48 protein-coding genes (1 of these 48 cut by a window edge) are annotated in these 57106 nt (G+C 73.8%); 23 read left to right on the forward strand and 25 right to left on the reverse strand.

Features of this window, described 5'->3' with window-relative positions; translation table 11 throughout:
- Positions 1-118: 118 nt before the first annotated feature.
- The 14 genes from WDV06_RS04810 to rpmG form a co-directional block, all read right to left on the reverse strand.
- A complete protein-coding gene (locus tag WDV06_RS04810; protein WP_395508351.1) occupies positions 119-1588 on the reverse strand; it encodes a cytochrome P450 family protein in 1470 nt (489 codons plus the stop codon).
- Positions 1589-1707: 119 nt separating this feature from the next.
- Positions 1708-3204: a lipase family protein gene (locus WDV06_RS04815; RefSeq protein WP_395508352.1), complete on the reverse strand. Its 1497-nt coding sequence runs from the start codon at positions 3202-3204 to the stop codon at positions 1708-1710.
- A gap of 226 nt (positions 3205-3430) precedes the next feature.
- The gene (locus WDV06_RS04820) at positions 3431-4366 is read right to left on the reverse strand and encodes an endo alpha-1,4 polygalactosaminidase (RefSeq protein WP_395508353.1); all 936 of its coding nucleotides are present in this window, start codon (positions 4364-4366) and stop codon (positions 3431-3433) included.
- Positions 4363-5025 carry a spherulation-specific family 4 protein gene (locus WDV06_RS04825; RefSeq protein ID WP_395508354.1) on the reverse strand — a complete coding sequence of 221 codons (663 nt, stop codon included), beginning with the start codon at positions 5023-5025 and terminating at the stop codon, positions 4363-4365. The genes WDV06_RS04820 and WDV06_RS04825 overlap by 4 nt, the downstream gene beginning before the upstream one ends.
- Entirely contained in the window at positions 5022-5930 is a 909-nt protein-coding gene (locus WDV06_RS04830) for an NAD-dependent epimerase/dehydratase family protein (protein WP_395508355.1), read from the reverse strand. The genes WDV06_RS04825 and WDV06_RS04830 overlap by 4 nt, the downstream gene beginning before the upstream one ends.
- Before the next feature lie 7 nt (positions 5931-5937).
- Positions 5938-6651, reverse strand: a complete 714-nt coding sequence (locus WDV06_RS04835) for a nucleotidyltransferase family protein (RefSeq protein ID WP_395508356.1) — start codon at positions 6649-6651, stop codon at positions 5938-5940.
- A 77-nt stretch (positions 6652-6728) separates the two neighbouring features.
- A complete protein-coding gene (locus WDV06_RS04840; RefSeq protein WP_395508357.1) occupies positions 6729-7730 on the reverse strand; it encodes a GDP-mannose 4,6-dehydratase in 1002 nt (333 codons plus the stop codon).
- 95 nt (positions 7731-7825) lie between these two features.
- Positions 7826-9229 carry a hypothetical protein gene (locus WDV06_RS04845; RefSeq protein WP_395508358.1) on the reverse strand — a complete coding sequence of 468 codons (1404 nt, stop codon included), beginning with the start codon at positions 9227-9229 and terminating at the stop codon, positions 7826-7828.
- Complete coding sequence (pelF, locus tag WDV06_RS04850; protein ID WP_395508359.1) at positions 9226-10893, reverse strand: GT4 family glycosyltransferase PelF; 1668 nt, start codon at positions 10891-10893, stop codon at positions 9226-9228. Before pelF ends, WDV06_RS04845 begins: the two co-directional genes overlap by 4 nt.
- Before the next feature lie 82 nt (positions 10894-10975).
- Positions 10976-13123: a hypothetical protein gene (locus WDV06_RS04855; protein ID WP_395508360.1), complete on the reverse strand. Its 2148-nt coding sequence runs from the start codon at positions 13121-13123 to the stop codon at positions 10976-10978.
- A gap of 398 nt (positions 13124-13521) precedes the next feature.
- On the reverse strand, positions 13522-14046 hold the full coding sequence (locus tag WDV06_RS04860) for a COG1361 family protein (protein WP_395508361.1): 525 nt from the start codon (positions 14044-14046) through the stop codon (positions 13522-13524).
- A gap of 383 nt (positions 14047-14429) precedes the next feature.
- Complete coding sequence (locus tag WDV06_RS04865) at positions 14430-15584, reverse strand: CobW family GTP-binding protein (protein ID WP_395508362.1); 1155 nt, start codon at positions 15582-15584, stop codon at positions 14430-14432.
- A complete protein-coding gene (locus tag WDV06_RS04870; RefSeq protein WP_395508363.1) occupies positions 15581-15733 on the reverse strand; it encodes a 50S ribosomal protein L31 in 153 nt (50 codons plus the stop codon). The genes WDV06_RS04865 and WDV06_RS04870 overlap by 4 nt, the downstream gene beginning before the upstream one ends.
- Positions 15734-15773: 40 nt before the next feature.
- Positions 15774-15938, reverse strand: coding sequence for a 50S ribosomal protein L33 (rpmG, locus tag WDV06_RS04875; protein ID WP_395508364.1), 165 nt, complete (start codon positions 15936-15938; stop codon positions 15774-15776).
- A gap of 64 nt (positions 15939-16002) precedes the next feature.
- Between rpmG and rpmB the strand changes: the two genes are divergently transcribed.
- The 3 genes from rpmB to WDV06_RS04890 all read left to right on the forward strand — a co-directional run bounded on the left by rpmB (position 16003) and on the right by WDV06_RS04890 (position 17037).
- Positions 16003-16239 carry a 50S ribosomal protein L28 gene (gene rpmB, locus WDV06_RS04880; protein WP_395508365.1) on the forward strand — a complete coding sequence of 79 codons (237 nt, stop codon included), beginning with the start codon at positions 16003-16005 and terminating at the stop codon, positions 16237-16239.
- Positions 16239-16544, forward strand: a complete 306-nt coding sequence (rpsN, locus tag WDV06_RS04885) for a 30S ribosomal protein S14 (RefSeq protein WP_395508366.1) — start codon at positions 16239-16241, stop codon at positions 16542-16544. Before rpmB ends, rpsN begins: the two co-directional genes overlap by 1 nt.
- 193 nt (positions 16545-16737) lie before the next feature.
- Complete coding sequence (locus tag WDV06_RS04890; RefSeq protein WP_395508367.1) at positions 16738-17037, forward strand: hypothetical protein; 300 nt, start codon at positions 16738-16740, stop codon at positions 17035-17037.
- Positions 17038-17121: 84 nt separating this feature from the next.
- On the opposite strand, the gene WDV06_RS04895 is transcribed toward WDV06_RS04890, so the two are convergent.
- The 5 genes from WDV06_RS04895 to WDV06_RS04915 form a co-directional block, all read right to left on the reverse strand.
- Positions 17122-18279, reverse strand: a complete 1158-nt coding sequence (locus WDV06_RS04895; RefSeq protein WP_395508368.1) for a site-2 protease family protein — start codon at positions 18277-18279, stop codon at positions 17122-17124.
- A 224-nt stretch (positions 18280-18503) separates the two neighbouring features.
- On the reverse strand, positions 18504-18962 hold the full coding sequence (locus WDV06_RS04900) for an Hsp20/alpha crystallin family protein (protein ID WP_395508369.1): 459 nt from the start codon (positions 18960-18962) through the stop codon (positions 18504-18506).
- A 150-nt stretch (positions 18963-19112) separates the two neighbouring features.
- Positions 19113-19757 carry a helix-turn-helix domain-containing protein gene (locus WDV06_RS04905; protein ID WP_395508370.1) on the reverse strand — a complete coding sequence of 215 codons (645 nt, stop codon included), beginning with the start codon at positions 19755-19757 and terminating at the stop codon, positions 19113-19115.
- A gap of 404 nt (positions 19758-20161) precedes the next feature.
- Positions 20162-20668 (reverse strand): TspO/MBR family protein, encoded by a 507-nt coding sequence (locus tag WDV06_RS04910; RefSeq protein ID WP_395508371.1) that lies wholly within the window; start codon positions 20666-20668, stop codon positions 20162-20164.
- A 166-nt stretch (positions 20669-20834) separates the two neighbouring features.
- Positions 20835-21845, reverse strand: coding sequence for an L-threonylcarbamoyladenylate synthase (locus WDV06_RS04915; protein ID WP_395508372.1), 1011 nt, complete (start codon positions 21843-21845; stop codon positions 20835-20837).
- A 111-nt stretch (positions 21846-21956) separates the two neighbouring features.
- Here WDV06_RS04915 and WDV06_RS04920 point away from each other — a divergent pair, with 111 nt between their 5' ends.
- The 7 genes from WDV06_RS04920 (at position 21957) to WDV06_RS04950 (ending at position 28216) form a co-directional block, all read left to right on the forward strand.
- Positions 21957-22907 (forward strand): universal stress protein, encoded by a 951-nt coding sequence (locus tag WDV06_RS04920; RefSeq protein WP_395508373.1) that lies wholly within the window; start codon positions 21957-21959, stop codon positions 22905-22907.
- Positions 22904-23515: a hydrogenase maturation protease gene (locus tag WDV06_RS04925; RefSeq protein ID WP_395508374.1), complete on the forward strand. Its 612-nt coding sequence runs from the start codon at positions 22904-22906 to the stop codon at positions 23513-23515. The genes WDV06_RS04920 and WDV06_RS04925 overlap by 4 nt, the downstream gene beginning before the upstream one ends.
- A gap of 104 nt (positions 23516-23619) precedes the next feature.
- Entirely contained in the window at positions 23620-24762 is a 1143-nt protein-coding gene (locus WDV06_RS04930) for a 4Fe-4S dicluster domain-containing protein (RefSeq protein ID WP_395508375.1), read from the forward strand.
- Positions 24759-25235, forward strand: a complete 477-nt coding sequence (locus WDV06_RS04935) for a cyclic nucleotide-binding domain-containing protein (protein WP_395508376.1) — start codon at positions 24759-24761, stop codon at positions 25233-25235. The genes WDV06_RS04930 and WDV06_RS04935 overlap by 4 nt, the downstream gene beginning before the upstream one ends.
- A complete protein-coding gene (locus WDV06_RS04940) occupies positions 25232-26038 on the forward strand; it encodes an FAD/NAD(P)-binding protein (RefSeq protein ID WP_395508377.1) in 807 nt (268 codons plus the stop codon). The genes WDV06_RS04935 and WDV06_RS04940 overlap by 4 nt, the downstream gene beginning before the upstream one ends.
- Before the next feature lies 1 nt (position 26039).
- Positions 26040-26855, forward strand: a complete 816-nt coding sequence (locus WDV06_RS04945; RefSeq protein ID WP_395508378.1) for an NADH-quinone oxidoreductase subunit B family protein — start codon at positions 26040-26042, stop codon at positions 26853-26855.
- Complete coding sequence (locus WDV06_RS04950) at positions 26852-28216, forward strand: Ni/Fe hydrogenase subunit alpha (protein WP_395508379.1); 1365 nt, start codon at positions 26852-26854, stop codon at positions 28214-28216. The genes WDV06_RS04945 and WDV06_RS04950 overlap by 4 nt, the downstream gene beginning before the upstream one ends.
- A 3-nt stretch (positions 28217-28219) precedes the next feature.
- On the opposite strand, the gene WDV06_RS04955 is transcribed toward WDV06_RS04950, so the two are convergent.
- On the reverse strand, positions 28220-28522 hold the full coding sequence (locus tag WDV06_RS04955) for a dsRBD fold-containing protein (protein WP_395508380.1): 303 nt from the start codon (positions 28520-28522) through the stop codon (positions 28220-28222).
- 264 nt (positions 28523-28786) lie between these two features.
- Between WDV06_RS04955 and WDV06_RS04960 the strand changes: the two genes are divergently transcribed.
- Positions 28787-29668 (forward strand): universal stress protein, encoded by an 882-nt coding sequence (locus WDV06_RS04960; RefSeq protein ID WP_395508381.1) that lies wholly within the window; start codon positions 28787-28789, stop codon positions 29666-29668.
- 37 nt (positions 29669-29705) lie between these two features.
- On the opposite strand, the gene WDV06_RS04965 is transcribed toward WDV06_RS04960, so the two are convergent.
- Both WDV06_RS04965 and WDV06_RS04970 read right to left on the reverse strand, forming a co-directional pair.
- Positions 29706-30752, reverse strand: a complete 1047-nt coding sequence (locus WDV06_RS04965; RefSeq protein ID WP_395508382.1) for a lysylphosphatidylglycerol synthase transmembrane domain-containing protein — start codon at positions 30750-30752, stop codon at positions 29706-29708.
- Between the two features lie 200 nt (positions 30753-30952).
- Entirely contained in the window at positions 30953-32119 is a 1167-nt protein-coding gene (locus WDV06_RS04970; protein WP_395508383.1) for a CapA family protein, read from the reverse strand.
- Positions 32120-32509: 390 nt separating this feature from the next.
- Here WDV06_RS04970 and WDV06_RS04975 point away from each other — a divergent pair, with 390 nt between their 5' ends.
- From WDV06_RS04975 to WDV06_RS04990, 4 genes are read left to right on the forward strand one after another with little or no spacing between them, the layout of a single operon-like run.
- Positions 32510-35794, forward strand: coding sequence for a DUF6603 domain-containing protein (locus tag WDV06_RS04975; protein ID WP_395508384.1), 3285 nt, complete (start codon positions 32510-32512; stop codon positions 35792-35794).
- A gap of 17 nt (positions 35795-35811) precedes the next feature.
- Positions 35812-38049, forward strand: a complete 2238-nt coding sequence (locus WDV06_RS04980) for a hypothetical protein (protein WP_395508385.1) — start codon at positions 35812-35814, stop codon at positions 38047-38049.
- Positions 38046-41660: a hypothetical protein gene (locus WDV06_RS04985; protein WP_395508386.1), complete on the forward strand. Its 3615-nt coding sequence runs from the start codon at positions 38046-38048 to the stop codon at positions 41658-41660. Before WDV06_RS04980 ends, WDV06_RS04985 begins: the two co-directional genes overlap by 4 nt.
- 25 nt (positions 41661-41685) lie before the next feature.
- Positions 41686-43344: a hypothetical protein gene (locus WDV06_RS04990; RefSeq protein WP_395508387.1), complete on the forward strand. Its 1659-nt coding sequence runs from the start codon at positions 41686-41688 to the stop codon at positions 43342-43344.
- 39 nt (positions 43345-43383) lie between these two features.
- Here the strand turns inward: WDV06_RS04990 and kdpB (WDV06_RS04995) are convergent, their stop codons facing one another.
- Positions 43384-45534 carry a potassium-transporting ATPase subunit KdpB gene (gene kdpB / locus WDV06_RS04995; protein WP_395508388.1) on the reverse strand — a complete coding sequence of 717 codons (2151 nt, stop codon included), beginning with the start codon at positions 45532-45534 and terminating at the stop codon, positions 43384-43386.
- A gap of 242 nt (positions 45535-45776) precedes the next feature.
- Complete coding sequence (locus WDV06_RS05000) at positions 45777-47669, reverse strand: APC family permease (RefSeq protein ID WP_395508437.1); 1893 nt, start codon at positions 47667-47669, stop codon at positions 45777-45779.
- Positions 47670-47883: 214 nt separating this feature from the next.
- Between WDV06_RS05000 and WDV06_RS05005 the strand changes: the two genes are divergently transcribed.
- The 8 genes from WDV06_RS05005 to kdpF (WDV06_RS05040) all read left to right on the forward strand — a co-directional run bounded on the left by WDV06_RS05005 (position 47884) and on the right by kdpF (WDV06_RS05040) (position 56269).
- Positions 47884-48039, forward strand: coding sequence for a hypothetical protein (locus tag WDV06_RS05005; RefSeq protein WP_395508389.1), 156 nt, complete (start codon positions 47884-47886; stop codon positions 48037-48039).
- Positions 48036-48125, forward strand: coding sequence for a K(+)-transporting ATPase subunit F (gene kdpF, locus WDV06_RS05010; RefSeq protein WP_363061053.1), 90 nt, complete (start codon positions 48036-48038; stop codon positions 48123-48125). Before WDV06_RS05005 ends, kdpF (WDV06_RS05010) begins: the two co-directional genes overlap by 4 nt.
- Before the next feature lie 6 nt (positions 48126-48131).
- A complete protein-coding gene (gene kdpA / locus WDV06_RS05015; protein ID WP_395508390.1) occupies positions 48132-49796 on the forward strand; it encodes a potassium-transporting ATPase subunit KdpA in 1665 nt (554 codons plus the stop codon).
- Positions 49793-51895, forward strand: a complete 2103-nt coding sequence (gene kdpB, locus WDV06_RS05020) for a potassium-transporting ATPase subunit KdpB (protein ID WP_395508391.1) — start codon at positions 49793-49795, stop codon at positions 51893-51895. The genes kdpA and kdpB (WDV06_RS05020) overlap by 4 nt, the downstream gene beginning before the upstream one ends.
- Before the next feature lie 6 nt (positions 51896-51901).
- Entirely contained in the window at positions 51902-52618 is a 717-nt protein-coding gene (locus WDV06_RS05025) for a potassium-transporting ATPase subunit C (RefSeq protein ID WP_395508392.1), read from the forward strand.
- A 100-nt stretch (positions 52619-52718) separates the two neighbouring features.
- Complete coding sequence (locus tag WDV06_RS05030) at positions 52719-53408, forward strand: response regulator (protein ID WP_395508393.1); 690 nt, start codon at positions 52719-52721, stop codon at positions 53406-53408.
- A 39-nt stretch (positions 53409-53447) separates the two neighbouring features.
- Complete coding sequence (locus WDV06_RS05035) at positions 53448-55991, forward strand: ATP-binding protein (protein ID WP_395508394.1); 2544 nt, start codon at positions 53448-53450, stop codon at positions 55989-55991.
- A 188-nt stretch (positions 55992-56179) separates the two neighbouring features.
- Positions 56180-56269, forward strand: a complete 90-nt coding sequence (gene kdpF, locus WDV06_RS05040; RefSeq protein ID WP_395508395.1) for a K(+)-transporting ATPase subunit F — start codon at positions 56180-56182, stop codon at positions 56267-56269.
- 149 nt (positions 56270-56418) lie between these two features.
- On the opposite strand, the gene WDV06_RS05045 is transcribed toward kdpF (WDV06_RS05040), so the two are convergent.
- Positions 56419-57106, reverse strand: the 3' portion of a protein-coding gene (locus WDV06_RS05045; protein WP_395508396.1) for an ABC transporter ATP-binding protein. Its footprint extends 1217 nt past the window's final position; 688 of the gene's 1905 nt are visible here — the last part of the coding sequence; the start codon falls outside the window, past its right edge — the gene reads right to left on this strand; it ends in the stop codon at positions 56419-56421.

Raw genomic sequence — 57106 nt, forward strand, 5'->3', positions numbered from 1 at the left:
GGGGGGGGGGGGGGGGGGGGGGGGGGGGGGGGGGGGGGGGGGGGGGGGGGGGGGGGGGGGGGGGGGGGGGGGGGGCCGCCCCCCCCCCCCCCCCCCCCCCCCCCGGGAGGGGCGTGCCTCAGTCGCCGAGGTGACGGGCCGCCGCCCGGACGTCGGACGCGGCGCGGGTGCACCGCTCCGCGTGCTCCAGCAGCCGCGCCCGGAAGCGCTCGCCGGTCTCGTCACCGTTCCAGCCCGGCTCGGCGGCGCAGGCGGCGAGGGCGCGGGCGTGCCCGTCGAGCCGGTCGGCGTCGGCGCGGGCCAGGGCCGCGGACGAGGCGGGGCCGGCGGCGGGAGCGTCCTGCGGGGCGGCGCCCGCGGGGGGCACGGCCACCCGCAGGGTGTGCGGCGCGAGCGCGAGCGGCATGCGGTCCGGGGCGAGCGCCGGGGAGAGCAGGACCGGCGGGGCGGTCGCGGTGAAGAACCGGACGATCTCCTCGGCCACGCGGACGGCGAAGGCGGTGGCGGTGCAACCGGTCGCGGATCCGCAGAACGGTGAGGTCCCCTCCTGGTGGAGGTCGCCGGCGGCGTCCGGCTCCGCCTCCTGGCCCGGGGAGGCGTCGGCGCCGTCGCGCAGCCACGCCGGGGCGGCCAGGATCTCGGTTCCCGGCGCGACCGCGAGCCCGTCCCAGACGAAGGGGGTCCGGACCGGATGGACGGCCGCCTCGACGGGCGGGAAGTGGGCGAGGGCGAGCGCCACGGCCCCGGCCGGGTGCGCGGCAGCGTCCGGCAGGCCCGCGGCGCTGAGGGCGAGGGCCTGGAAGGCGGTGGTGACGGCCGCGTCGGAGACCACGGCCAGGGTGTGCGCCAGCATGTGCGCCGACGCCGCCTCCTGACGGCCCTCCCCCGTCGCCGCGCCCTCCCGCGCCCGGGCGGCGGGTACGGCGGCCGTCCCGCGGGCCAGCCGGGCGGCCACGGAGGCGGGGTCCGGGTCGGACAGGTAGGGGGCGAGCCTGCGGTGCAGTGCGGCGGCCCGGGCGTCGTACGCACGGCTCCCGGCGGCCGCTGCCGCCCTCGGCAGCACCTCGCTGAGCAGGGTGTCGTCCGCCGCCGCCGCGCCCGCCACCACCCGGCGGGCGGCGCGCAGCAGCCCGGGCCGCCAGGCTTCCCAGGACAGGGCGTGGTCCTCGCCCGGTGCGGCGGCCACCCGCTCCAGCTCCTCGGCGAGCGGTCCCGCGAAGACGGCCGCGGGCACAGCGGCGTCCGGCGGGAGCGGGGCGTGGGGGTGCAGGCCGTGCCGGCGGCCCGCGGCGTCGAGGCGTACGGCGGGGGCGAGGGCGTCCGAGGCGGCGCCCTCGGCGAGGAGTCCGGCGGTGTCGGCCGGCGCGAGCGGGACGAGGAACGTGCCGAACGGGGTGCGCAGCCGGACGGGACGCCCGGAGCGGCTGCGGCGCAGATGGCCCAGGACCCCGCGGGCCGCGCCCTCGCGGGTGAGGGCGTCCAGGCCGAGGGCGCGGGCGGGGGCGTCCGCCCAGGGCAGGCGGTGGGCGAGCATGGCGGCGCTGAACACCGCGTTCTCCAGCGGCCGGGCGGTGGCGGGGGTGGTCATCGGGGGGCGTTCTCCCTCGGGTCGCGCGGAGGCGGGGGTACGGACGCGGGCACGGACGGGCTCACGGGCGGGGGCGGGGCCCGGGCGGGCTCACGGGCGGGGGCCGGGTGCGGGCCGGGTCAGCGGTCGCGCAGCATGTACGGCTGGTTGGCGGTGATGTCCCCGTCGTAGCACCGGATGAGCCCGTTGACCCGGTCCCGGTAGTGGCCCAGTTCGCCGCGCAGGCTGTCCGAGTAGGCCTGCGGGGCGTGCGAGAGCGGGTAGTCGTACGACTCGTCGAGCCAGGCCAGTTCCACCCAGTCGGCCGGGAGGTCGTGGGGGGACGCCGGACCGCGGCCGTCCAGCATCGGGATCACGTCGTGCTTGTTGACCAGGCTGACGACCCGGGTGGTGTGGTCGGCGGGCCTCTTGTTGTCGATCGGGGAGCCGAGCGTGACCACGTGGGTGACCCGGTACTCGGAGGCGACGTCCACGTCGGCGGCCAGGTTCATCGCGGTCAGGCCGCCGAGGCTGTGGCCGATGAGCATCAGCTCCGACCCGGCCGGCACGCCGGCCCGCGTCAGCAGCTTCTTCACCGCCCGGGTGTAGGTGGTGTCGGTGCGCAGGCAGCCGTCGAAGGCGCCGACCAGGTCCTGCGGGGTGCTGTTGCTGAGCAGGGCGAAGCTGGTTCCGGGGAGCAGCAGCACGTGCCGTACGGCGCCGTCCGCGCAGGCGACGCGGCGCAGCAGGACCAGGCCGTGGTTGCCGAGGGCGCCGATGTCGTTGACGTAGCTGACGATGTCGTTGCGGGAGGTGCCGAGGACCTTGGCGAGGATCGGGTCCGGGTCGGCGCGTTCGGCGCGGCCGGGGCCGGGGTTGAGGTACTTGAGGAGGGAGCTGGGCAGGCCGAGGAAGGGGTCGGTGGTGGGGACGCCGCCCGCGAGGGTCACCCAGGAGAAGTCGTCGTTGACGGGGTTCTCGTCCAGCAGTCCGGTCAGCGCGAGGAGTTCCATGATCACGGGGCTGACGGTGGTGAGGGCGCGGGTGACGCCGAGCCGTTCCACGAGGGCGTGCAGGGCGCGTACGGCCTCCAGCCGGTCGCCGGCGACGAGGGCGCCGGTGAGGCGGCGGGCGTGCGGGGAGTCGAGGTTGGGGTGGGTGACCGTGGCGGCTTCGATGCGCAGGGCGAAGGCGTCCACGGCCATGGCGACCGCGGCGGGCCGGCGGTGGGTCACGTTGCCCGCGATGCGGGCGAGTTCGCCGACGACACCGCCGTTGGCCCCGAAGCCGAGGCCCGCCGGGCCGGTCAGGGCGCGGACGCAGGACAGGGCGGTGCCCAGGGCCCAGGCGGGGCGGCGCAGGGCCCGGAGGGCGAAGCGGCCGCCGGTCAGCGCCGCCGTGAGGTCGGCTCCGGCCCGCTTCGCGGCGAGAGCGGCGTCGGCGAGCAGCACGGAGGCGGCGATGAGGAGTTCGGTGTCGGTACGGTCGGCGGCGACGGCGGCGACGGCGGCCGGGGGCGTGCCCGGCCGCTCGGGTCCGGCGCCCGGGCCGCCGGGGGTTCCGGGGTCGTCCGGGGTGTTCTTCCGCTGCCCGTCGGAGAGCTGCCGGGTGGGGTTCCCGGTCGCCTGAGGCGTCACGTTCCAACCTCTCGTCGCTTGACCCGCTGTTCGCGACGCATGGTGGCACCGAACGGGGGCGGGCTCCGCGCACCGGGGCGTCCGCTCCGGCGCACGCTCCGGCCACCGCCCGGCCGCGCGCCCCGCCGGCACTGGAATCCGGGTCTCCCCCGGCCCCGTGCCGGCCCGCACGGGATCGGGGGATGACGGCACGGCCCGCGGTTGACGCGGCCGGCCGCGTCGGGGTTCAGCAGGGTTTGCGCCAGGTGTCCAGCTCCGGGTTCTTCATCATCGAGGACAGCTTGAGCCGGCGGGCCTCGGGGCAGAAGCCGGAGGGCGTCCCCTTGTACTCGACGTGGAAGACCGCCTTGCCGGCCTTGATGAAGGGGCTCAGCGCCTCGCACTCGCCGAACTGGGCGCACTCCTCGTTGACCGCGAAGTCGAAGGCGCCTTCGAGCTGGGGGATCTGCGGCAGGTCGTTCTTGAGGCCGACCGACAGCCCGCGCGCGTGCGCGATCTCGGCGATCATGCGGTTGTACGCGAGCTGGTGTTCTCCGGTCAGCGGGAAGCCGGTGTCGTTGCCGTAGGCCTCCACCAGGTCGGGTTCCACCGCGTCGAAGCCCTTGTCCCGGCACATGTCGAAGCGCCGTTCCATGAGCGGGCGGAGCTGGTCGATGCGGCGGATGTCGAGCCAGCGTTCGCCCTTCCAGCCGTTGGGCTTGCCGAACAGGGTGGTGGGGAAGGCGTCCTTGTCCGGGCGGAAGTCCTCCCAGGCGCCGACGTTGACGTAGCAGATCACCTTGCGGCCGTCGCGGTGCAGCCGGGCCACGTCGGCGGCGGAGTTCTCGAACCCGTCGATGTCGTAGACGGGTACGTCGACCGAGGGGTCGGAGCGTCCGTCGAGCTGCCACTGCCAGGCCAGGCCCGGCTGGGGCTTCCAGCGGGCCTTGCCCGGGTCGCCGGGGGCGGTGGGGGACGGGGCCGGCGGCGATCCGGATGCGGAGGGGGAGCCCGAGGGGCCCGGGCCGGGCGAGGCGGGTCCCGGCCCCTGGGTGGCGGTGGGGCCGGACGGGTCGGGTGCGGCGTCGTCGCCGTCGTCGTCGTCCGCGGCGGAGCAGCCCGTCAGGACCAGGGCCGTGACGACGGTCAGCAGGCCGAGGCGGGCCGGCAGGGTGCGGCTCATCGTTCCTTCCCGGTGAGTGCGGGGGTCGGCTGTTTCCATGGGTTGGGGAGTTCGCCCGTCACCGGGCCGGACACCGCCGCGCCGCGTTCGCGCGCGGTGCGCACGGCGAGCGGGACCAGGGCCTCGGGCACCCCGTAGACGAGGTGGCAGAACCGCTCGGGGGCGTGCCGCGCCGTCCAGTCGGGGCGGGTGAAGGAGGAGACGTACGTGGACCAGTGGCCTTCGAAGGTGACGGTGAGGTCGGCGAGGCGGACGTAGCCGGCGACGGGGTGGACGCCCGGGTTCAGCACCACGGGCCCGGCCCCCAGCCGGCGCAGCGAGCGGATCAGCCGACGGGCGCCGGGCAGTTCCCCGCGGGTGGGGGCCATGCGGTCGAGGAAGCAGCCGTCGACCGCGTACCACTCCTGGTAGCGGCACATCTCGTGGACCATCTCGACCTGGCAGCGCGCACCGTACCGGGTGTCCACGTAGCCGAGGAGCCGGGCCCCGGCCGTCCGCAGGGCGGCGGCGGCCGCGGCGAACGCCGCGTCGGGGCGCTCGCCCGGCCCGTCGGCCGGGTTCAGCACCACCCCGTAGGTCGCGGCGGCGCCGGTGATGAGCCGGTGCCAGGCCCCGGGGTCCTCGGCGGGGTGGACGTACAGCGGAACGAGCAGGGTCATGGCGTCAGGGATCCCGCCGGGGCGGTCGCAGCCCAGAGCGCGGCGAGGGAGTCACCGAGGGTGTGCTGCGGGCGCCAGCCGAGGGCGTCGGCGGCGGCGGTGACGTCCGAGCACTGCCAGGACACCTGGGCGGAACGGGCCGAGCCGCCGTCGTCCTCCTCGATCCGGCCCTGGAAGCCCGCCCGTTCGGCCAGGCCCCGCACCAGGTCCCGGACGGGGACGGCGCGGCCGGCGCCGATGTTGAGGACGGACGGCAGCGGGCCGGGGGCGGTGACGGCGAGCACCACCGCGTGCGCCACGTCCCGTACGTCGACGAAGTCGCGGTGGGCGGACAGGTCGCCCAGCCGCAGCACCGCCTCCGGGTCGGGGCCGGCCTGGCGCAGCAGGGCGGCGATCCGCCCGGGCAGCCCGCTCGGCGGGGCACCGGGCCCCACCGGGTTGCCCACCCGCAGGACGACGCCGTCCAGACCGGAGGCGGTGACGGCGACGGTGCCGGCCAGCTTCGTGGCCCCGTACGGGCCGACCGGGCGGGTGGCGGCCGACTCGGCGACGCGGCTGCCGGGTTCGCCGGGCCCGTACTCGGCGGCCGAGCCGAGGTGCACCAGGCGCGCCGCGGGCGCCGCAGCGCGCAGCGCGGCGCACAGGGCAGCAGGGCCGCGGGCGTTGACCTCGGCGAGCGTCACGGCGTCCCCGCCGGTCGCGCCCGCGCAGTTGACCACCGCGTCGGGCGCAGCGGCGGCCAGGACCTCCGCCAGCCGGTGCGGCGGGTCGGCCGCGAGGTCGATGCCGAAGTCGGCGCCGGGCGAGCGTCCGCCGTCCGACACCCGCGCGCCCGGGAGGGCGCGCAGGCGGTCGGCGACATGGGCGCCCAGGTAGCCGGTACGGCCCAGGACGAGAATGCGCATGAGGTGCTCAGGCTCCCTTGAGCAGCAAGGACTTGCGGCTGGTGAACTCGGCGTTGGCCCGGTCGTAGTCGTCGGGGCGCCCGATGTCGAGCCAGTAGCCGTCGAAGGCGTAGGAGTGCGGCGGGTTCTGAGCGCCCAGCAGGTCCAGGACGAGCTCGTCGAACCCGAGGGGCAGACCGGGTGTGTAGTGGTCGAGGGTGGAGCGGCTCAGACCGTACACCCCCATGGAGACGTGGTAGTCCATGCTGGGCTTCTCGGTGAAGCCGACGACCCGGCTGGCGTCGGTGGTGAGCACCCCGAAGTCGATGCTCACCTTGCGCGGGTAGGTGGCGATGGTCAGCGGCGCCCCGGAGGCTTCGTGGCGGCGCAGCACGTCGGCGTAGTCGAGGTCGGTGAGGACGTCGCCGTTCATCACGAGGAAGTGCTCGGGCAGCCGGTCGCGCAGGTTGAGCAGGGGGCCCATGGTGCCGAGCGGGCTCTCCTCGGTGGCGTAGTCCACGCTCATGCCCCACTGGGAGCCGTCGCCGACGTAGGCCCGGATGATCTCGCCGAGGTGGCCGATGGCGATGGTGCACCGGGTGAACCCGGCCGTCGACAGCTGGCGCAGCACGATCTCCAGGATCGCGTGCTGGTCGCCGATGGGCACGAGCGGCTTGGGCAGGGCCGTGGTGTAGGGCCGGAGCCGGACGCCCTTGCCGCCCGCCAGGATCACTGCGTACATGGGACTCCTCCTAGGGTTGGGTGGGGGGAGGTTGAGAGGCGTGGGGTGGTGGGGAACGTCGGTGCGGCGCCCGACGGTCAGATGTTGTAGATGCCGGTCTTGTAGCGGGCCAGGTTGTCCGGGTCGCGGAAGAACTCGACGGTCCGCGCGAGGCCTTCCTCCAGGGTGTGGCGCGGCCGCCAGCCGGTGGCGGCGGTGAGCCGGCTCGCGTCGGCGACCAGCCGCATCACCTCGGAGGCGGGCGGTCGCAGCCGCTCGCCGTCCTCGCGGACCTCGATGGGGACGTCCATGACCTTGCCGATCAGGGTGACCAGGTCCGCGACCGAGATCTCGCCGCCGGTCCCGGAGTTGAAGGTGCGGCCCACGACGGCGCCGGCGGGTGCGGTGCCGGCGGCGAGGAAGGCCTCGGCGGTGTCCTTGACGAAGCTGAAGTCGCGGGTGGGCCGCAGGTCGCCGAGGGTGATGACGCGTTCCCCGGCCGCCACCTGGCCGATGACGGTGGGGATGACGGCGCGCATCGACTGGCGCGGTCCGTAGGTGTTGAACGGGCGCAGCGTCACGACCGGGGTCTCGAAGCTGGCGTGGTAGCTGTCGGCGAGCCGGTCGCCGCCCGCCTTCGAAGCGGCGTACGGGGACTGGGTGTTGATCGGGTGGTCCTCGGTGATCGGCACGGTCTGCGCGGTGCCGTAGGTCTCGCTGGTGGAGGTGTGCACGAGGCGGGGGGTGCCCAGGGCGCGGACGGCCTCCAGCACGTTGAGGGTGCCGGTCACGTTGGTGTCGACGTAGCTGTGCGGGGCCCGGTAGGAGTACGGGATCGCGATGAGCGCCGCCAGGTGGTAGGCGGCTTCGGCGCCTTCGAGGAGACCTCGGACGGATCCGGGGTCGCGGACGTCGCCGAGGACGATCTCCACCTGGTCGAGGACGTCGGGAGCCAGGGTCTCCAGCCACCCGTACGACGAGAACGAGTTGTACTGGGCCATGGCGCGGACCCGGTAGCCGCGGGCGACGAGGGCCTCGGTGAGGTGGGAGCCGATGAAGCCCTCGGCTCCGGTGACGGCGGCGAGCGGTGCGGAGGTCAACTGGTGCACCTTTCAGGTGGGTTGTCGTTGCGTACGGGTGCGAGTGGCATGCGGTGCGGCGTGGTGCGGTCTGGTGCCGGCGGTGGTCCGGGGGGTCAGGCGTGCCGGGCCGGGCGTCCGAGGATCCACAGGGTGCAGAGGACCAGCCCCAGCGCGGCGGGGCCACAGGACAGGGTCAGGGCGGACGGCCCCGCGGCCGGCGCGAGCAGGGTGAGGGTTCCCGCCGCGGCGGCCGCCGCCCCGCACAGGGCCGCCGGCGGCCAGGCGATGCCGAAGGCCTGGAGCAGCAGGGCGGTCCACAGGGTCGCGGCGAGCGGCAGCAGGGCGGCCGGGGCGGCGCCGGTCAGCAGCGCCACCGGCAGCAGGAGGAGCAGGTAGCCCGCCAGGCACAGCCCGAGGACCCCGGTGGACCTCAGCAGGAACCCCGCGGGGGTGGAGGCCGCGCCGAGCGCGGTGACGGACAGTCCGCGGAAGCGGTAGAGCAGCCATTCGGCCGGCCCCATGCTCACGGTCAGCGCGATCACCGCGTACGGCTCGGACCGTCCTTCCACCAGGACGAGCACGGCCGCCGCCAGGCCGAAGAGCCCGTAGGGCAGGGACCGCCGCAGCGGGGGCCGGGCGCCGGTGTCCGCGGCCGCCGGGGTGGCGCGGGCACCGCGCAGCACGTGGGCGACGGCGCCCAGTGTCGCGAGGAGCGCCGCCGCCGGGAGGGCGGTGCGGACCACGGGGCCCGGCTCCCACCAGGGCAGGACGGCGGCTCCCGCGAGCAGCGGGGTGAGCGCGGCCAGCAGCAGCCGTTCGCGGCCCAGGACCAGCAGGATCCCGGCGGCTCCCAGGTAGAGCGACTGCGCGGCCACCACCCAGGTCACGGCCGTGCCCCCGGCGGCCGCGGCTCCCGCCGCCGTGGCGGCGGCCGCCCCGAGCGGTGCCCCCACCAGCAGGGTCCGGGCCGCCTCGCGCCGTCCGGCCACCATGCGCAGGTAGGCGCGGTGGCCGAGGGCCTGGCCCCAGGCCCAGGAGACGATCCCGGCGACGACCGGCCCGGCGGCGTGCCGGCCGGGGTCCCACAGCGGGGCGGTCAGCAGGTAGGCCAGTCCCGGAAGGGCGAAGAGCAGCCCGCGCAGCAGGCACCGTACGGTGTCGGGCCGCCACGGGTCCGGCGGCCGGGCGGGCTCCGGGAAGACGCGGGGCACCCGCTCGTAGAGGGCGGCGGCGAGGGAGAAGATGTTGGGGTGTCCGTACCGCTCCCGGATCACCTCGGCCGACAGCCCCTCGGCCTCCAGCAGGGCGGCCACCTCGTACGGGTGGACGGCCGGCCCGACGCGGTCGGCGAGTTCGGCGGCCAGCCGGCTGACCTCCTCCTCGTTCGGGCCGGGCAGTCTGAGGGTGAGGGTGGTCTCGGCCCACGCCCTGCGGGGCGGCGGCGCGGTGTCGGCCAGCCGCAGGGCGAGGGTGTCCTGGTGGGCCCCGCCGGGTTCGAGTGACATGGGCCCGCTCATCCGGCGAGGCTCCCCGTGCCGGTGACCGCGGCGGCCTCCGTCTCGTGCGGCTGCCGCCCGTCGGGCGTGAGGGCACGCACGGGTGCGGGCGGCCGGGCCCGCTCCTGTCTGCGGGCCCGGCCGGCGGCGACGGCCACCGGGGCGAGGACGACCGGCGCGGGGTGCGGGGCGGCGGCGGCCGCCGGGACCGGGACGCGGCCGGCTTCGGTGAGCGGCGTGCGGGTGAGCCCGGGCAGTTCCAGGTAGATGGAGCGGAAGGTGTCGATGGTCTGCCGCAGGGTGAACTGTTCGATGACCCGCAGCCGGGCCGCCTCGCCCATCGCGGCGCGCCGCGCGGAGTCCCCCAGGAGTTCCAGGGCCGCTTCCGCCATGGCCGCCGGATCGCGCGGCGGCACGACCAGGCCCGCTTCGCCGACCGCCTCCCGCACCCCGCCCACATCGGTGGAGACAGTGGCCCGGCCGCAGGACATGGCCTCGATGAGGGTGAAGGGGAAGCCCTCGCTGATGCTGGAGAGCATCACGACGTTCCCGGCCGCGTAGGCGTCCTTGATGTCGTCGACCCGGCCTTCGAAGGTGACCGCGTCCGCGTGGCCGAGGTCGTGGGCCAGCTTCTCGCACCGTTCCCGGTAGGCCTCCCCGCCGCGCGGGGTCCCGCCGAACAGGCGCAGCCGGGCCTCGGGGACCCGTTCGCGGACCAGGGCGAAGGCGCGGATCAGGGTCTCCAGGTCCTTGATGGGGTCGACCCGGCCCGCCCAGCTGAGGGTCGGCACGTCCGGTTCGGGGCCGGCGGGCGGGAAGGCGGCGGGGTCGACGCCGTTGTAGACGGTGCGGATGGCCTGCGGGTCGGCGCCGCCCTGCTCCTCCCACAGCCGGTTGTAGCGGTTGCCTGGGGTGACCAGGGCCGCCCGCCGGTAGCTCTCCTCCGCCAGCAGCCGGAAGAAGCCGAGGACGACGGCCTTGACGGGCCAGCGGTAGGGGGCCGTGCGGTAGCCGAGGTAGCGCTCGCGCAGGTAGACCCCGTGTTCGGTGAGCAGCAGCGGGACCCCGTGCCGTTCCAGTCCGGCCAGCCCGGGCAGGACGGCGACGCCGCCGCTGACGGCGTGGGCCACGCCGTGTTCCGGGAGCGGGGCGGCCAGGGGGCGCAGGGCGTGCTCCAGCAGGGAGGTGGCGGTGAGGGCGTCGTGCAGGGTCGGACGGGCCTCGCGCACGGTGAGCCCCGGGCGGTTCCAGACCGCCGCGAGTACGGCGACGGCGTGGTCCCCGCGCAGGAAGGGGCTCAGGGCCCCGTCGGAGGCGGCCCGGGCCATCGTGGACAGTGCGGGGGCGAACCCGGCCTCGGCGCCGGGGTCGAGGAGCGCGGTGAGGAACCGTTCGTAGGCGCCGGAGAGCCGGCGGTGGCCGCGGCCGCGCGGGGCGCGGCCCTCGGGGGGAGCGCCCCACATGGGTACCGACCGCACGTCCAGGACGTGGCCGGGCAGGTCCCAGACCACGGGTTCCCGGCCGGTGCCGGTGACGGCTATGACGTCGAAGTCGATGTCGGTCATGCCCTGGACGAGCTGGTCGCACCAGACGCTGACCCCGCCGTGACTGTGCGGATAGGTGCCTTCGGTGAGCAGGGTGACGTGCGGCGCGCCGGGGCGCCGCGCGCCGGCTTGAGCGTGCATGGGTGTGCTCCACGGCCGGTGTGTGGGGGTGGTCGGGCCGGTCCGGGCCGCGCTGGGCGGCCCGGACGGGCGGGACGCCGGGTCAGCGCCGGTCGGTGTCCGCCGCGCCTTCGCGCACGGCGGGCGGCACGCGGGTGCCGGGTGCCGGTGCGGTGGCGGGCGAGGGCCTGGGCGCGGCCGGGGCGGACGGCGCGGCGGGCGCCGACGACGGCAGGGTCAGCTCCAGGGCACTGCCGGTCGAGGGGGCCCAGCCGGACACCCGTCCGGCGTAGGGGCTGCCGAAGGCGGCGGTGCCCAGCCGGGTGCCCGGGGGCAGGGTCGCGGTGACGTCGAGTCCGGCCGGCGCGACGACGGTGACGGCGGTGCCGACGCGGTAGGCGGTGACCCGGCCGGCCTGGACGGCGCTCTTCCAGGCGCCGCGGCGCCGCAGTTCGGTTCCGATGTCCTTCATCCGCTCGTTCACCAGCGGGGTGTTGGCGGCGAACAGCGCGTCGTAGCCGTCGACGACCCCGTTCAGCACCGGGTAGGCCAGGCGCTCCTCGGCCAGGTTGGACTGGTGGATGAAGTGCGGCTTGGGGTCGTTGGACAGCACGTGTCCGAGCGCGGTGCGGGTCTCCGCCGGCACGATCTTCTGCGCGTACCCGGTGGCGGTGTCCAGGGGTGCGGGCAGGCAGGTCGTGGTGTCCGGGTGGTCCTCGCAGATGCCGCTGCCGCCCTGGGCGCGGGAGGTGTAGATCCAGTTGTACTCGTCGACCGCCTCGGTGGCCTTCCCGACGTTGTAGTAGACGTTCATCGGGTAGCGGGCGACGGTCAGGGCCGAGCCGACCTGGCGCTGTTCGGGGTCCCTGGAGTTGTCCGAGGCGACCCACGTGACGCCGTTGCCGGTGAGGGAGGCGGCGAGGTTCGGGTTGTCCTGCGGCTGCTGGGGCAGGACGGCCATCCCGGAGTGTTCGCCGGTGACCAGTTCGTCGTTCTGCAGGGGCAGGCCGAAGCTCTGGCCCCAGAGCCGGTTGAGGACGATCTCGTTGTCGATGGCGGTCCGGCTGACCCACTTGGTGCTGCCGTCGGGGTTGGCGGCGCACCGCCAGGGGACCACGCTGACGTCCTGTTCGCAGCCAAGGAAGGCGTGCGTGTAGGTGTGGTTGATCCAGCGGAACGCGTCGCGGTCGGCCTGGAGCCTGTCGGCGAGCAGGTCGACGCCGTTGTTGTCCTCCCGCTGGTCGAGGCTGCCGGCGCCGTTGTAGACCATGTCGAGGGTGAAGTTGCGTCCGGCCTGCCAGTTCTTGGCGTATGCGGCGTCGTCGGCGGTCATCCGGATGGGGTTGGGCGTTCCGCCCGCGCCGGCGGCGCAGTCGACGTCGCCTGGGGTGCAGTTGCGCTGGGTGTCCCAGCGGTCGTCGGCGGCGAAGACGTCGTCGACGTGGACGGAGAAGTAGTTGCGGGAGGCGCCCAGGTGGACGCCGCCGGTCATCCACTCGACGATCCCGCGGGCCAGCAGCCGGTACTGCTGCTGGTAGCGGTTGTAGACGAAGGTGACGACGAGTTCGCGGCGGCCGTCGTGCCTGTACTCGCCGACGAGCGAGCCGCGCCGGGAGGTGCCCGGGATGGGGGCGTCGACGTAGGGGGTGAAGTCCGCGCCGGGGGCGGGCTGGGCCAGGTAGGCGTAGCTCTCGCCGACGGTGGGTGAGTTGTCCTCGAACGGGACGGATCCTTCGAGGTAGCCGAAGGGGCCGGAGCGGCCGGCCGCGGTGATCCCCGCCTGGACGCCGTCGACGCTGCCGGCGTAGCCGCCGGAGACGAAGTACTGGAGTCCGACCTGGGGGCGGGCGTAGGTGTAGGCGTCGACCTGGGGAATCTCGTACGTCTGCTCGTAGGCGGCGAGCGCGGCCATCTCGGCGGAGCCGGCGGCGAACGGGTTGTCGTTGGGCAGGACCACCGCCTGGAACTTCGCGCGGGGCCGGCCGCCGACGGTGTCGGCGAGGAAGGCCGCGTCGATCGCGGGCCGGTCCGGCCGTGTCAGGTCGACCTGCGTGTACGGCGTCCCCGCCGAGTCCAGCTCCGCCGTGATGGCCTGGACCGCCGGGCCTCCGTCGGCCACGACGAGGACCCGCAGGTCCACGCGGGGCGCGGTGGTGTCGGCGTGCGCCGCGCCGGCCGGCAGTCCGGCGGCCGCTATCAGCGCGCCCGCGGATAAGACGGCGGTGCGTATGCTGCGCCTGTTTCGCTTCATGCGGTGAAAGTCCCCTCCCCGGGCAGGGGTGAGCGCGGCGCGCACGAAGCGGCGGACGCCCCCCTTGCGCGACGCCGGCCTCCCCCTCAGAAACCAGTCGTCGACGCATCCGTCGCGTCACATGGTGGTGCCTGTGTGTAGCTTTCGTGGGGGCGTTGCGAAAACCGACGAAAAAACGCAGGCGTACAACTGATGCCGAGCGCCTGGGAGTTGCCCTCCCCGGGCCCCTTCCGGAATGCGGCGGGCGGGCGGGTTCGGCGTCATGAGCGCCGGTCCGGCGGCGAGCGTGGCGCCGCCGGACCGAGCCGGTCCGACGGCGCCACACCCCGGTGGTCCAGACCACAAGGGCCGACGGTCGGGGGCGATTTCAAGCCATCCCCGATCGCGACCGTGGGCTGTCAGGCGCAGAGCACCCGCGTCTCGGGCGTGTAAACCGGGCCGGCGCTGGTGTTCGTGCTGTCGCTGAACTCGGCGTAGTAGTACGAGTAGAAGCCGATGTTGCCGTTGCAGCCGGAGTCGGCGGCGACCTGGAGGGTCAGCGTCACGGTGCGGCTCTGGCCGGGGGGTATGGTCGCGCCGTAGTTGCCGCCGAGGTCGGACGGGCCGACGCCGGAACACGACGCGGCTCCGGTCGGGGTCGCCACGCTGCAGCCGGTGAAGCTGTACTTGAGGTCGGCGCGCTGGGTGGTGAGCCAGGTCGGGGAGATGGTCTGGTAGACGAACCAGACGTCGTAGGTCTTGTTGTTGGTGAGCGTCATCGAGAGGTTCACCGTGCCGCCGGGGGTGACGGTGGCGGTGTTCGTGGCGAACGTCAGGGCTGCCGGGGCGGGGTCGGCCTGGGCCGCGGGTGCGAGGCCGAACACGGCCAGGACGACGGCGAGGAACGCGGTGAGGCCGAGGCGGCGCTTCAGAGGTGATCGCATGGCCCGGGAGGCTAGGACGACGGCTCGCGCCTCGTCTGCCCCCGGCGGGAGCGCGGGGGCGCGCGGCGGCCGGAAGTGTGCGCCCCGTGAAGACGCCCGGGAGAACCCGTGAAGGGTGATCACGTACCGTATACAGGCAGCCCACGGTGTGTTCCCGACCGTCCGCCCCGAATCCCGCCGGCTCCCGCTCCCGCCACCCCCCGAATGGCGCGTACCCGCCCCACCACCTCCCCGGAACCTCACCCCCCACTTCCCACCCGCCCCCCGCCGCCCCGCCGCCGCTCCATCTCCGTCACGGCGACCCCCACCCCACCCCGCCCCACAACCGGAACCCCCCACCACCCCCCTGACAGACCTTCGGCCCGCGCTCCCGGCACGCGGGGTCAGGGTGCGTCGAGGAGGGGGTCGAAGGCGGCGGGCAGACCCTTCCAGGCCTCCCTCCCGGCCGCGTACTCCGCGTCCGTCAGCAGACAGGAGTCGAGGCGCCGCTCCAGCACGTCCCGGTCGAGGCCGGGCGAGGTGAAGACGAGGTGCTGGCAGCGGTCTCCGTGGTCGGGGTGCCAGTCGAGCGCGGCAGCCGCTCGGCGCATCGGCGGGACCATCTCCCACGCCGCGTCCGGCAGCGACGCCAGCCAGGGTCCGGCGCTCTCCACGCACAGGGCTCCGCCGGCGGCGTCCCAGGCGAGGAGGGTGTCGGGGCGGTCCGCGAGCCAGAACCGTCCGCGGCTGCGGGCGGCGGCGCAGCACAGGTCTTCGAGCGCCCGGTAGAGGCGTTCGGGGTGGAACGGCCTCCGACGGCGCCAGACCAGTGTGGCGACCCCGGCCTCGTCGGCGTCCTGCGGCAGGAGTGCGCACGCCGGGTGCTGGGCGGCCGCCGCGGCCTCGACGTCGAAGCCCGCGAACGCCGCCCGGGCCAGTTCGACGGAACCGGCGGGCACCCGCCGGGCGGTGGGGTGCAGTTGCGCCAGCAGCGCGCGGTCCTCGTCGTCGGCCTCGTCGCTGTCGACGACGGCCAGGACGGGCGCGTACTCCAACTGCCGGGCCCAGGTGTCCCCGACGGTCCGCCGGTCGGTGCGCGCCGCCGCGAGGCCGGCTTCCGCCAGGTCGTCGCCGTTGCCGAGGCAGGGCAGGACGAGAGCCGGGTCCACAGCGGTGATCACGTTGGTCAGGACGAGCCGGTCCCCTCCGTGTGCGGCGACGACCTCGGCCATGGCCCTCGGTTCGACCGAGTCCCACAGCTCGACCACGGCGAGCCGGGTCGGGCCGCCGGCCGCCATCCGCTCCAGTTCGGGCACCAGGTCCTCGCGCAGTGCGCAGCACGCGCAGTCGTCGACCAGCGGCGCCTCGCCGCGGGAAAGGGTGCCGGAGGCGTCGCGGACGGTCCGGAGCACGGTGCCGCCGGCCGCTCCGGCCAGATCGTGGTGCAGGGCCACGCTCCCCCGCACGGACCGCAGAAGGCGTTCGACGACCTCTTTTCGCGCGTCGGCGTGCATCCCGGCGACGATCACGACGGGGAGCCGGTCCTCGTGCGCCGTCATCGGGTTCCGTAGCGGCGCTGGAACTTCTCGACGCGTCCGGCGGTGTCGAGGACGCGGGCGGTGCCCGTTGAACGGGTGGGGAAAGCGGTGCCCGGGGCGGTGTCGCGGAAGACGACGGGCCCGTAGGCAGGGTGGATGCCGGGCTTCACGGCGGGAACCTTTCGACGGTGGGACGGGATTGCCGGGGAGTCAGCGCTCTTCGCGGAAGTCGACGTGGCGCCGGACGACGGGGTCGTACTTGCGCAGCACCAGCCGGTCGGGGTCGTTGCGCCGGTTCTTGCGGGTGACGTAGGTGAACCCGGTGCCCGCCGTGGAGCGGAGCCTGACGACGGGGCGGATCTCGTTGCGTGCCATGGCGCTACTATATGGGAATGGTTTCCATTTCCAATACGGGACCTCGACGAGAGAGGCGGCATCCATGCCAGCGCACTGCCAACTGACCGGCGCCACACCGGGCTTCGGCCACCACGTCTCCCACTCGCACCGGCGCACCCCGCGCCGCTTCGACCCGAACGTCCAGCGCAAGCGCTACTGGCTGCCCAGCGAGGGGCGCCACGTCCGCCTGACGCTCAGCGCCAAGGCGATCAGGACGGTGGACGCGATCGGCATCGAGGCCGCCGTGGTCCGCATCCGCGCCCGAGGGGGGAAGGTCTGATGGCGAAGCGGAGCAAGATCGCGAAGAACGAGAAGCGGAAGGCCGTCGTCGAGCGCTTCGCCGCCCGGCGCGCCGAACTCAAGGCGGTCGTCCGCCGCCCGTCCTCCACCGCCGTCGAACGCGAGGCCGCCCTGGCGGAGCTGCGCCGGCAGCCGCGCGACGCCAGCGCCACGCGCGTGCGCAACCGTGACAGCGTCGACGGCCGGCCCCGCGGCCACCTGCGCACCTTCGGGCTGTCCCGCGTCCGTACGCGGGAGCAGGCACACGCCGGGTTCCTCCCGGGAGTGACGAAGTCCTCCTGGTAGCCCCGCGCTCGCCCCGCCCGGGGCCCACCGGTCCGTGTGCGGCCCACGGGCGGGCAAAGGAGCCCCGCGGAGGGCCGCACACGGACCGGGCACGACGCGCGTTCCAACAACCGGAATTTCACGTCGCCTGTACTAGGCTCCGCGACTGGCATCACTCGACCGACCGTTGCCCGCCCCACGGACAGGAGCCCCGATGATCGGCATGCTGGTGACTTTCACGCCCCGGAGCGGGACGTTCGATCGTTCCACCCTCGAAAAGATCGCCGGTGAACTCCGCGGACCGTTCGACGGCATGCCCGGGCTGCGCTTCAAGACCTTCATGGTCGACGAAGACGGCGCCCGGGCGAGGAACTTCTACGTATGGGAGGACGAGGAGAAGGGCCGCTCCTTCTTCACGGAGGAGCTCGTCGAGAAGGTGACGGGGATCTACGGCGCCCCGCCCGTCATCGAATACCTCGACGTCGTGGGGTTCGTCGACAACTCCGCCGGCTGATCCGCCCCCGCGGCGCTGCCCGTACTTCCCCGGGAGCCGCGAGATCGGCGTCCGGCGGAAGGAAGACGGACAGCACGGCGCCCCTCAGCGCGTGTCGCTGCGACTCCCGTCGGTGGGGGCGGTCATCAGCCAGGAGACGGTGCGGCTGATGTCGGAGGACGCGACGATGCCGGCCAGGCGGCCGCTGTCGTCGATGACGAGGGCCCGTCCGGTCCCGCCCGAGAGCAACTGCGGCAGCAGGTCGACGAGCTGGTCGTCGGGATGGGCCACGACGACCTCCGACCGGGGCACCATGACCTCCCGGACCCGTGTCGCCCCGCGCCGTGTCGCGGCGACCCGGCCCGCCGCGGCGAGCGTGAGCAGGCCCGCCGGCGAGCGCCCGTCATCGCCGATGACGGGGAAGACCGAGTGGCGGTAGCGGTAACGGGGATCCTCCAGAAGGTCCGCCACGGTCAGGTCGGCGGGCACCGTGACCGGGGACGGTGTCATGGCACGCCGCACGGTCACACCCGTCAGAACCGCCCGCAGCTGCGCCTGCCGGCCCTCCGCGGTCGCGGCGGCGATCAGGAACCAGGCGATCAGGACGAACCACAGTCCGCCGACCACGTCGCCGCGCGCGAACAGCAGCACGCCGGCCAGGAGGAGGAACCAGCCGAACCCGCGCCCCGCCGCCGTCGCACCGGCCGTGGCCCGTGCGCGGTCTCCGGTCTTCCACCAGAGGAAGGCCCGCAGCAGCCGGCCGCCGTCCAGCGGAGCGGCCGGCACCGAGTTGAACAGCGCCAGAAGAAGGTTGATCACGGCGAGCCAGACCAGCGCCTCGCTCACCAGCCCCCGCCCCGCCGTGCTGTCGACCGACCACGCGGCCAGTGCGAAGAGCGCGCTCAGCCCCAGGCTGACCAGCGGTCCCACTCCCGCGATGCGCAGCTCGGCGGCGGGGGTGGACGCCTCCGTCCTGAGTTTGGCGACCCCGCCGAGAAGCCAGAGGACGATGTCGTCCACCGCCACCCCGTTGCGGCGGGCCACCAGCGCGTGGGCCAGTTCGTGAGCGAGCAGGGACGCGAAGAACAGGGCCGCGGCCAGCAGGCCCACGAGCCAGTAGGCCCACGGGGCCTGGCCGGGGGACACCTCGGGCAGCCGCCCCTGCGCCAGGCCCAGGGCGATGAGCGTGAAGATCGCCAGGATGCTCCAGTGCACACCCACCCGGACGCCCGCGATCCGGCCCAGTACGAATGTCGGCGTCATGGTTCCTCCCTCGCCATCCCCAGCGCCTTCGGGCATCCGGCGAAGACACCACGACCGGCGCCGTTCCGGGCCCGCGGGGCGAGGTCCCTCACCCGGTTCCCCCAGGGGCCGCTCCCGTACTCGCCTCCCGGCCGCTCAGGCGGCCGTGGCCGTCGCCACGTTCGAGGCGATCCCGGCGGTCGCGCCGTGCCTGCTGCCGTGGGCGGCCGGCATCCTCTCGCCGGTCATGAGGGCTCTCCGGTCCGCGGGGATCCGGGACGCTTGACGGCGATGCTCCGACGGCCTGCCGGAGGCTCGGTCTCCATGGGGACGCGGACCGTGAGGATGCCGTCCTCGTACGAGGCCTCGACCCCTTCGGTGGGAACCCGGCCGGGCAGCCGTACGCTCCGGCGGAAGGATCCGTAACGGAACTCCGAGTGCTCCTTGTCCTCCGTGCTCTCGGCGTGCTCGGCGCTGACGGTGAGGGTGTCGCCGTCGACGGTGATCTCGACGTCCTTCTCGGGGTCCAGTCCGGGCATTTCGGCGCGAAGGGTGTACGTACCGCCGCTGGTGGTCACCTCGATCGGGATCGGGTGGATGTCAAGGGCCGGCCGCCACATCGGGAAGCGCGGGAAGTCGGCTCCGAACCAGTCCGCGAGGTCGGGAAAGAGGCCGCGCCTCCGCTCCATCTGCGTACCTGACATGGGATGCTCCTGGATCTCCGGCGCCCTGTGACGGGCGCCTCCATGCGGTTTCCGCCCCCACTGTCGGCCTGCCGGCCCACAGCCCGCTTGGGCCTGTCGGGGCAGCCGCCGGACCATTCGGCCCCGGTTCGCCCGCGGACACACGGACCCTCACGGTCGGTATTCCACCCGGCGGCCCGTCAGCCGCCGCGGGGAGAGCTTCATCCAGTGGGTGCGCGCCCCGCCCGCCCAGGGCACGGCGTGGGCGGCCTCGGCCAGGCGGTCGAGGGCGTCGGGGCGGGAGACCGCCCTGAGTACCCCCACGGCCAGAACGCTCCACCCCCTCGCCGCCACCTCGTCGATCCGCTCCACCTCGAATGCGGCCTCGCTGCCGGCGGCCCGTGCCAGCACCGTGTCGGCCGCGGTCCGGAAGACGACCTCCCCGTCGACGATGAGGTAGTTCACGGGATGCACGGCGGGGCCGTCCACGGTGAAGGCGGCGATCCGGCCGATGCCCCGGACCCCGAGGAGCCGTCGGCACTCCTCCTCGTCCAGGACGACCGGCTGAGCGGCGGCCTGGGGCGGCCCGGCCGGTCGCCCGGGGTGGGCTGTGGCGCCGGTGCCGGCCAGGGCCTCGACGGTGGTGCCGAGAGCTTCCGCGAGGCGGACGAGCACACCGACCGTCGGGAGGGCCGCGTCGTCCTCCAAGGAGGCGATGAAATGCGCGTCGGCCCCGCAGCGCTCCCCCAGGTCGTGGCGACTCATTCCGGCCGCGGTTCGACGGGCGGCGAGCCGCCGCCCCAGCTCGGTGGTCATGGTGTCGGCCCTCCTCGAAGCGGCTGGGTCGCCGCACGGTGCGGCGTTCCGCCGGGACGCGGGCGTTCGTCTTCCCGCTACGGCCAGCCTGTGCCGAGGCGGGACCGCTCCGCATGGGCCGGTCGGTCCCCTGCTCGGGAGCCTTTCGGAGTGGCCGGCTCCGTTCGCCGGCGGGCCGGGTCGCGAACGCCACGCGCCGGCGGGCCCCGCCACGGCATCAGCCGGGCAGGCGCGGATGGACGCGGCGCACCACCGCGGAGCAGGGCCGGCCGGCGTCGCGGATCCGCATGCCGGAATGCGGGGGCATGCGCCAGGCGTCGCGGGGCCGTGGCGCACGGCCGTCGGCCCGGGCGTGGGCCGGACGGTACGCGCGCGAGGCCGGGGCGCCCGCCGGGCGGCGCGCGTCAGGGGTTGCGGCGGGTGAGGGAGGCGTTCAGGGCGGTGGCGAAGACGCACCAGGCGGCATAGGGCAGCAGGGCGCGGGCGGCGACCGGGTCCGTCCGCGCGGTGCGGCGGATGAGTGCGGCGTTGCTGAGGTCGAGGGCGAGCGTGCCGGCCAGCGCGGCCCCGGGGCTGCGCCGGCGGAAGAACAGCCACGTCCATCCGGCGTTGAGCGCCAGGTTCACCCCGAACGCGAGGGCGGTGCCGGCCCGCTCCCGTCCTCGGGAGCGGCCGAGCGCGTGGCCGGCGGCGAAGGCGATCGAGGCGTACAGCGGCGTCCACACCGCCCCGAACGCCCACGGCGGGGGCTGCCAGGCGGGCTTGCGCAGGCCTCGGTACCAGGCGCCGTCCGCGTCGACGGCCACCGAGCCCGCCGTCGCGGCGGCGGCCACCGCGACGGCCGCTGCGGCGTACCGCTTCCAGGAACCGGGGCTCGCGGCGGGATACGGGTCCTCGCTGGTCGTCCTCATGAGGGGATGCTCCCCCCTCCGCCCGTCGACACGCACCGAGCCCCCGCCCGCCGCGCCGGAACCCCACCCCTGGGGCGGACGGCGAGGGCCGTGCGGACGGCAGCCGGGCGCGGCCCCGGGTCGCCCGCCGTCTGGGCTCGGCCGCACGTGCCGCAGCGGTCGGGTGTCAGGCCGGTCGCACCCCCGGGGCGGTGAGGTCCCCGTCCGAGGAACGGGGGCCCGCGGCGCGGCGGAGCCGGTTGCCGATCGCCACGCCGAGCCCCTCCGCGACGGGGAGGGACGCGATGATCAGGTCGCAGCCCCGCTCGTCGAACGCGCGCAGGTGCCCGTACAGCTCGCGGGCGTGGGCGGCCGCCGAGGCGGGCACCTCCACCACGGCGTGGGCCTTCACCGGCTCACCGGCGAAGGCGGCGGGCAGGAACACGCCCACCCGGTGTCCCCGTTCCTGCGCGAGTTCCGCTTCGGCGACGACCCGCTCGGGCTCGACGAGGACGACCCGCGCACGCGGCGCGTAGTGGGACGGGTGCTGGCCCGGAACCCGGATGGGGCCGGCCGAGGGTGCCGCCGGCGGGTAGCCCAGGACCGCTTCCAGGTCCTCGGCCGTCACTCCGCCGGGCCGCAGGACGCTCGCGACGTCTCCGGTGACGTCGACGATGGTCGACTCGACGCCGACCTCACAGGAGCCGCCGTCCAGGACGAAGTCCACGGCGTCGCCGAGTTCCGCGCGGACGTGGTGGGCGGTGGTGGGGCTGACCGAGCCGAAGCGGTTCGCCGAGGGAGCGGTCACGCCGCCGCCGAACGCGGACAGCAGGGCGAGGGCGACGGGGTGGTCGGGCACGCGCACGGCGACCGTCTCCAGTCCTCCGGTCGCTTCGAGGGGCACCCGGCGCCCGCGTCGCAGGACGAGCGTGAGGGGACCCGGCCAGAACGCCTCGGCCAGCAACCGTGCCGTCGCCGGAACGTCTTCCACCCACTCGCCGAGCTGCTCGCCTCCGGCGATGTGGACGATGAGGGGATGGGAGGGCGGGCGGCCCTTCACCTCGAAGATCCGGCGCACGGCGGCGGGATCCTCCGCGTTGGCACCCAGACCGTAGACGGTCTCGGTGGGCAGTGCTACCAGGCCGCCGGCGCGCAGAACGCCCGCTGCCTTCTCGATGTCGTCGTTCGTTGCCGTCACCCGCACATTTTCTCATCGCGTCGACCCTGCCCCGGCCGGGTCCCTCCGGCCCGTCCGCCGCGGCCGGCGGCTCCGGCGGTCGATTCGCGCCCTCCGGGGTGGACGAGCAGCATGGAGGTGCCGCCCCGGGCCCGCTCGGAGCCCGGCGGTATCGGCCGGTGCTGGGAGGTCGCCGCGATGGAGCTGTCCCTGACCGTCGGTTTCGACGGCTCCGAACCCGGTTTCCGGGCGCTGGACTGGGCCGTGGACGAGGCGGCCGTGCACGGGCTCACCCTGCGTGTGGTCCACGCCTCGCGCTGGGAGCGGTACGAGCTCTCCGCGGGGCCGTTGCAGCGGCGGGCGGGGGAACAGGCCGGCCGGGACGCCGTGGGGGCGGCCGTCCGGCGCGCCGAGGAGCGCAACCCGCGGGCGGTGGTGGAGACCGAGGTGCTCGCCGAGGACCCGGCACAGGCGCTGGTCCGGGCCAGCCGCACGTCCTGGGCGCTGGTCACCGGTGCGCGCGGCCTCGGCGGGTTCCCCGGCCTCCTCCTGGGTTCGGTCGGCCTTGAGGTCGCCGCGCGCGCCCTGTGCCCGGTGATCGTCGTCCGAGGCGACGCGAGCGGCTCCGGCGCCGGTGCCCGCCGGATCCTGCTGGGGGTGTCGGACTCACCGGGAAGCGCGGAAGCCGTACGGTTCGCGCTGCGGGAGGCGGCCGCGCGCGGCTGCCCGCTCGAAGGCGTACGCGCCTGGCGCTGCCCCGCCCACGAGACGACCCCCCACCCGGCCCTCGCGGACGGGGTCTGCCTCTACCACCAGGCACGCGCGGACACCCTGCTCGACGAAGCCCTGACCGCTCCCCTGCGCCACTGTCCCTCGGTCCACCCGATCCGGACCCTTGTGGAGGGGCCCGCGCACCGGGTGCTCGTGGACCGCACCTCCGGCGCCGACCTCGTGGTGATCGGCGCGCACCGCCGTCCCCACCGTCCGGGCCCGCAGCTCGGCCGTGTCGCCCAGGCACTGCTGCACCACTCCCGTTGTCCCGTCGCGGTCGTGCCCCGGGTCGAGGACGGTGCCCGGGGATGACGCGGCCCGGCAGGCGGCCGGTGCGCCCGTCCGCGGACCGCGCCCGGCGTGCGGCGGTCATCGGCATCGGCAACGAGTTCCGCCGGGACGACGCGGTCGGGTGGGCCGCCGTCGGGCTGCTCCGGGAACGGAACCAGCGTCGCGCACTGCCGCCCGACACCGTCCTGGCGCAGTGCGACGGGGACCCCGGCCGGCTGCTGGAGCTGTGGCAGGACACCGGCCTGGTGGTCGTCGTGGACGCCTGTACCCGCCCGTCGCCCCGGCCGGGCCGCACGCACCGGTGGTACGGCGGCCCCGGCGCGGCCCTGGGTCCCTCCGGCCCGGGCAGGCACAGCACCCACGGTCTGGGCCTGTCCGAGGCGCTGCGGCTGGGCGCCGCACTGGACCGCGGCCCCGGCCGGCTGGTCGTGTACGGGGTCGAGGGGGCGGACCACTCCTGGGGACTGGGCATGACCCCGGCGGTGGCGGCGGCGCTGCCCCGCCTCGTGCGGCGCATCGAGGCGGACCTCGTCGGGTACCGCACCGCTGCGGCCCGCGCCCGCCCCGTGACCGTTCGGCCCGCGGCGACTCGCCGAGCAGCCTTCGGCGCCCCGGGAGCGCGGGCCTGACACCCTGTCGGTGAGCGGCGGCACCCCCGCGGGCCCCGAGCGCCGGACCTCAGGGCCCCTCCGCCGCCGCCCGGGCACACGCGCCGAGAAGGAGGGGCAGGGCGATGACGGACCCCGCGTGCGAGGCGGTGCTCGGAACGGACGGGCTGGAGGCGCTCGTACGGGTTCTGCGGGGCCGGGGCCGGACGGTCATCGGTCCGACCGTGCGCGACGGGGCCATCGTCCTGGACGAGCTGGACTCGGCGGCCGCCCTGCCGTACGGGTGGGGGGTGGAGCTCGAAGCGGGCCGGTACCGGCTGCGCCCACGGCCCGACGGGGCGGCCTTCGCGCACAGCGCGGGACCCCAGTCGTGGAAGTCCTTCCTCCATCCCGAGCGCGTGCGGCAGTGGTCGGCGAGGCGCGGGCCCGACGGCGGGATGACCGTCCGGGCGGAGGAGCCCTCCGCTGTCTCGTACGCGTTCCTCGGGGTGCGGCCCTGCGACCTGCGCGCCATCCGGATCCTGGACCGGGTGCTGTCGGGCGGCCGCGTCCAGGACCCTGTCTACGCGTCCCGGCGGGCGGGCGCCTTCCTCGTCGCGGTCGAGTGCACGGAGCCCGGTGCCACGTGTTTCTGCGTCTCGATGGACTCGGGTCCGGCGGTGGACTCCGGGTACGACCTGGCGCTGACCGAGCTGGTGGACGGCGAGGGCCACCGCTTCCTGTGCCGCAGCGGGACGCGGGAGGGGGCCGAGGTGCTCGCGGAGCTGCCCCGCCGCACGGCCGACGAGGCCACGCGCACCGCGGCCGCGCGCGCGGTGGAGGAGGCGGCGGAGCGGATGGGCCGCTCCATGCCGCTGGTGGACCTGCGGACCCTGATGCGGGACTCGCTGGACGCGGACCGCTGGGACGACGTCACGGCCCGGTGTCTGAGCTGCGGCAACTGCACCATGGTCTGCCCCACCTGCTTCTGCACGACCACCGAGGACGTGACCGACCTGACCGGCGACCACGCCGAGCGGTGGCGCCGCTGGGATTCCTGCTACGACCTGGACTTCTCCCTGCTGCACGGCGGCCCGGTACGGGCCACGCCGCACAGCCGCTACCGCCAGTGGCTGACGCACAAGCTCGGCACCTGGCACGACCAGTTCGGCAGCTCGGGCTGCGTGGGGTGCGGCAGGTGCATCGTGTGGTGCCCCACCGGCATCGACCTCACCGAGGAGGTCCGTGCCCTGCGGGCGGAGGCCGCGCGTCCGGAGGACGCCCGGTGAGCGCGGCTCCCGGACCGCCCGGTGCCGAGGGACTGCTGGGCGCCCTCTCCCCGGAGGACCGCGAGCGGCTGATGGTCCTGGCCTCCGCCGTCACCCTGCCGGGCGGCACGCGGGTCTTCGAGGAGGGCGGGGAGGCCGACCGGTTCTGGATCGTCCGCTCGGGCGCGGTCGCACTCGACGTGCACGTTCCCGGCCGCGGGCGGACGGTCGTCGAGACGATCGGTGCCGGCGGCCTGCTCGGGTGGTCGTGGCTGTGTCCGCCCCACCACTGGCACCTGGGTGCCGAGGCCCGGGGGACGACCGCGGCCTGGGAGTTCGACGCCGCGGCCGTGCGCGAGCTGTGCGCCGAACGGCCCGTGCTGGGTCTGGCGGTCCTCACCTCGGTCGCGGGGACGATCGGGGAGCGGCTGCGGGCAGCCCGGATCCGGCTGCTCGACCTGTACGGTCCGCCGTGGGAGGGGCCGGTGCCGTGACCCTGGTGCCGCTCCCCTACCGCGTGCGGGACCGCCGGGAGGAGACCCGCGACGTGGTCACCCTCACCCTGGAGCCGGCCGGCGAACCGCCGGCGCCGTTCACGCCGGGCCGGTTCGCCATGCTGTACGCCTTCGGGGTCGGCGAGATCCCCGTGTCCGTCTCGAAGATCCTCGACGGGGGCGCGCTGGCCCACACGGTACGGGCCGTGGGTGCCGTCTCCCGCGCGCTGTACGGGCTCCGGCCCGGCGCGGTGCTCGGGGTGCGCGGCCCGTTCGGCGTCGGGTGGGACGCGGCCCGCGCGCGGGGCGGTGACGTGCTCGTCGTCGCGGGCGGCATCGGCCTCGCCCCGCTGCGTCCCCTGATCGACGCCGTGCTGGCCGAGCCGGAGGCGTACGGGCGGCTCAACGTCCTGGCCGGTGCCCGGACTCCGGCCGACCTGCTGTATTCCGGGGAGTTCCCCGCGTGGTCCCGGCCGTTCGCGGGCGCCACCGTCGACCGGCCCGGCGGCGGGTGGGACGGGCGGGTCGGGATCGTCACCGCGCTGCTCGACGAGGCGGTGTTCACCCCGGCGCGGACGACGGCCTTCGTCTGCGGCCCGGAGGTCATGATCCGGGCCACCGGCCGCGCGCTCGTGCACCGGGGCGTGGACCCGGCCCGCATCCGGGTGTCCCTGGAGCGGAACATGCGCTGCGCCACCGGGCACTGCGGACACTGCCAGCTCGGCCCCCTGCTGCTCTGCCGCGACGGCCCCGTCCTCGGATACGACCGAGCCGAACCCCTGCTCTCCGTCCGGGAACTGTGACATGAACACCACCTCCGCACCGCCGCCACCCGGCCGCCCCCGGCTCGGCGTCTTCAAGTTCGCCTCCTGCGACGGCTGCCAGCTCACCCTCCTCGACTGCGAGGACGAACTGCTCGGCCTCTCCGCCGAACTGGAGGTCGCCCACTTCGCCGAGGCCTCCAGCGACGCCGCGCCCGGCCCGTACGACCTCGTACTCGTCGAGGGGTCGGTCAGCACCCCCGAGCACGTGGACCGGATCCGGCGGATCCGGTCCGAGGCCCGCCACCTCGTCACCATCGGTGCCTGCGCCACCGCCGGCGGCGTCCAGGCCCTGCGCAACCACGCCGACGCCGGGGAGTACCTCTCGGTGGTCTACGCGCGACCCGAGTACATCGCGAGCCTCGCCACCTCGACCCCCGTCTCCGCCCACGTCCCCGTCGACTTCGAGTTGCGCGGCTGTCCCATCGACCGCGGCCAGCTCCTGGAGGTGATCACCGCCTTCCTCGCCGGACGCAAGCCCGACATCCCGAACCACAGCGTGTGTTTCGCCTGCAAACGCCGGGGCACCGTCTGCGTCACCGTCGCCCACGGCACCCCGTGCCTCGGCCCCGTCACCCACGCCGGCTGCGGAGCGCTGTGTCCCGCGTACGGACGGGGGTGCTACGGCTGCTTCGGCCCGGCCGGCACCACCAACCTGCCCGCGCTCCTCCCGTTGCTGCGCCGCGACGGGATGGACGAGGAAGACGTCGGCAGGTTCCTGCACACCTTCAACGTCACGGCGTTCACCGCCGTGGAGGAACGGGGGCCCGGTGTGACGGGCGCGGGAGGCGAGGGATGAACGGGCCCGTGCCCCGCTCCCGGGAGCTGCGCGTCGCCGCCCTCACCCGGGTGGAGGGCGAGACCGCGCTCCGCCTGCGGATCCACCGGGGCACCGTCGTCGAGACGCGCCTGGCGATCTACGAGCCGCCGCGCTTCTTCGAGGCCTTCCTCCGGGGCCGCGCCCACACCGAGCCTCCCGATCTCACCTCGCGGATCTGCGGGATCTGCCCCGTCGCCTACCAGATGAGCGCGTGCCGGGCGGTCGAGGACGCGTGCGGTGTGGACGTCGGCGGACAACTGGCCGCTCTGCGACGCCTGTTGTACTGCGGTGAGTGGATCGAGAGCCACACCCTGCACATCCACCTGCTGCACGCCCCGGACTTCCTGGGCCACGACGACGTGATCGGGCTGTCCCGCACCCACCGGGAGCACGTGGAGCGTGGGCTGCGCCTGAAGCGGACGGGCAACAGGGTGATCGAAGTGCTGGGAGGGCGCTCGATCCACCCCGTCAACGTCCGCCTCGGCGGCTTCCACCGCACCCCCACCCGCGCCGAGCTGCGCCCCCTGGCGGAGCTGCTGCGCGCCGCCCTGGACGACGCCTGGGACACGGTGCGCTGGGTCGCCGGCTTCGACTTCCCCGACGCCGAGTGCGACGCGGACCTGTTCGCCCTGGCCGAGGCGGACAGGTACGCCATCGAGTCCGGTGTTCCGACCGTGCTGCCCTCCGGGGAAGGAGCGGCACCGCGCGGTTTCCCCCTGCGGGACTTCTGCGACCACGTCGCGGAGGCGCAGGTGCCGTACTCCACGGCCCTGCATTCCCGGCTGGACGGCCGCCGGCACCTCACCGGCCCGCTCGCCCGCTGGGCCATCAGCGGCCACCTGCTCTCGCCGACGGCGCGCGAAGCGGCGCGGGAGGCCGGACTGGGCGATCCGCGGACCGGGAGCGCGGGCGCCGACGGCGGCGGGGTCTGCAACCCCTACCGGAGCATCCTCGTCCGCGCGGTGGAGGTCCTCTACGCCGTCGAGGAGGCCCTGCGCGTCATCGACGCGTACGAGCCCCCGCCGCGCCCGTACGTCGAGGTGCCCGCCCGTGCCGGCACCGGACACGGGGCGACGGAGGCCCCCCGGGGGCTGCTCTACCACCGCTACGCCCTCGACGGGGCCGGACGGGTCACCGACGCCCGGATCATCCCGCCGACCGCCCAGAACCAGGGCGCCATCGAGGAGGACCTGCGCCGGACGGTCCAGACGGGGCTCGACCGGGGGGAGGATTCCGACGCCGGTCTGACGCGGCTGTGCGAGCGGGTGGTCCGCAACCACGACCCGTGCATCTCGTGTGCCGCCCACTTCATGCGGCTGGACGTGGAACGGACGGAGTGAGGGTCAGGAGCCGGCCATGTCGAGCCGGCCGGCGGCCCCGGCGGCCGGGCCGCTCCGGTGGCCGGTCCCGGGGCCGTCCATGTCGCTGAAGGCGATGCGCTTGAGCTGGACCGCCAGGTCCTCGAAGGCGCGGGCGGCGGCGAGTTCGTCGCCGATCTCCGGAACGTTGTGGTCCACGGGGTGGCAGTGGGCCGTGCCGTGGCCCGTCATGCGGGTGGTGCCCGTGTCCAGCTCGACGCGCACCGTGGTGGTGCGCTCCTCCTCGAACAGGTGGACGCGGGTCTTCCATTCGGCGATGTGCGACATGGCCTTCCTCCGGGGCTCGGGGGCCGGGGCGCGGCACCCGGCGGGCACGCGGCCAGGATCCCCCGGCCGGACGGTCGTCCGCCTGGGTCGAACGGTTCCCGCGCGGGCCCGTTCGGCCCCGGCGCCGCCGCCCCGCACAGGGGCCCTTCGGCCCCTTCTCGGTCCCGGTCGGCCCCTGACCCGGCGCCCGGTCCGGCAGGACGCTGGAGACCGCGCCCGCCGGACGCGCCATCCTGCCGCACCCGTACTTCCCGGAGGCACACCATGACGGCTCACGTGACCGTCGGCCTGGACGGATCCGGGGAAAGCCTCGCCGCGGCCTCCTGGGCCGCGCGGGAGGCCGTGGTGCGCGGGCTGCCGCTGCACCTCGTCCACGTGGAGGAGTGGCCCGCCGCGCCCGGGATGCCGTACCCCGTCGCCTCGTACGCGGCCGAGCGGTCGGCCGGGCTGCTCCGCGACGTCGCCGAGCAGGCGCGCGCCGATCATCCGGGGCTGGAGGTGAGCACCGAGGGCGCTCGCGGCCGGGCCGCGCAGATCCTGCGCAGGGTGGCGGACGAGTCGGACCTGACGGTGTTGGGCTCACGCGGCCTCGGGGGGCTCGCGGGATTCCTGACCGGCTCGGTGTCGCTGGCCGTCGTCGGCGGATCCGGCCGGCCCGTCGTCCTCGTACGGGCCGACGAGGCGGCCCTGCCGGCAGCGGCCCCCGCGCGGGAACCGTCCGCCGGTGAGATCCTCGTCGGCGCCGATCTCGCACACCCCGACGCCTCCGTGTTCGCCTTCGCGTTCGAGGAGGCCGCGCTGCGCGGGGCCGCACTGCGCGTGCGGCACTGCTGGACCCTGCCCGGTCCGGCGGCGTACGCGATCGTCGCCGACCCGGGCATCGGTGACATGGTGGGGCAGCGGACCGCACACGCGCTGACGGAGCTCGTCCGGCCCTGGAGGGCCCGGTACCCGGGCGTACAGGTCACGGACGAGGCCGTCGTCGGCGCGGCCGCGGTCCAGCTCGTCGAGGCCTCGAAGGGAGCGGATCTCGTGGTCGTCGGCCGCCGTCGGCGCAAAGTGCCGCTCGGCCCCCACCTCGGCCACGTCGCCCACGCGGTGATCCACCACTGCGCCGCCCCCGTCTGCGTGGTGCCCAGCGGCTGACCCCCGCCCCGCCGCCCCGCTCCGCAGGCGGCCGGATTCACCCGCCGCGCTTCGCCGGGCCGTGCGCGTCTTCGAGCGTGAGGGCGGCCCAGCAGGTCCAGCCGACCGGCTGGAGCATCCAGAACCCGATGATCCGGTAGAGGAACGTCGCGGCGACGGCCTGCGCCGACGGCAGGCCGGAGGCGACCAGCAGCGCCGACATCGTCGCCTCGGCGATGCCGAGGCTGCCCGGGGTGAGGCGGAGGCTGCCGACGGCCTGGGTGAGCGCGTAGGCGGCGACCAGCCCGCGCCAGGGCACGGCCAGGCCGAGGGCCCACAGGGCGGTGGCCAGGCAGGCCAGGTCGAACAGCCAGTTGAGGAGCGCGTACCCGAGCGGCCGCAGCCAGGGGAGCGGCCGGGGCTCCACCCTGCGGGCCTGCTCGACAAGAGCGCTCAGGTCGGCTTGCACCCGCCTCAGCCGTCCGGAGCGGTGGCCCGTCCTCTTCCAGACGCGGCCCAGGGCCCGGCGGACGGCCGCGGAGCGCAACAGCCAGACCAGCACCGGGACCGCGACGAGCAGCGCCAGGAGGAGCGGGAGGAGGGACCGGAGCGCGGCACCGGGGCCGGACGGACCGGCCGCGAGGGCCCCCACGGCGACCAGCAGGAGGAGGCTCACGACCGAAGCCGCGCCCGACACGGCCAGAACGGCGGCGGCGAGCACCGGGCCCACCCCGCGGCGGACCAGGACGCGCAGGAGCCAGGCGGCGGAGAAGGCGGCACCACCCGGCAGAGCCCCCGCGACGGCGCTGCCGGCCGCGGTGGTGCACGCCATCCTGCGCAGGCTCCACCGGACGCCCCCCGCCCTCAGCAGCCAGCGCGGCACTGCGGCGAAGCACACCAGGGACAGCACCTGGCAGGCCAGCGGCACCGGCAGGCGACCCGGACGGACCTGCGTGACGAGGCGGAGGGCCGCGGCGATCTCGGCGCGCCGGGTGAAGGCGAACACGGCGGCCGCCAGGACGAGGACGCCCGAGCACAGCCACCAGATGCGGCCCGGTGGCGCGGCGGCCGGGAGGGCGTCGCCCCCGTTCCGTGGCTGTGGCATGGCCCCTCACCTTCGACGCCGACGCGGCGCGCGGGACCACGGGCAGGACGGCGCCAGGGGCGATCCAAGCGCACCGCGCGGTGTCCCCGGGCCCCGGCACGCCGCGGCGGCGGACCCGCGTGGCGCGGGGCGCGCGCCCGGGCCCGCTGCCGGCGTCCTGTCCGGGAGTGCGGCCTCGACGGCCCCGGGGTCGCCTCGTGTCACCATGGGGCGAGGGTGAGCGCCCCGTCGCCGCCGACGGTGAGGCCGGCGGTGAAGGGGGCTCCGTGCCGGGTGAGCGCGGCGCACAGCCAGCGGGCGTCGGCGAGGGCGGCCCGGTGCAGTGTGAGGCGGCGGGCGTGGAACGGGACCAGGCGCAGTCCGCGGAGCGCCCCGGTGGCCCGGTCGAGGCGGGCCGTGCAGAGGAGGCGGAGGTCGCCGCGGTACTGCTCGTACCCCCTGATCCCCTCGTAGTCGTCGATCAGGTCGCCGCAGCCGTAGAGGACCAGGCGCCCGCGGTAGACCTCCAGGGGGCGGGGGTGGTGCGAGGAGTGGCCGTGGACGAGGTCGGCGCCTCCGTCGACGAGGTCATGGGCGAACCGGATGTGCTCGGGCGGGACCCGGTAGCCCCAGTTGGAACCCCAGTGGAGGGAGACGGCCACCAGGTCGCCGGGCCGGCGGGCAGCGCGGATACGGGAGACGAGGCCGGCCGCGACGGCCGGCGAGGGCGCCGGGGCCAGGGCGATGCCGCTGCGGTCTGGGGTGGCCGCCCAGTCGGGCGGGATGCCGCTGGAGGGGAGCCCGACCGCGTACACGAGGAGGCACGGCCCCTGGGGGGACGCGGCCCCCGCGCCGGGGGCGGGAGGTGGCAGCGTCACCCGCGCCGGCCGCCACGCCTCGGCGGCGTCGCCGCCGGCACCTGCGGTGCGCAGCCCGGCGGCGCCGAGGCTGTCGAGGGTCTCGGCCAGCCCGTCCCGGCCGAAGTCGAGGACGTGGTTGTTGGCCAGTGCGCACACGTCGGGCCGGGCGGCCGTGAGGCACGGCACGTTCGCCGGGCTCATGCGGTAGTGGACGCTCTTCCCGGGGGCGAAGCCGTCCGCCCGGGTGACGCTCGTCTCCAGGTTCAGGACCCAGGCGTCCGGCCCGGTGGCGCGGAGTTCGTCCATCAGGTCGCCCCACGGGCCGTCGTGGCCGAGGGGTCTGGACACCGGTCCGTTGACGGCCTCGGCCATCTCGACGTACGCGCGTGCGTCCGTCACCCACGGTTCGGCGAGCCGCGGGTCGCCCGGATGCGGCAGCACCTGGTCGATGCCCCGGCCGAGCATCACGTCGCCGGCGAGGCAGACGGTGACCTCGCGGTCCGTCCCGGGCCCGCCGCTCGCTCCCACTCCTCCACGGTAGGCCCCCGGTGCGGCGGCCGAGCCGTCGCCCGCGACGCGACCGCGGGGGCCTGCGGCCTGCTCGGCCCGGTACCGGACTCGTCGAATGCCGCAGCGTGATTCGGCCAGATCCGGCGGGAGCGGCGGGCACGACGGGCGCGACACCCCGTCCGGCAGGGCGCGCACGGGGCCGGTACGACCGTCGCGCGGCCCGAACAAGACGCAATGAAGCGGTCATTAAGGGGTAAACGGGACCGAAGAATCGATGCATCCAGTGATGTTCCAGCCAAAACGTCCCAATATCGCCGAATGCGTCAGCGGACCGACATCCGTCACCGTCCGTGGTCTTAACGTCACCCGCACCAGCCGGTGATGACGTGTCCACACGCAGGGGTTCCCATGGCACTGACAGTCGATGAACTGCACGCGCTCTTCCCCACCGGGGCGCCGGGCCCCTTCGAGCTCGACACCGGAAGGCTCGGGTGGGGCGACGAGTCGACCACCTTCGAGCACCTGCCGGAGCGGCAGCTGATCCTGACCGGTGCCACCGCGGACCCGTCCGCGCTGACCGTCACCGGCAGGGTCGCGCTGGCCGGGGAGGAGATGCCGGCCACGGCACGGTTCGTCGCCGCCGGCGGTACGGTCACCGGCCTGGTCTTCGAGGCCACCCCCGCCACGTGGCTGCTCCAGACCGCCGTGGCGCGCGTCGACCTGACCGAACTGGCCGCGCGCGGCCGCGGCCTGCGCGTTCTCCTCGCCGCGGGCCCGGACGGCGCGCAGGCCGGACAGTGCCCCCACCCCGGCCCGTGGGCGGCATTCCACCTCGGCAGCGCCGTCGAGCAGTCCGTGGAGTTCCGGGCCGAGCTCCGCAAGGACTCCATCGGCGCGGCCGGGGCGGTCGAGGGCCAGCGGCCACTGGTGGCGCCGCTCCTGGAGGCCCTCGGCGAGCACGGCGTGGAACTGCCCGGCCCGCTCGTCGACTGGCTGGAGGAAGTCCGGCTGCACCGGCACCCCATGGGCAAGACCGACAACATGATGGTCACCGCGGTCGCCCCGATCGACCAGGGCACCGGCCCGGAGCCCGTCGAGGTGCTGCTGCTGCGCACCACCGTGCTCGGGCACCAGAACGAGGAAGGAAAGCCGAAGGCCACCACCGTCGCCCTGCTCCGGGCCCGTACCGACTGGAGTTCGGCCGGACTGCCTCTGGTCGGTCCCATGATCGGGCCCGGGCTGGTGTCCCTGCCGGCCCTCCAGATCATCTACGTCTCCGTGGAACTCTCCGCCGAGGACGCCCGGAAGGTCAACCAGGTCATCACCGAGTACAACCTCGGCCCGGTCCAGCAGCTACCGGCCCCCAACGAGGCCGCGGGGGTACCCCTGACCAAGGGCGTGAACGCCGCCGTGTACCTCTCGGTGCTCGGCACCCCGGCTCCCGCCGCGGTCATCAGCGTCCCGCCCAAGGACAAGCCGGCGGGCGACGGGGACAAACCCAAGTGGAAGCTCCAGCACACCTTCGAGGTGGACAAGACGCTCGGGCCGGTCCACATCGCGCGCATCGTCCTCACCTACGACGTCAAGAAGGGACTGCTGGTCTCGTTCGAAGGGACGGCCGCCGTCGGCCCGCTGGTCTGGGACGTCGCAGGGCTCGGCTTCTACGTCGGCATGAGCGGCGGTTTCCCGATCCTGCCGTTCCTGCACGGGATGACCATCGAGGCCACCGCCGCGAACGGCCTGATCGCCCTCAGCGGTGGCCTGCACAACCGTGAACCCGACGACCCCTCCCTCGACTTCGAGCTCGCCGGGCTGGTCCTGGTCCGGGCGATGGCGGTGGAGGCCGGCGCCCAGGCCGTCTGGGCGCGGAGCAACGAGGGCTGGCACTCCGTCCTCCTCTACGGCGAGGCGTCGCTGGCCGGCGGAGCAGCGCTGTTCGGTCCGCCGCCGTTCACCGTCACCGGGTTCTCCGCCGGGTTCGGAGTCAACAGCACCTTCAAGAAGGTCCCCACCGGCGCCGAGATCGCCGAGTTCCCCCTGGTGGCGCGGCTGGACGCGGCGCAGGCCCTGCCCGGCATGCCGGCGCCCGAACCGTACACGCCCGAGGACGCGCTCAAGGCGCTGACCGGGCCCACGGGCTGGATCCGCCCCGACCAGGGGAACCACTGGATCGCCGCCGGGGTGAAGTTCACCAGCTTCGGCTTCCTCGACAGCAAGGCCCTCGCGGTGATCGAGTTCGGCGACTCGGTCAAGGTGATGCTGCTGGGCCGCACCTCGGTCACGCTGCCCCGCACCCTCAACCCCGCCGACCGCGTCATCGCGAAGGTCAACATCGGGCTGAGCCTGGCCTACGCCTCGGACGAGCACCGGCTGTCGATGGACGTGGCCCTCCTGCCCGGCAGCTACGTGCTCGACCCGTCCATCATGCTGACCGGCGGCATCGCCGTGTACGCGTGGACCGGCGGCTCCCGGGCCGGGGACTTCGTCGTCAGCCTCGGCGGCTACCACCCCGACTTCAACGTCCCCGTCCACTACCCGCGGCCCCAGCGCCTCGGATTCGTCTGGTCCCCGGCGAGCGACATCACCGTACGCGCCGAGGCGTACGCGGCCGTGACGCCCGCGGCCCTCATGTTCGGCGGCCGGCTGGCCGCCGTCTACGACAAGGGGGTCTTCTCGGCCTGGTTCACGGCCCACCTCGACGCGCTGGTCCAGTGGAAGCCCTTCTACCTGGACCTCTCCCTCGGGATCAGCATCGGCGTGGCCGCCACCGTCAAGGTGGCGTTCTTCCGGGTGCGCATCTGCGTCGAGGTGGGCGTGGCCCTGCACCTGTGGCTGCCGCCCTTCGGCGGCCGGGCCACCGTCAAACTCTGGTTCATCTCCTTCAGCTTCGGTTTCGGCTCGTCCCGCGACAGCACCCCGAGCGTGGACTGGCCCGAGTTCCGTACGCAGATCCCCGCACCCGTCAAGGTCACCCCGCACGAGGGACTGCTCGCGGACGTCGACGAGGCGGAGGCGGTCTTCCGGGCGGCCTCCAAGGCCCCGGTGCTCGTCTCGTGCTCCGGTTTCAGCTTCAGCACCGAGGCCGGGATCCCCGCCTCCCACCTCTACGTCAACGGCGTCCTGTGGAAGGAGTCGGAGCACGGACTGATCGACGTCCGCCCCATGGACCGGACCGGTGTGCGGTCCGAACACCACGTCACCCTCACCAAGGACGAAGAGCCCTTCCACCCGGCCGACCACTTCTGGAAGCTCGCCGAGATCACCGCCGCCGTCGCCCCCGGCCTGTGGGGCAAACCGCTGGCCAAGCCCGGCGACGCCCTCAAGGGCGAACGGCTGCTCGAAGGCCGCTTCACCGGGCTTCGGATCACCCTGCCCGAGCCCGACCGGGGCACCGACACCGGACCGGTCACCTCCGAGGCCCTCGCGTACGAAGGACTCCCGGACGGCGACATGCCGCTGAGGGACGCGGACCCCGCCGGACCGCGGCCCACCGCGGACCCGGACAGCATCGCCCTCATCGAACGCACCGTCGCGGACCCGGATGCGGCCGCCCGGCGCAGCAGGGTGCTGGAGGCCCTCGCCCGTTTCGGCGCGGGGGCCGGCGCGGACGCCGACAGCCCGCTCACCGGCTACGCGGAGCTGGCCGGCCGCAGCCTCACCAGCCCGCCCATGACCACCACTGCGACGAGGTGACCGCCACCGTGCCCACCGTGCCCACCGAGCCCACGCTCCGCGTCAACTTCATCGACCACCTCATCCCCCGGGCCACCCCGGGCCGGTACCGGGTGACGGTGCACCAGACGCTGACCGACGCGGAGGGGGAGCTCGACACCCCGGACCGGCTGCCCACCACCGAGGAGACCTTCGAGATCCGGGCCGCCCGGTTCGTCCTCGCCCAGCCGACCGTGCACGCGCTGTACCCGCCGCCCGGCAGCCGGTCCTCGTACGGCAGGACCCTGGCGCACATCACCTTCAACCGGCCCACTCTGCCGTGGGAACGCAACCAGGCGGGCACCCGCAGCGAGCCGGAGGCCCGGCCGCCGTGGGTGGCCCTCCTGGTCTTCCGCGCCGGCGAGCTGCCCGACGACCCCGGAGCGGCCGGCGCGACCGTCCTGCGCACGGTGGCCGAGCTGCGGCGCCCGGCCGAACCGGGCGTCATCGGCCCGGAGCTGCCCGACGGCGGCGTGTCCGAGTCCGAGGCCGCGAGCCGGTGCGCCACGATCGACGTGCCGGCCGGGCTCTTCACGGCCGTCGCCCCGCACGACGACGAGATGTACCACCTCGCCCACGTCCGCAAGGTCGCGGCGTCGAACGCGGCCCGCGCGGACGGCGAGGTGCTCGCCCCCGGCGAGTACGCGGTCGTCACCGCCAACCGGTTCCCCCGTACCCCGGGGGACTACGTCGCCCACCTCGTCTCCTTCGAGGGCTTCGAGGGCCGCCTGTCGGGCACCCTGCCGCCCGGCACCACGGCGGTCCGCCTCGCCTCACTCCACCGCTGGACGTTCACCAGCAGCGACGGCCCCGCCTCCGACCCCGGCGCCCTCCTCCAGAACCTCGTCGGGCCCGGCGATCCGGCCGACCCGGATCCCGAGCGCCTGGCCCTGCGCCTGCCCGCCACCCGACCGGGGGGCTCGGACCCCGCCGAGCGCACCGCGTACGAGCGGCTCCGGCTCGGGTACGTCGCCGTACCGCACCGCCTGCTGTCCGGTGAACTGACGTACGCCTGGTACCGCGGCCCGGGCACCCCCGTCACGGCCCCCGGCCTGCCCGCCGACCGGCCCGAGGGGCCGCACACCACCTCCGACCACGCCCTGGTCTACGACCCGGAGCACGGGCTCTTCGACGTCGGCCACGCCGCCGCCTGGACCCTCGGCAGGACCATCGGTCTCGCCGACCCCGACTACACCACCGCGCTCACCCGGGCCCGCCGCGAACTCGCCAACCAGGCCTCGGCCCTGATGTGCGGTGCGCGGGCCGTCACGGACGGCGGCCAGGACGGCCCGCCCGCACTGGGCCCGCTGCGCGAGCTGGCCGCCGCCGACTTCCGCCGCACCCTCGTGGACGGCCTGGCCGGCCCACAGCTCCCGGACGGCGGAGGCCGCCGGGCCGCCGCCGCTCCGCGTACCAGGAGCGGGATGCGGGCGCTGCTGGGCCACGCGGGCAGTGCCGCGGTACTGCGCGAGACCGCGGACCGCAACGCGGAGCGGATCGCCGCCTGGCAGGCCCGGCTCGGTCTGCTCCAGGGCCTTCCGTTCCACCACCTGGTCCCCGATCCGCGCATGCTCCCGCCCGAATCGCTGCGCATGTTCCGCATCGACCCGGGCTGGATCGACGCCCTCGTCGCCGGGGCCGCGGACGTGGCGGTCCACACCTCCCTCGACGCGCAGCTCGCGCCGGAGCTCGCCCGGGCCGCCCGGCGGCGGTTCCCCGCCACCACGGCGGCGGCCGGGATGCTCATCCACTCCGCACTGGTCCCCGCCTGGCCGGACGTCGTGATCACCGCCAGTCTGGGCGAACGGACGCTGACCGAGCTCCGCAGGACCCTGCCCGACCCCCGGATCATGATGGTGCTCTGGGACGACGTGCCCGACAAGGTCGTCCTGCGCGAACCCGGCCAGGGCATCCACTACGGGATCGACGCGGGAGACCGCATCAGCCTGCGCGACCTGACCCCGGGCCCCGGTCTCGGCACGCCGCTGGAGACCTTCTATCCGGCCGACGGCCAAGGCACGGTCACCGAACTCCACCTCCGCCCCGGCCCGGAGGACGGCCCGGCCGTGCTGCGGCTGTTCGGCGAGGGCGGACTCGTCGCGCCGCTCGCCCGGGCACTCGGGGCCGGCGACGACCTCGTCCCGGGGCAGCTCGCCATCGAGCTCGTCAACGCCCCCCTGCAGCAGGAGATCATCAGCCCCGCCGCCGACCACGTCCGGACGGAGACCCTCCGATGACCACCACCGACCTCGTCGTCCCCGTCCGGGTGAACGCCCTCGTCGTCAACCGGCTCACCCGCACGGCGGAGACCTTCAACCGCTGGACGCCGAACTTCACGGCCATGACCGACGAAGGCGGCGGCGCCGAACCGCCGCCCGGCGTCGGCACCGAGACGATGGGACCGGAGAGCGAGGGCGTCTACGTCCACTGGCAGCTGCCCGAGGTCCTGACCGACGGGTACGTCGATCAGGACACCGGCGAGACCACGTTCCCCTTGGTCCCCGACCGCTGGCTGGTGGTGCGCTACGCCACCGCACCCGGGGCGGAGCAGCCCTCCGTCGCGGGCTGGATCGTCCACAGCGACTACCTGGAGAGCCGCGGCGCCGACGACGGCCCGGCGGAGGGCACCAACCCCTACCCTGACCCTGATTCCCGGCCCGGCGAGCCGCTGCGCATGACCTTCCTGGGCCGCCGACACGACCTCGCCGACGGGCCGTGGAGCGAACCGCCCGCCCAGCCCCCGCACCTGACCGCGGTCGGACCGGGTCTCCCCGGCTTCGCGGCCTACCAGCCGTACAACAAGGACGTCTTCTCCCTGCACGACACCCTCCAGGACCTGAGGGGTGAACTCGACAACCACCCGCCCGACGCCACACTCGGCTACCTCGTCGTCGGCTGGTACGGGAGCGACGCCGAGTTCCTCCGTGCCGCCGCGGACATCCCGGGGCTGCTGCCCCCGGACGCCGACGGGATCGCGGACCTGCTGGCCGCGCTCGGCTGGGCCGCCCCGGAGGGCACGGAAGCGGACCTGAGCCGGACCCTCTACCACGGCACCGCGCTCGGGGTGCGCTGGGAACGCGAGGGCGCGACCCCGCCCTCCGACAAGCCGGACAACGTCGAGCTCAGCGAGATGCTGGCCCTCGGCAGCAGCACGGCCGAGGCGCTCGGGCGGCTGGCCGCCCGCCAGAGCCGCTCCGCGCGCACCGGCGACCTCGTCCGCTCCCTCTTCCACGGCACCCTGGAAACACTCGACACCGCCGACGGGGAAGAGGACCTCGACGCCATCACCCACCACTCCTGGTTCTCCGGTTCGAGCGGCGGCCATGTGTGGCGGATCTCCGCCCGGCCCGTCGACGGCGACGCGCAGGCACCGCCGCCGCCCCCCGAACCGGGCTGGCTGGCCGATCTCAACGACACCCAGAGGCAGTACGACGACCTCGCCCCCACCCTGCTGCGGGCCAGGGAAAGGCTGTGGAACATCTGGTGGCTGCGGCACAAGCCCGTCCCGCCCTTCACTCCCGGCCGCCCCGACGGATTCGACGAGCGGGCCGACGCGGAACTCGACCCCCACAGGGCCGGCAGCCTCGCCGCCCGTGTCGACGAACTCCTGGGCCGGCGGGACACCCTCGTCGGTGAACTGCCCACCGGCAGCACGCCGGAGGAGCTCCAGGCAGCCGCCGACGCATACGCCGCCGCCCTCGGCCTGGCGCCCGAGTACGTGCTCGAACGCACGGCGCGCGAGTCCTACTACCGGCCGGCCGACCCGGTGGTGCTGATCAGGAACACCGGCGCCACCCAGCCGCTGTCCCGCGACACCCCCCTGCCCTGCCGCGTCCCGGGCACCCTGCTCACCCGCGTCAAGGCCGCCGGGCAGTGGATCGACCGGCCCACCGAGCCGCCCAAGCCCGACCTCACCCGCCTTCCCGCGGCCTGTTCCGCGCTCCTGGCCGAGTTCGCCCTCCTCGACCGGGTCGCCCGCTCCGGGCACCTGGCCGACGCCCTGGCCGATCCGGACGCCACCGACGGCCCCGTCCCCGAGTACACCGGCGTGTGGCGACAGCCCTGGCTGCCGATGCACATGGAGTTCGAGCTCCGCTACTGCCCCACCCCGTACCAGACGGGGGAGGGTACCCACTGGACGTTCGACGGGCACCGCTACGCATGGTCCGGCGAGGGCGCCCAGGCCGGTGGCGGGGAGGGCGACCTGCGCTGGCTCACCTTCAAGAACCGGGCCTTCCTCACCCCGACCGCCCCGTACGTCCTGGCCCACCAGATCGACCGGTACCTGGACACCTACTCCGACGCACCCGCCGAGGGCCTCCTCGCGCTGAAGGAGGAACTCGGCGACCCCGCCCTGCTCTCCCAGCGGCTCGACGGCTTCCACGACTGGCTGCTCCAGCAGGACGGCGCGGCCCGCACGACCGTGCACGTCCCCGCCGACGCCGCGCGCCTCGTGGGCGACGTCCAGCGGGTACCCGACCCGGGGCCGGTCGATCCCCCGACCGGACACCCCGGGGGCGCCTACCAGCCCGTGCGGGCCGGCCAGTTCTTCTTCCACGACCTGCGCATCGTCGACCGATTCGGCCGCACCTTCGACATCGTCAACCACCGCAACGCGGAATCGGTGAGCCTCACCCTCGCGGACAGCGTGACGCCCGACGCCGTACTCGACGACGACCTGATCGGCCGGGCACGGTTCGTCCAGCTCGGCCCCCGGCTGCTCCAGGGAGCCCGGGTGCGCCTCGAAACGGTGCGGGCGCTCGACGGCGCCGCCCTGTCCCCCATGGCCCGGGCCGGCACGGCGGAGAACCCCCTGGCCGGCTGGGTCCTGCTCAACCACCTCGACCAGACGCTCATCGTGCACGCCCCCGACGGACGGGCGTTGGGCGAGCTGCGCATCGTACGGAACACGGCCGGCGAGGACGACACCGTGTGGCTGCCCCTGCCCGGATCCCCGCACCCCGACCCGCAGACGGAGTCCTTCGCCACCGCCCTGCCCCACCTGGCCGGCTTCCTACGGCCCCTGCTGGCCAAGCCCGCCGCCGCGTTCGCCGGGCTGCTCGACACCATCGACGCCACCCTGGACACCATCACCGACCCGGCCGCGCAGGACGACGGCTCCCCGCTGCGCCTGCTCGGGCGCCCGCTCGCCCTGGTCCGCGCCGACCTCGGCATCGAGCTGGAGGGCCCGCTGGTCGGCAGCCCGGGCTGGGACTCCGTGCTGGAGGACACGGCCGAGGAGTACGACACGTACGACTGGGCCGTCCGGCTGGGCAACGAACGCCTCCTCGGCGACGGGCTCGTCGGCTACTTCAGCGGCGCCACCGGACCCGACCAGGACACCTCGTACGAGGTCTTCCACGCGGTCCTGCCGCAGGGCGGGGACGGCTACGTCGCACCCATCGGCGAGGGCCACGGCCTGGCCGTGCCCGCCCGCACTCCCGACGAGCCGGTGACCCACCACCTGACGCTGATGATGGACCCGTACGCCCCGGTGCACGCGACGACGGACATCCTCCCGGTGACCCGGGTCGAACTCCCCGACGACCTCGTGTCCGACGCGCTGCGGCGCATCCGCGCGACCTTCCGGCTCGGCCCGCTGCTCGCCCCCGAACGCACCGCCGGCGCCGGAATCCTCGACGGAGCCGGCGTGCCCCCGGCCCGCGGAGTGGTCCTGCCCCGGCCCGCCTCGTGGCACGGCGCCTGGTCCTGGGCCGAACCCCGGGGTGCGGAAACGGAGTGGGCCGAGCTGCCCGTCCTGCCGGCCGACGCCTCGGCCCACCCGGGCGATCCGGCACCCCAGGCGCGGTACGGCTACCTCGTGCTCGACGCCACCGAAACCTTCTGAAACGCCCGTCCGGAAAGGCGACGCCATGGGCATCCTGATGGTCAACGCGACCAACCTGCTCCCCTACGAACCCTCCACCGACCCCAACCCCCTCCGGGTGAGCTCCGCGGAGGAGACGGAGCACGGCTCCATCAACATCAACGTCGGCGGCGGCATCAGCGCCCCCGCCTGGTGCAACAAGATCACCGTGCGGGTGCCGCTGGGGTCGGGCGCGGGACACCTCACCGGCAACGGCGCGGACATCAGGACCGGCGCCAGCACCGGCTGGACCGCTTCCCCGCCCAGCGTGGTCGGTGAGTTCGCCGTGGTCACGTTCGCTCCGGCCCGTCCGGTCCAGTTCACCGGACAGATCATCTCGCTGACCCTGTCCAACATCGAGGTCAACCGGGCCCCCGGCCGGGTCACGATCGACATCGTGGAGAGCTCCTCCCCCACGAACGGGAGCTTCACCGACAAGAGCGCCGCGGTCGAAGTGGACAAGTTCCCCGCCGGGTTCGTGTTCCGCAACTTCGCACCGGAGAAGATCATGGTGGAGAACGGCGAGGCCGCCGTCCTGCGCTGGGAGGGCTCCGACGCGAAGTACACGATGTACTGGGGCGACGCGCCCGCCGGCGTACCGCTGGACAAGGAGCGCACCTGGACCACGCCCGTCGGGCTCACCACCGTCACCGGCTTCATGCTCCGCGCCGAGGTGTCCGAGGGCGGCACCACGCTGACGCACACCCTCACCACGGCGGTGACCGTCCGCATCCCCGACCTGATCGTACGGAACCTGACCGTCCAGGGGCCTGCCGTCTTCTCCGACTCCGTCAGCCTCAGCAACACCGCCAAGGACCTCACCGTCGCCGGCAGCGTCCGGGGAGCGGGCGACAACCCCCTGCGGGTGAGCCAGAACGCCGGGCTCAAGGTCGACGCGAAAGCCCAGGTTGGCGGTGTCTTCTCGGTCGACGGCACGAGCACGTTCAACAACAACGTGACCGTCGCCGGAACGCAGACCACCACGCTCACCGTCCTGGGCTCGATGCGGGGCTCGGGCACGGACCCGCTGCGCGTGAGCCAGCCGGCCGGGCTGAAGGTCGACGCCGCGCTGTCCGTGGCCGGGGCCGCCTCGCTCACCGGCACGACGACGCTGAGCGGATCGACCACCCTGTCCGGCACCACCGTCCTGTCGGGAACGACCCAGCTCTTCCAGGGCGCGCAGATCCGGTTCTGGAACAAGGGGCAGGCGCCCGGCTCCGGCAACAAGTTCACCTCCACCGCGCAGACCGACGGCATCCTCACCTGCTCGGTCAAGCAGTTCGACGCCACCAGCATGGAGAAGAACATCGGGTACAAGGCCAACCTCACCCTGAAGGTCGGAGCCCGCTACCACTACTGCGCGGCCCCGATGCTCCGGCAGGTCGGGGGCGGATCCGAGTACAACATCACGGTGCCGGTGCGCAAGGGCGAGCAGATCGAGGCCTGGCTCACGGTCGACGGCAGCAACTGGTGGTCGCTGGTCGCGCTGGCGCTCGCCTGGTCGGCGGTCGGGAAGAGGGCCGACCTCGCGGCCGTCTCCGGCGAGGCCCCCTACGTGCTCGACGACTCGGAGGAGGGCATGGCCGAGTACCTCAGGCTGCTCGCCGAGGACGCCGCACGGCCGGTCGGCGAGAAGCCCGAGGAGCAGGAGGCGGCGACGGTGTGACGCCGCGCGGGGGCGGCCCGGACGGGAGCCGCCCCCGTGTCAGCCGAGGCCGGGGATGGTGGACACCAGCAGGTCGATGAGCTTGATGCCGACGAAGGGCAGGACCAGGCCGCCGAGGCCGTAGACGCCGAGGTTGCGGCGCAGCAGGTCGTGGGCGGAGGCGGGCTTGTAGCGGACGCCGCGCAGGGCGAGCGGGATGAGCGCGACGATGATCAGCGCGTTGAAGATGATCGCCGAGGTGATGGCGGACGTCGGGCTGCTCAGGCCCATGACGTTGAGGGCTTCGAGGCCCGGGTAGGCCGTGGTGAACATCGCGGGGATGATCGCGAAGTACTTCGCGACGTCGTTGGTGATGGAGAAGGTGGTCAGGGCGCCCCGGGTGATGAGGAGCTGCTTGCCGATCTCGACGATGTCGATGAGTTTCGTCGGGTTGGAGTCGAGGTCGACCATGTTCCCGGCCTCCTTGGCGGCCGAGGTGCCCGTGTTCATCGCCACGCCCACGTCCGCCTGCGCGAGCGCGGGGGCGTCGTTGGTCCCGTCACCGGTCATCGCGACGAGCCTGCCGCCGGCCTGCTCCCGCTTGATGAGGGCCATCTTGTCCTCGGGCGTCGCCTCCGCGAGGTACTCGTCGACTCCGGCCTCGGCGGCGATGGCGCGGGCGGTCAGTTCGTTGTCGCCGGTCACCATGACCGTGCGGATCCCCATGCTGCGCAGTTCCTCGAACCGCTCCCGGATGCCCTCCTTGACGACGTCCTTGAGGTGGATGATGCCGAGGACCCTCGGGCCGTCCCAGTCGTGGACCGCCACCAGCAGAGGGGTGCCCCCGGATTCCGCCACGGTGGCCGACCAGGCCACCGCCTCGGCCGGTACGGTACCGCCGCGCATCGCCACCCAGTCGCAGACCTGGACCGTCGCGCCCTTGCGGATGGCGCAGCCGGCGCCGCCCTCCCAGCTCAGGTTGACTCCGCTCATCCGGGTCCGGGCGCTGAACTCGGTGAACCTCGGATCGGCGAGGTCCTCCACGGCGGCGGGCGGCAGTCCGTACTGCCGGGCGAGAGCGACGACGGAGCGGCCCTCGGGCGTCTCGTCGGCGAGGGAGGACAGCTGGGCGGCGTCCGCGAGCGTGAGCCGGTCCACCCCGGGCAGGGGGATGAAGGCCACGGCTTCGCGGTTGCCGAGGGTGATGGTGCCGGTCTTGTCGAGGAGCAGGGTGTGCACGTCTCCCGCGGCCTCGACGGCCCGGCCGCTCATCGCGATGACGTTGCGCTGGACGAGCCGGTCCATGCCGGCGATGCCGATGGCCGACAGCAGGGCGCCGATCGTGGTGGGGATCAGGGTGACGAGGAGGGCGACGAGGACGGTCGTGGACTGGGCGGCGTGCGCGTGGTCGGCCATCGGCTGGATGGCGACGACCACCAGGACGAAGATGACGGTCAGGGCGGCGAGCAGGATGTTCAGCGCGATCTCGTTCGGCGTCTTCTGCCGGGTCGCGCCCTCGACCAGGGCGATCATCCGGTCGATGAAACCGTGGCCGGGGCGCGAGGTGACCCGGATGACGACGCTGTCGGACAGCACGGTCGTACCGCCGGTGACCCCGGACCGGTCGCCGCCCGCTTCGCGCAGGACCGGCGCCGACTCGCCGGTGACGGCCGACTCGTCCACCATCGCGGCCCCGTCGACCACCTCGCCGTCGGCCGGGATCAGCCCGCCGGCCTCGACGAGCACGCAGTCGAAGGGCTGGAGCTCGCCCGGCGTGACCACCTCCGTCTCGGCCCGCCGCAGGTTCGCCCCGTACGTCCAGTGGTTCAGCCGCACCGCGACCGTGTCGGTACGGGCCTTGCGCAGCGACTCGGCCTGGGCGCGGCCCCGGCCTTCGGCGACGGCCTCGGCGAGGTTGGCGAACAGGACCGTCAGCCAGAGCCAGACGCTGATCACCCAGGTGAACACGGACGGGTGGATGAGCGCCGAGAGCGTGGTCAGCACGGATCCGACGGCGACGACGAACAGCACCGGCTTCTTCACCAGTTCGCGCGGGTGGAGCTTGCCGACGGCCTCCCGCGCGGAGGCGGCCAGGAGCTCGGGGTCCACCGCGTTCGCCCGGCCGGACCGTCTGCGGGAGGGCCGGTCGGACGGGGCTCGCGGAGGGGTCCCCAGACCCGTGGGTACGTGCTGCGCGGCGGCGGGAGGCATGGAACGACCTTCTGGACGGGTACGGGGGTGGCGGCCCCGGGCAGCTCGTGGCCAGGGCGCGGCAGGGGGGTCGCCGCCGGGGACCGCCCCTCACCGACCCCCTCGGCCGTCGTGTGAGCGGTGTGCGGGTCCCCGGCAGCGCAACAGGCAGGAAACTACTGCCCGGTCCACCGGAAATGCCCGTGTGGGCGCCGGAATTGGCACCTTCTTGATGGCGGCGCACACGACGCGTCAAACCGCCGTCAGAGGCGCGTCAACACCCGTCGGCGCGGCTCGGCCGGGATACGGAAGCGGAGTCGGCAGATCACGGCGTCGGTGTCGCGGCGGACCGCGTGGGCGACGACGGAGCCGCGCTGGTTCTGGAGCAACCGCTGCCACAGGCGGGCGGGTTCGGTCTCCGGGACGAGCACGGTCACCTGGGCGTCGCGATGGGTCCGGGCCAGCTCCTGCACGTACGCCGACAGGGGGCGGCCGAGCGAGCGGGTCCGCGAGGAGAGCTCGACCAGTTCGACGCCCGGCTTCCACAACTCCCAGTCCCGTCTGAGGGCTTCGGCCAGCCGACGGTCCTCGGGAGCCGGGTGGGTGACGGTCACGGCCAGGACGTCGTCGCCCAGGGAACGGGCGGCGGTGAGGGCCTGGCTGGTCAGGCGGGACAGGCCGGATACGGGGACCACGACCAGGGAGCGGGAGCGCTGCGGGGCCTGCGGGATCCGGCCGAGCTCCAGGCGTTCGCCGATCTCGGTGTAGGCACGGTGGACCTTCTCGAAACCGAGGACGAGCAGCGGCAGCGCGACGACGACCAGCCAGGCCCCCTCGGTCAACTTGGTGGCCGTGACCACGACCGCCGAGACGCCCGTCAGCAGCGCGCCGAAGCCGCCCAGCGCCGCCTTCGCCTGCCAGCCGCGCGGGCGTTCCCCGTACCAGTGCCGGACCATGCCCACCTGGCAGATCGTGAAGCCGATGAACACGCCGATGGCGAAGAGCGGGACGAGGGTGTTGGTGTCCCCGCCGGAGAAGACGAGCAGGAGGGCGGAGACGAGCGCCAGCCAGACCACTCCGTGGCGGTGGACCTGGCGGCCGGCCTTGAGCGCGAAGACGTGCGGGAGGTGGTTGTCGCGGGCCAGCAGGCTCATCAGCACGGGCAGCCCGCCGAAGGAGGTGTTCGCGGCCAGCGCGAGCAGCACCATGGTGGCGCACTGGACCACGTAGAAGGCGAGGTCGTGGCCGAAGGAGGCGTCCGAGAGCTGCGCGAGGACGGTCACGCCCTCGACCGGCTGGAGGTGGAAGCGCCCGATGAGGATCGACAGGCCGATCAGCATCACGCCGAGGAGCGCGCCGAGGGCCACCTCGGTGCGCTGGGCCCGGCGGGCGGCGGGGGCGCGGAAGGAGGGCACGGCGTTGGCGACCGCCTCGACCCCGGTCAGGGCGGAGCAGCCGGCGGCGAAGGCCTTCAGCAGCAGGAGCACGCCCACCGTGGTCGCGCCCTCGCCCAGGGCCGAGGCGTGCCCGGTGGCGGACGCGGTGCTGACGGGGGCGTCGCGGAAGAGGCCGACGACGACCATCGCGAGGATCGAGCCGACGAAGACGGCGGTGGGTACGAGGAACGCCTTCGCGGACTCCACGACGCCGCGCAGGTTCACGGCGGTGACCAGGACGAGGACGCCCAGGCAGAGCCACACGCGTGCCCCGTACAGTCCGGGGAAGGCCGAGGTCAGGGCGGCCACGCCGGCCGTGATGGAGACGGCCACGTTGAGGACGTAGTCCAGGATGAGCGAGGCCGCCGCGATCAGGCTCGTACGCCGGCCCAGATGGCGTTTGGCGACGGCGTACGAGCCTCCGCCGTCAGGGAACGCGGCGATCACCTGCCGGTAGGAGGCCACCAGCACCGCGAGGAGCGCGGCGATGGCCAGGGTGACGGGGAGGGTGAACCCCATGCCGTGGGCGCCGGCCGCTGCCAGGACGAGCACGATCGACTCCGGCCCGTACGCCACGGACGCCATCGCGTCCAGGGACAGCGCGGCCAGCCCCTGGAGGGCGGTCAGCCGGTGCCGGTCCTCTGCCGCCGGTGTGCGCGGACCGGTATCAGGAGGCTCTTCCGTGCCCGGAGCCCGTCCCGCAGTACCCGGCATTTCCATGTCTGTCGACATCTCTCGCTGTTCCTCCATCGGACAAATTGAGGACAGCGTCGGAATTCCATGGCCGGATCACCAGGGTTCTTGACGGGGTCCATACGGCCGCCGCACCAGTCCTCACGCGCCCTTGATGCGGCAGCGGGAGGGCCGCCGTAAGGGGGGCGTCAAGAGTTCCCCCGTGCCCGTATGGACACCGTCAAGGTCCCTTAACGCCGGGATGAAGACACGGTTGTCTCGTCATCGGCCAGCTGGCCGATTCATTACTTCCCACTTCACTCAGGAGCTCGCGATGGCCGATCTGGCCTTCGTCGTCACCACGGCCGCGGTGTTCGCGCTGGTGGCTCTCATCGCCAAGGGGGTGACCAAGCTGTGACCGCCGAAAACGTCGTCGGCCTCGTCGTGGCCGTCGCCCTGCTGGGCTACCTCGTCCTCGCCCTCGTCAAGCCGGAGAGGTTCTAGCCACCGATGAGTCCCGTTCTCGCTGGTGTGCTCCAGCTCCTCGCACTGACGGCCGCGCTCGCGCTGGCCTACCGCCCGCTGGGCGACCACATGGCCCGCGTCTACTCCTCCGAGAAGCACTACAAGCCGGAGAAGTGGATCTACAAGGCCATCGGCGCCAACCCGTCCGCGGAGATGCGCTGGCCCGCCTACCTGCGCGGCGTCCTCGCCTTCTCCGCGGTCGGCGTCCTGTTCCTGTACGCCCTCCAGCGCGCCCAGGGCGTCCTGCCCGGCTCGCTCGGCTTCCAGGCCATCGACCCGGACCAGGCCTTCAACACGGCCGCGTCCTTCGTGGCCAACACCAACTGGCAGTCGTACTCCGGCGAGCAGGCCATGGGCCACGTCGTGCAGACGGGCGGCCTGGCGGTGCAGAACTTCGTGTCCGCCGCCGTCGGCATGGCCGTGGCCGTCGCCCTCGTACGGGGCTTCGCGCGCTCCCGTACCGGTGAGCTGGGCAACTTCTGGGCCGACCTGGTGCGCGGCACCGTGCGGATCCTCCTTCCGATCGCCGTGGCCGGCGCGGTCGTGCTGGTCGCATGCGGCGCCATCCAGAACTTCGCCGGGATCCACGAGGTCGGCCAGTTCATGGGGGGCACCCAGCAGTGGAACGGCGGGGCGGTCGCCTCGCAGGAGGTCATCAAGGAGCTCGGGACCAACGGCGGCGGCTACTTCAACGCCAACTCCGCCCACCCGTTCGAGAACCCGTCCCCGTTCTCCAACCTCTTCGAGGTCTTCCTGATCCTCGTCATCCCCTTCGCGCTGACGCGGACGTTCGGCCGCATGGTCGGAAGCCTGCGCCAGGGCTACGCGATCCTGGCCACGATGGCGACGATCTGGCTCGGGTTCACCGCGCTGATGATGTGGACGGAGTTCGCGCACCACGGTCCGGCCTTCGAGGTCGCGGGCGGTGCGATGGAGGGCAAGGAGACGCGGTTCGGCATCGGCGCCTCCGCGATCTTCTCGGTCGCCACCACGCTGACCTCGACCGGTGCGGTCAACTCCTTCCACTCCTCCTACACCGGATTGGGCGGCGGCATCCAGCTGCTGGGCATGCAGCTCGGCGAGATCGCGCCCGGCGGCGTCGGCTCCGGCCTCTACGGCATGCTGATCATGGCGATCATCGCGGTCTTCATCGCCGGCCTGATGGTCGGCCGCACCCCCGAGTACCTGGGCAAGAAGATCGGCACCCGTGAGATCAAGCTCGCCGCCTGCTACATCCTCATCACCCCGGCCCTCGTGCTGTGTTTCACCGCCGCGGCCATGGCGCTGCCGACCCCGCCCCACTCCATGCTGAACTCGGGCGCGCACGGGTTCTCCGAGGTCCTCTACGCCTACACCTCCGGCGCCAACAACAACGGGTCCGCCTTCGCCGGCCTGAACGCCGACACGCAGTGGTTCAACTCGACCATCGGCATCGCGATGCTGCTCGGCCGGTTCCTGCCCATGGTGTTCGTCCTCGCGCTGGCCGGCTCGCTCGCCGAGCAGAAGCCCGTCCCCGAGACGGCGGGCACCCTCCGTACCGACAAGCCGCTGTACACCGGCCTGCTCGTCGGCACCATCCTCATCGTCACCGGTCTGACCTACTTCCCCGCGCTCGCGCTGGGGCCGCTCGCCGAAGGGCTCGCATCATGAGCACCGCCACTGAGACCCGTGCTCCGCACGAGGACCTGCCCACCGGCCACAAGCCGCCCGCCGGCCGCGTCGGCGGGGGTCTGTTCGACCCCAGGCAACTGGTCACGTCCTTCCCCGACGCGATCCGCAAGCTCGACCCGCGCGTGATGGTCAAGTCGCCGGTCATGTTCGTCGTCCTCGTCGGGTCGGTGGTCACCACCGTCCTCGCGTGCCTGGACCCCACGGACTGGTTCGGCTGGGCCATCACCGCCTGGCTCTGGCTGACCACGGTCTTCGCCAACCTCGCCGAAGCCGTCGCCGAAGGCCGCGGCAAGGCCCAGGCCGACACCCTGCGCAAGGCCAAGACCGACTCCGTCGCCCGCCGCCTGACCAAGGACGGCGGCGAGGAGTCCGTAGCGGGCACCGAGCTGAGGATCGGCGACCTGGTGGTCTGCGAGGCCGGCGACATCATCCCGGGCGACGGTGACGTCGTCGAGGGCGTCGCCTCGGTCGACGAGTCCGCCATCACCGGCGAGTCCGCTCCCGTCATCCGGGAGTCCGGCGGCGACCGCTCGGCCGTCACCGGTGGTACGAAGGTCCTCTCCGACCGGATCGTCATCAAGATCACGACGAAGCCGGGCGAGACCTTCATCGACCGGATGATCGCCCTCGTGGAAGGCGCGGCCCGGCAGAAGACGCCCAACGAGATCGCGCTGAACATCCTGCTCGCCTCGCTGACCATCGTCTTCCTGCTCGCCGTCGTCACCCTGCAGCCCTTCGCGGTCTACGCCGGCGCCGAGCAGTCGATGATCGTGCTCACCGCCCTCCTCGTCTGCCTGATCCCGACGACCATCGGGGCGCTGCTCTCCGCGATCGGCATCGCCGGCATGGACCGCCTGGTCCAGCGCAACGTCCTCGCCATGTCGGGCCGTGCGGTCGAAGCCGCCGGCGACGTGTCGACGCTGCTGCTCGACAAGACCGGCACCATCACCCTGGGCAACCGCCAGGCCTCGGAGTTCGTCCCCGTGAAGGGCACCACCGAGGCCGAACTGGCCGACGCCGCCCAGCTGTCCTCACTGGCCGACGAGACCCCCGAGGGCCGTTCCGTCGTCGTCCTGGCGAAGGAGAAGTACGGGCTGCGCGAACGCCACCGGGGCGAACTCGCGCACGCCGAGTGGATCGCCTTCACCGCCCAGACCCGTATGTCCGGTGTGGACGTGGACGGCAGGCAGACCCGCAAGGGCGCGGCCGGTTCGGTCATCACCTGGGTCGAGGAGCAGGGCGGCGAGGTGGCCGACGACGCCGACCTCCTCGCGAACAGGATCTCGGAAGCGGGCGGTACGCCGCTCCTCGTCGCCGTCAACGACGAGAAGGGCGCACGGGTCCTGGGGGTCATCCACCTCAAGGACGTGGTCAAGGAGGGCATGCGCGAGCGGTTCGACGAGCTGCGCCGCATGGGCATCAAGACCGTCATGATCACGGGCGACAACCCGCTCACCGCGAAGGCCATCGCCGAAGAGGCGGGCGTCGACGACTTCCTCGCGGAGGCGACGCCCGAGGACAAGATGGCCCTCATCAAGCGGGAGCAGGCCGGCGGCAGGCTCGTCGCGATGACCGGTGACGGGACCAACGACGCCCCCGCGCTGGCGCAGGCGGACGTGGGCGTGGCGATGAACACGGGCACCTCGGCCGCCAAGGAGGCCGGGAACATGGTCGACCTCGACTCCAACCCGACGAAACTCATCGAGATCGTCGAGATCGGCAAGCAGCTCCTCATCACCCGGGGCGCCCTGACCACGTTCTCCATCGCCAACGACGTCGCGAAGTACTTCGCGATCATCCCGGCCATGTTCGCCGTGGTCTACCCGGGCCTGGACAAGCTCAACATCATGGGCCTGCACTCGCCCGAGTCGGCGATCCTCTCGGCCGTCATCTTCAACGCGCTGATCATCGTCGCGCTCGTCCCGCTCGCCCTCAAGGGCGTGCGGTACAAGCCGACCAGCGCCGACAGGATGCTCCGCCGCAATCTGGGGCTGTACGGCGTGGGCGGCCTGATCGCCCCGTTCATCGGCATCAAGATCATCGACCTGCTCATCACCCTCATCCCCGGAATCGGCTGAGACGACATGAACAACTCTGTAGGCAACACGGCACGGTTGATCGGAGCGGGCCTGCGCGCCCTGCTCGTCCTGACCGTGATCTGCGGGGTCGTCTACCCGCTCGCCGTCACCGGCATCGCCCAGGCCCTCTTCCACGACAAGGCCAACGGCTCCGAGGTCAAGGACAGGAGCGGGCGGGTCGTGGGCTCCTCCCTCATCGGGCAGACCTACCACCTGCCCAAGAAGGACCCGAACGACGCCGAGGAGGCCGCGAAGCCGGACCTGAGGTGGTTCCAGCCCCGCCCCTCCAACGGACTGGGCAGCAACTCGGTCAACACCCGGTACTCGCTGATCCTGTCCGGCGCCACCAACCGCTCCGCCGACAACGGGGCCGTGAACGGCAAGTGCACCAAGGACGCCGGTGAAGGCACCCTCTGCGCGCAGGTCGTCGCCGCCAAGGAGGCGGTCATCGGCGACAACTCCACGGCCACCTACAAGGTCAGGCCGGAGGACGTCCCGGCCGACGCCGTCACCTCCTCCGGGTCGGGCCTGGACCCGGACATCTCTCCGGAGTACGCCGAGATCCAGGTTCACCGGGTCGCAGAGCGGAACAAGCTCGACGTCAGGCAGGTGGAGAAGCTCGTCGCGGACCACACCACCGGCCGTACGCTCGGCTTCATGGGCGAACCCCGCGTCAACGTCCTCGAACTCAACACCGCCCTCAGGGCACTGAGCAAGAGCTGATGTTCCCCCTCACAGGGACGGGGAGCCGGCCGGGCGCGGGACACGCGCGCCCGGCCGGCTCCTTACCGCCCGCTCTCCTCACAGGAAAGGCTGCACACCAATGACCCGGGTGCTGGTGGTGGAGGACGATCCCCAGCTCGTCCGCGCGCTCAAGATCAACCTCCAGGCGCGCACGTTCGAGGTCGAAGAGGCTCCGGACGGCAGCTCGGCCCTGCGGCTCGCGGCCGCCCGCAAGCCGGACGTCATCGTGCTGGACCTCGGCCTGCCCGACATGGACGGCGTCGACGTGATCAAGAACGTCCGCGGCTGGAGCCGCGTGCCGATCCTGGTCCTCTCCGCCCGGCACACCTCGGAGGACAAGATCCGGGCCCTGGACGCCGGCGCCGACGACTACGTGACGAAGCCCTTCAGCATGGACGAGCTCCTGGCCCGCCTGCGGGCAGCCGCCCGCAGGCAGGAGGCCCCGGCCGCATCCCTGGCCGACGAGGTCGCCGTCGTCACGACGGACGAGTTCAGCGTCGACCTCGTCGCGCGGAAGGTGCGGCGGGGAGAGCGGACCGTACGCCTCACCCCGACCGAGTGGCACCTGCTGGAGATCCTCATCACCCACCCTGGCCGACTGATCACCCAGGCCCGGCTGCTGCTGGAGGTCTGGGGCCCCACGTACGCCGCCAACACCAACTACCTGCGCGTCTACATGGCCCAGCTGCGGCGCAAACTGGAAGCGGACCCCTCCCACCCCCGGTACCTGATCACCGAACCGGGCATGGGGTACCGCTTCGAACCCTGATCATCCGCCCGGTCGTCGACAGAGAAGAAGAGTCTGAACATGGGACGCGGCAAGCTCCGCATCTACCTCGGTGCGGCACCCGGCGTCGGCAAGACGTACGCGATGCTCTCCGAGGCGCACCGGCGGGTCGAGCGGGGCACCGACTGCGTCATCGGCTTCGTCGAGCACCACAACCGGCCGCGCACCGAGGTGATGCTGCACGGCCTCGAACTCATCGGGCGGCGCGAGCTGGAGTACCGGGGCTCCACCTTCACCGAGATGGACGTGGACGCGATCCTCGCCCGGCGCCCCGCCGTCGCCCTGGTGGACGAGCTCGCGCACACCAACGTCCCCGGCTCGCGCAACGCCAAGCGCTGGCAGGACGTCGAGGAACTGCTCCAGGCGGGCATCGACGTCGTCTCGACCGTGAACATCCAGCACCTGGAATCGCTGGGCGACGTGGTCGAGACGATCACCGGGGTCCGGCAGCGCGAGACCGTCCCCGACGAGGTCGCGCGCCGGGCCGACCAGATCGAACTCGTCGACATGTCCCCGCAGGCGCTGCGGCGGCGCATGGCCCACGGCAACGTCTACAAGCCGGACAAGGTCGACGCGGCCCTGTCGAACTACTTCCGGCCCGGGAACCTGACCGCGCTGCGCGAGCTCGCGCTGCTGTGGGTCGCCGACCGGGTGGACGAGTACCTCCAGGAGTACCGGGGCGAACACAACATCCGCTCGACCTGGCAGGCGCGCGAGCGGATCGTCGTGGGTCTCACCGGCGGCCCGGAAGGCCGTACGCTCATCCGCCGCGCCGCCCGGCTCGCCGAGAAGGGGGCGGGCGGCGAGGTCCTCGCCGTCTACATCGCCGCCAGCGACGGCCTCACCTCCGCCTCGCCCAAGGAACTCGCCGTCCAGCGCACCCTGGTCGAGGATCTCGGCGGCACCTTCCACCACGTCATAGGCGACGACGTCCCCGACGCCCTGCTGGAGTTCGCACGCGGGGTCAACGCCACGCAGATCGTGCTCGGGGTGAGCCGGCGCCGCTCCTGGCAGTACGTCTTCAGCCCCGGGGTCAGCGCCACCGTCGCCCGCGAATCCGGCCCGGACCTCGACGTCCACATCGTCACCCACGACGAGGCCGCCAAGGGCCGCGGCCTGCCCGTCAGCCGCGGGGCGCGCCTGGGCCGCTCGCGCATCATCTGGGGCTGGCTGACCGGAATCGCCGGCCCCGCCCTGCTCGCCGTCCTGTTGTACCGCTTCGTTCCCGAACCGGGGCTCGCGAACGACATGCTGCTCTTCCTCACCTTCACGGTGGCGGCGGCGCTGCTCGGCGGGCTCCTCCCCGCGCTCGCCTCGGCGGCGTTCGGGTCCCTGCTGCTGAACTACTTCTTCACGCCTCCGCTGCACGAGTTCACGATCTCCGACCCGAAGAACATCGTCGCCATCGCGATCTTCGTCGGGGTGGCGGTGTCGGTGGCCTCCGTGGTCGACCTCGCCGCCCGGCGCACCCATCAGGCCGCCCGCCTGCGCGCCGAGTCCGAGATCCTTTCCTTCCTGGCCGGCAGTGTCCTGCGCGGCGAGGACTCCCTCGACGCCCTCCTCGAACGGCTGCGCGAGACCTTCGCCATGCAGTCGGTGGTCCTCCTCGAACGCACCAGTGACGTCGACCCCTGGACGACCGCCGCATCCGTCGGCACCGGCCCCGTCGGCCGGCCCGAGGACGCGGATGTCGACCTGCCCGTCGGCGACACCCTGGCGCTCGCCCTGACCGGCCGGGTCCTGCCCGCCGAGGACCGCCGCGTCCTGGGCGCCTTCGCCGCCCAGGCGGCGCTGGTACTCGACCGCCGGCGCCTCGTCGACGAGGCGGAGAAGTCGCGCGGACTCGCCGAGGCCAACCGCATCCGCACCGCCCTCCTCGCCGCGGTCAGCCACGACCTGCGCACCCCGCTCGCCGGCATCAAGGCCTCCGTCAGCTCGCTGCGCTCCGACGACGTCGAATGGTCCGAGGAGGACAGGGCCGAACTCCTCGAAGGCATCGAGGACGGCGCCGACCGCCTCGCGGCCCTGATCGGCAACCTCCTCGACATGTCCCGCCTCAACACCGGCACCGTCGTCCCGCTCATCCGGGAGACCGACCTCGACGAGGTCGTCCCCATGGCCCTGGGCGGCGTACCGGAGGACAGCGTCGACCTCGACATCCCCGAGACCCTGCCGATGGTCGCCGTCGACCGCGGTCTGCTGGAGCGGGCCGTCGCCAACATCGTCGAGAACGCCGTCAAGTACAGCCCCCACGGCCAGCCCGTCAGCGTCTCCGCCAGCGCCCTGGCCAGCCGCGTCGAGGTCCGCGTCGTCGACCGAGGCCCCGGAGTCCCCGACGAGGCCAAGAACCGGATATTCGAACCCTTCCAGCGCCACGGGGACGCCCCGCGCGGAGCGGGAGTGGGCCTCGGGCTCGCGGTCGCCCGCGGCTTCACCGAGGCGATCGGCGGCACCCTGACGGCCGAGGACACCCCGGGCGGCGGCCTTACCATGGTCCTCACCCTCCCCATAGCGGGGGACGGCCCTCCGGTATCACCGGAGCTCCCGATTTCCGCGGTGACCTGACACCGGGGCGCCCTGACGCGGAGGAGGCCGGCGGCCGGCGGCCCGGGCAGGCTCGCCGGCCTCCGGCCGTCAACGCCCCGTCAAAATACCGGCCGATGTGCGTCAGGAAGTCGTATGGGCCGTTTCGTTCGGGGCTTCCTTGAGGTTCGCTGGTGCGGTCGAGGACGCACGGAGGAGTCGGTGTACGGGTGAGCACGGAGAACGTCGTAGGCATCGTCGTCGCGGTCTGCCTGGTCGGATACCTGGTCCTGGCGTTGTACTTCCCCGAGAAGTTCTGAGCGGGAGGCCCGACGAGGGGCCGCCGCGTCACGCGGCGGCCCCTCGTCGTGGCCCCGGGCGGCAGGCCTTCTGCGTCGTCGGCGGCACCGGCACCGAGGGCGGGCGGCGGTACCGCGTCCCTGCGGGAGTACTCGCCGCCCGCTGTGCTTCAGGCGGGGGGCGGTGTGCCGGGGCGGGGGCGGCGGGCGGTGTCCCAGGCGTGCCAGAGGGCGGCGTACGCGCCGTCCGCGGCGAGGAGTTCGTCGTGGCTGCCGAGCTCGACGATACGTCCGCCGTCCATGACCGCGATCCGGTCCGCGTCGCGTACCGAGTCCAGGCGGTGCACGATGGACACGACCGTGCGGCCCTCGATCAGCGCCGCCAGCGAGCGTTCGACGCGGCGGGACGCGGTGGAGTCCATCATCGCGGTGGCCTCGTCCAGGACCAGCGCGTACGGGTCCGACAACAGGAGCCGCGCCAGCGCCAGTTGCTGGGCGTGGGAGGGGGAGACCAGGACCGCGCCGGGGCCGATCTCGCTGTCCAGGCCGTCGGGCAGGGAGCGCACCCAGTCCGCGAGGAGGACGCTCTCCAGCGCCCGCCACAGCGGGGCGTCGCCCGTGCCGGCCCCGCCCGCGGCCTCGGCGGTGTCCGCCACGGGTGCGCGGCCGTCGGCCAGGAGGAGGTTGTCGCGCACCGTCCCGGTGAAGACGTGCTGTTCCTGGGTGACGAGGACGATCTCGCGCCGCAGCTGTCCCACCGGCAGGTCGGTGATGTCGGCGCCGCCGATCCGCACCGTCCCGCGCGTCGGGTGGTGCACGCCCGCGAGCAGCTTGCCCAGGGTGGACTTGCCGGCGCCC

It is taken from the genome of Streptomyces racemochromogenes (assembly GCF_044129415.1).
Classification (GTDB): Bacteria; Actinomycetota; Actinomycetes; order Streptomycetales; family Streptomycetaceae; genus Streptomyces; species Streptomyces racemochromogenes_A.

What these genes read in the sequence shown, in the direction of transcription:
- WDV06_RS04810 (WP_395508351.1), bottom strand. Translation starts at nt 1,588, where the DNA reads ATGACCACCCCCGCCACCGCCCGGCCGCTGGAGAACGCGGTGTTCAGC.
- WDV06_RS04820 (WP_395508353.1), bottom strand. Translation starts at nt 4,366, where the DNA reads ATGAGCCGCACCCTGCCGGCCCGCCTCGGCCTGCTGACCGTCGTCACG.
- WDV06_RS04825 (WP_395508354.1), bottom strand. Translation starts at nt 5,025, where the DNA reads ATGACCCTGCTCGTTCCGCTGTACGTCCACCCCGCCGAGGACCCCGGG.
- WDV06_RS04830 (WP_395508355.1), bottom strand. Translation starts at nt 5,930, where the DNA reads ATGCGCATTCTCGTCCTGGGCCGTACCGGCTACCTGGGCGCCCATGTC.
- WDV06_RS04835 (WP_395508356.1), bottom strand. Translation starts at nt 6,651, where the DNA reads ATGTACGCAGTGATCCTGGCGGGCGGCAAGGGCGTCCGGCTCCGGCCC.
- WDV06_RS04845 (WP_395508358.1), bottom strand. Translation starts at nt 9,229, where the DNA reads ATGAGCGGGCCCATGTCACTCGAACCCGGCGGGGCCCACCAGGACACC.
- pelF (WP_395508359.1), bottom strand. Translation starts at nt 10,893, where the DNA reads ATGCACGCTCAAGCCGGCGCGCGGCGCCCCGGCGCGCCGCACGTCACC.
- WDV06_RS04855 (WP_395508360.1), bottom strand. Translation starts at nt 13,123, where the DNA reads ATGAAGCGAAACAGGCGCAGCATACGCACCGCCGTCTTATCCGCGGGC.
- WDV06_RS04860 (WP_395508361.1), bottom strand. Translation starts at nt 14,046, where the DNA reads ATGCGATCACCTCTGAAGCGCCGCCTCGGCCTCACCGCGTTCCTCGCC.
- WDV06_RS04865 (WP_395508362.1), bottom strand. Translation starts at nt 15,584, where the DNA reads ATGACGGCGCACGAGGACCGGCTCCCCGTCGTGATCGTCGCCGGGATG.
- rpmG (WP_395508364.1), bottom strand. Translation starts at nt 15,938, where the DNA reads ATGGCACGCAACGAGATCCGCCCCGTCGTCAGGCTCCGCTCCACGGCG.
- rpmB (WP_395508365.1), top strand. Translation starts at nt 16,003, where the DNA reads ATGCCAGCGCACTGCCAACTGACCGGCGCCACACCGGGCTTCGGCCAC.
- rpsN (WP_395508366.1), top strand. Translation starts at nt 16,239, where the DNA reads ATGGCGAAGCGGAGCAAGATCGCGAAGAACGAGAAGCGGAAGGCCGTC.
- WDV06_RS04890 (WP_395508367.1), top strand. Translation starts at nt 16,738, where the DNA reads ATGATCGGCATGCTGGTGACTTTCACGCCCCGGAGCGGGACGTTCGAT.
- WDV06_RS04895 (WP_395508368.1), bottom strand. Translation starts at nt 18,279, where the DNA reads ATGACGCCGACATTCGTACTGGGCCGGATCGCGGGCGTCCGGGTGGGT.
- WDV06_RS04900 (WP_395508369.1), bottom strand. Translation starts at nt 18,962, where the DNA reads ATGTCAGGTACGCAGATGGAGCGGAGGCGCGGCCTCTTTCCCGACCTC.
- WDV06_RS04905 (WP_395508370.1), bottom strand. Translation starts at nt 19,757, where the DNA reads ATGACCACCGAGCTGGGGCGGCGGCTCGCCGCCCGTCGAACCGCGGCC.
- WDV06_RS04910 (WP_395508371.1), bottom strand. Translation starts at nt 20,668, where the DNA reads ATGAGGACGACCAGCGAGGACCCGTATCCCGCCGCGAGCCCCGGTTCC.
- WDV06_RS04920 (WP_395508373.1), top strand. Translation starts at nt 21,957, where the DNA reads ATGGAGGTGCCGCCCCGGGCCCGCTCGGAGCCCGGCGGTATCGGCCGG.
- WDV06_RS04925 (WP_395508374.1), top strand. Translation starts at nt 22,904, where the DNA reads ATGACGCGGCCCGGCAGGCGGCCGGTGCGCCCGTCCGCGGACCGCGCC.
- WDV06_RS04930 (WP_395508375.1), top strand. Translation starts at nt 23,620, where the DNA reads ATGACGGACCCCGCGTGCGAGGCGGTGCTCGGAACGGACGGGCTGGAG.
- WDV06_RS04945 (WP_395508378.1), top strand. Translation starts at nt 26,040, where the DNA reads ATGAACACCACCTCCGCACCGCCGCCACCCGGCCGCCCCCGGCTCGGC.
- WDV06_RS04950 (WP_395508379.1), top strand. Translation starts at nt 26,852, where the DNA reads ATGAACGGGCCCGTGCCCCGCTCCCGGGAGCTGCGCGTCGCCGCCCTC.
- WDV06_RS04955 (WP_395508380.1), bottom strand. Translation starts at nt 28,522, where the DNA reads ATGTCGCACATCGCCGAATGGAAGACCCGCGTCCACCTGTTCGAGGAG.
- WDV06_RS04960 (WP_395508381.1), top strand. Translation starts at nt 28,787, where the DNA reads ATGACGGCTCACGTGACCGTCGGCCTGGACGGATCCGGGGAAAGCCTC.
- WDV06_RS04965 (WP_395508382.1), bottom strand. Translation starts at nt 30,752, where the DNA reads ATGCCACAGCCACGGAACGGGGGCGACGCCCTCCCGGCCGCCGCGCCA.
- WDV06_RS04975 (WP_395508384.1), top strand. Translation starts at nt 32,510, where the DNA reads ATGGCACTGACAGTCGATGAACTGCACGCGCTCTTCCCCACCGGGGCG.
- WDV06_RS04985 (WP_395508386.1), top strand. Translation starts at nt 38,046, where the DNA reads ATGACCACCACCGACCTCGTCGTCCCCGTCCGGGTGAACGCCCTCGTC.
- WDV06_RS04990 (WP_395508387.1), top strand. Translation starts at nt 41,686, where the DNA reads ATGGGCATCCTGATGGTCAACGCGACCAACCTGCTCCCCTACGAACCC.
- kdpB (WP_395508388.1), bottom strand. Translation starts at nt 45,534, where the DNA reads ATGCCTCCCGCCGCCGCGCAGCACGTACCCACGGGTCTGGGGACCCCT.
- WDV06_RS05000 (WP_395508437.1), bottom strand. Translation starts at nt 47,669, where the DNA reads ATGGAAATGCCGGGTACTGCGGGACGGGCTCCGGGCACGGAAGAGCCT.
- WDV06_RS05005 (WP_395508389.1), top strand. Translation starts at nt 47,884, where the DNA reads ATGAAGACACGGTTGTCTCGTCATCGGCCAGCTGGCCGATTCATTACT.
- kdpA (WP_395508390.1), top strand. Translation starts at nt 48,132, where the DNA reads ATGAGTCCCGTTCTCGCTGGTGTGCTCCAGCTCCTCGCACTGACGGCC.
- kdpB (WP_395508391.1), top strand. Translation starts at nt 49,793, where the DNA reads ATGAGCACCGCCACTGAGACCCGTGCTCCGCACGAGGACCTGCCCACC.
- WDV06_RS05025 (WP_395508392.1), top strand. Translation starts at nt 51,902, where the DNA reads ATGAACAACTCTGTAGGCAACACGGCACGGTTGATCGGAGCGGGCCTG.
- WDV06_RS05030 (WP_395508393.1), top strand. Translation starts at nt 52,719, where the DNA reads ATGACCCGGGTGCTGGTGGTGGAGGACGATCCCCAGCTCGTCCGCGCG.
- WDV06_RS05035 (WP_395508394.1), top strand. Translation starts at nt 53,448, where the DNA reads ATGGGACGCGGCAAGCTCCGCATCTACCTCGGTGCGGCACCCGGCGTC.